Source organism: Zoogloea sp. JDB1 (genome assembly GCF_056724025.1).
Map to the genome: position 1 here is coordinate 292,130 of NZ_CM161496.1, position 57,671 is coordinate 349,800.

General features: G+C 64.1%; 49 protein-coding genes and 1 tRNA gene (2 of these 50 running past the window's edge). 30 read left to right on the top strand and 20 right to left on the bottom strand.

Features of this window, described 5'->3' with window-relative positions; all coding sequences use genetic code 11:
- On the top strand, window positions 1-715 hold the 3' portion of the coding sequence (locus AC1PPK_RS01390) for a glycosyltransferase family protein (protein WP_481116062.1). 572 nt of this gene lie to the left of the window's left edge; 715 of the gene's 1,287 nt are visible here — the last part of the coding sequence; its start codon lies beyond the left edge, outside the window; the stop codon is at window positions 713-715.
- Window positions 716-738: 23 nt separating this feature from the next.
- Window positions 739-2,364 (top strand): hypothetical protein, encoded by a 1,626-nt coding sequence (locus AC1PPK_RS01395; protein ID WP_481116063.1) that lies wholly within the window; start codon window positions 739-741, stop codon window positions 2,362-2,364.
- On the opposite strand, the gene AC1PPK_RS01400 is transcribed toward AC1PPK_RS01395, so the two are convergent.
- From AC1PPK_RS01400 to AC1PPK_RS01415, 4 genes are all read right to left on the bottom strand, one after another.
- Window positions 2,310-4,292 (bottom strand): glycosyltransferase family 9 protein, encoded by a 1,983-nt coding sequence (locus AC1PPK_RS01400; protein WP_481116064.1) that lies wholly within the window; start codon window positions 4,290-4,292, stop codon window positions 2,310-2,312. The genes AC1PPK_RS01395 and AC1PPK_RS01400 overlap by 55 nt on opposite strands.
- An 81-nt stretch (window positions 4,293-4,373) precedes the next feature.
- On the bottom strand, window positions 4,374-5,201 hold the full coding sequence (locus AC1PPK_RS01405; protein ID WP_481116065.1) for a SapC family protein: 828 nt from the start codon (window positions 5,199-5,201) through the stop codon (window positions 4,374-4,376).
- A gap of 130 nt (window positions 5,202-5,331) precedes the next feature.
- On the bottom strand, window positions 5,332-14,748 hold the full coding sequence (locus AC1PPK_RS01410; RefSeq protein WP_481116066.1) for a hypothetical protein: 9,417 nt from the start codon (window positions 14,746-14,748) through the stop codon (window positions 5,332-5,334).
- Window positions 14,749-15,308: 560 nt separating this feature from the next.
- On the bottom strand, window positions 15,309-16,316 hold the full coding sequence (locus tag AC1PPK_RS01415; protein ID WP_481116067.1) for an NAD-dependent epimerase: 1,008 nt from the start codon (window positions 16,314-16,316) through the stop codon (window positions 15,309-15,311).
- Window positions 16,317-16,501: 185 nt separating this feature from the next.
- Between AC1PPK_RS01415 and waaA the strand changes: the two genes are divergently transcribed.
- Window positions 16,502-17,779, top strand: coding sequence for a lipid IV(A) 3-deoxy-D-manno-octulosonic acid transferase (waaA, locus tag AC1PPK_RS01420; RefSeq protein ID WP_481118171.1), 1,278 nt, complete (start codon window positions 16,502-16,504; stop codon window positions 17,777-17,779).
- A 3-nt stretch (window positions 17,780-17,782) separates the two neighbouring features.
- On the opposite strand, the gene ubiA is transcribed toward waaA, so the two are convergent.
- The 4 genes from ubiA to AC1PPK_RS01440 form a co-directional block, all read right to left on the bottom strand.
- The gene (ubiA, locus tag AC1PPK_RS01425; protein ID WP_481116068.1) at window positions 17,783-18,664 is read right to left on the bottom strand and encodes a 4-hydroxybenzoate octaprenyltransferase; all 882 of its coding nucleotides are present in this window, start codon (window positions 18,662-18,664) and stop codon (window positions 17,783-17,785) included.
- Window positions 18,661-19,176, bottom strand: coding sequence for a chorismate--pyruvate lyase family protein (locus AC1PPK_RS01430; protein ID WP_481116069.1), 516 nt, complete (start codon window positions 19,174-19,176; stop codon window positions 18,661-18,663). Before AC1PPK_RS01430 ends, ubiA begins: the two co-directional genes overlap by 4 nt.
- 259 nt (window positions 19,177-19,435) lie before the next feature.
- Window positions 19,436-21,529: an ATP-dependent DNA helicase RecG gene (gene recG / locus AC1PPK_RS01435; RefSeq protein ID WP_481118173.1), complete on the bottom strand. Its 2,094-nt coding sequence runs from the start codon at window positions 21,527-21,529 to the stop codon at window positions 19,436-19,438.
- A gap of 14 nt (window positions 21,530-21,543) precedes the next feature.
- Entirely contained in the window at window positions 21,544-21,924 is a 381-nt protein-coding gene (locus tag AC1PPK_RS01440) for a RidA family protein (protein WP_481116070.1), read from the bottom strand.
- A gap of 241 nt (window positions 21,925-22,165) precedes the next feature.
- On the opposite strand from AC1PPK_RS01440, the gene AC1PPK_RS01445 reads away from it, so the two are divergent.
- The 16 genes from AC1PPK_RS01445 (at window position 22,166) to ccmI (ending at window position 39,214) form a co-directional block, all read left to right on the top strand.
- Window positions 22,166-23,392 carry a methyl-accepting chemotaxis protein gene (locus AC1PPK_RS01445; protein WP_481116071.1) on the top strand — a complete coding sequence of 409 codons (1,227 nt, stop codon included), beginning with the start codon at window positions 22,166-22,168 and terminating at the stop codon, window positions 23,390-23,392.
- A 163-nt stretch (window positions 23,393-23,555) separates the two neighbouring features.
- Window positions 23,556-25,589 (top strand): SDR family NAD(P)-dependent oxidoreductase, encoded by a 2,034-nt coding sequence (locus AC1PPK_RS01450; RefSeq protein ID WP_481116072.1) that lies wholly within the window; start codon window positions 23,556-23,558, stop codon window positions 25,587-25,589.
- A gap of 159 nt (window positions 25,590-25,748) precedes the next feature.
- Window positions 25,749-29,324: an indolepyruvate ferredoxin oxidoreductase family protein gene (locus tag AC1PPK_RS01455; protein ID WP_481116073.1), complete on the top strand. Its 3,576-nt coding sequence runs from the start codon at window positions 25,749-25,751 to the stop codon at window positions 29,322-29,324.
- 97 nt (window positions 29,325-29,421) lie between these two features.
- Window positions 29,422-29,931, top strand: coding sequence for a GNAT family N-acetyltransferase (locus AC1PPK_RS01460; RefSeq protein ID WP_481116074.1), 510 nt, complete (start codon window positions 29,422-29,424; stop codon window positions 29,929-29,931).
- 4 nt (window positions 29,932-29,935) lie between these two features.
- Window positions 29,936-30,331, top strand: coding sequence for a GNAT family N-acetyltransferase (locus AC1PPK_RS01465; RefSeq protein ID WP_481116075.1), 396 nt, complete (start codon window positions 29,936-29,938; stop codon window positions 30,329-30,331).
- A 128-nt stretch (window positions 30,332-30,459) separates the two neighbouring features.
- A complete protein-coding gene (locus AC1PPK_RS01470; protein ID WP_481116076.1) occupies window positions 30,460-31,236 on the top strand; it encodes a class I SAM-dependent methyltransferase in 777 nt (258 codons plus the stop codon).
- 84 nt (window positions 31,237-31,320) lie between these two features.
- A complete protein-coding gene (locus AC1PPK_RS01475; RefSeq protein ID WP_481116077.1) occupies window positions 31,321-32,028 on the top strand; it encodes a nucleotide-binding protein in 708 nt (235 codons plus the stop codon).
- Between the two features lie 113 nt (window positions 32,029-32,141).
- Entirely contained in the window at window positions 32,142-32,756 is a 615-nt protein-coding gene (gene ccmA, locus AC1PPK_RS01480) for a cytochrome c biogenesis heme-transporting ATPase CcmA (RefSeq protein WP_481116078.1), read from the top strand.
- Window positions 32,753-33,418 (top strand): heme exporter protein CcmB, encoded by a 666-nt coding sequence (gene ccmB / locus AC1PPK_RS01485; protein ID WP_481116079.1) that lies wholly within the window; start codon window positions 32,753-32,755, stop codon window positions 33,416-33,418. Before ccmA ends, ccmB begins: the two co-directional genes overlap by 4 nt.
- A gap of 30 nt (window positions 33,419-33,448) precedes the next feature.
- Complete coding sequence (gene ccmC / locus AC1PPK_RS01490; protein WP_481116080.1) at window positions 33,449-34,198, top strand: heme ABC transporter permease CcmC; 750 nt, start codon at window positions 33,449-33,451, stop codon at window positions 34,196-34,198.
- Window positions 34,195-34,377, top strand: coding sequence for a heme exporter protein CcmD (ccmD, locus tag AC1PPK_RS01495; protein ID WP_481116081.1), 183 nt, complete (start codon window positions 34,195-34,197; stop codon window positions 34,375-34,377). Before ccmC ends, ccmD begins: the two co-directional genes overlap by 4 nt.
- 2 nt (window positions 34,378-34,379) lie before the next feature.
- Window positions 34,380-34,820 carry a cytochrome c maturation protein CcmE gene (gene ccmE, locus AC1PPK_RS01500; RefSeq protein WP_481116082.1) on the top strand — a complete coding sequence of 147 codons (441 nt, stop codon included), beginning with the start codon at window positions 34,380-34,382 and terminating at the stop codon, window positions 34,818-34,820.
- A 117-nt stretch (window positions 34,821-34,937) separates the two neighbouring features.
- A complete protein-coding gene (locus AC1PPK_RS01505; RefSeq protein WP_481116083.1) occupies window positions 34,938-36,893 on the top strand; it encodes a heme lyase CcmF/NrfE family subunit in 1,956 nt (651 codons plus the stop codon).
- Window positions 36,887-37,483, top strand: coding sequence for a DsbE family thiol:disulfide interchange protein (locus AC1PPK_RS01510; protein WP_481118174.1), 597 nt, complete (start codon window positions 36,887-36,889; stop codon window positions 37,481-37,483). Before AC1PPK_RS01505 ends, AC1PPK_RS01510 begins: the two co-directional genes overlap by 7 nt.
- A gap of 1 nt (window position 37,484) precedes the next feature.
- Complete coding sequence (locus tag AC1PPK_RS01515) at window positions 37,485-37,979, top strand: cytochrome c-type biogenesis protein (RefSeq protein ID WP_481116084.1); 495 nt, start codon at window positions 37,485-37,487, stop codon at window positions 37,977-37,979.
- Window positions 37,976-39,214: a c-type cytochrome biogenesis protein CcmI gene (gene ccmI, locus AC1PPK_RS01520; RefSeq protein WP_481116085.1), complete on the top strand. Its 1,239-nt coding sequence runs from the start codon at window positions 37,976-37,978 to the stop codon at window positions 39,212-39,214. The genes AC1PPK_RS01515 and ccmI overlap by 4 nt, the downstream gene beginning before the upstream one ends.
- Before the next feature lie 42 nt (window positions 39,215-39,256).
- Here ccmI and AC1PPK_RS01525 read toward each other — a convergent pair whose 3' ends face one another.
- Window positions 39,257-41,665 (bottom strand): sensor domain-containing diguanylate cyclase, encoded by a 2,409-nt coding sequence (locus tag AC1PPK_RS01525; RefSeq protein ID WP_481116086.1) that lies wholly within the window; start codon window positions 41,663-41,665, stop codon window positions 39,257-39,259.
- 434 nt (window positions 41,666-42,099) lie between these two features.
- Here AC1PPK_RS01525 and AC1PPK_RS01530 point away from each other — a divergent pair, with 434 nt between their 5' ends.
- Both AC1PPK_RS01530 and AC1PPK_RS01535 read left to right on the top strand, forming a co-directional pair.
- Window positions 42,100-42,420 carry a cupin domain-containing protein gene (locus tag AC1PPK_RS01530; protein ID WP_481116087.1) on the top strand — a complete coding sequence of 107 codons (321 nt, stop codon included), beginning with the start codon at window positions 42,100-42,102 and terminating at the stop codon, window positions 42,418-42,420.
- A gap of 45 nt (window positions 42,421-42,465) precedes the next feature.
- The gene (locus tag AC1PPK_RS01535; protein WP_481116088.1) at window positions 42,466-43,437 is read left to right on the top strand and encodes an MBL fold metallo-hydrolase; all 972 of its coding nucleotides are present in this window, start codon (window positions 42,466-42,468) and stop codon (window positions 43,435-43,437) included.
- A gap of 66 nt (window positions 43,438-43,503) precedes the next feature.
- Here AC1PPK_RS01535 and metK read toward each other — a convergent pair whose 3' ends face one another.
- Complete coding sequence (gene metK / locus AC1PPK_RS01540; RefSeq protein ID WP_481116089.1) at window positions 43,504-44,670, bottom strand: methionine adenosyltransferase; 1,167 nt, start codon at window positions 44,668-44,670, stop codon at window positions 43,504-43,506.
- A 214-nt stretch (window positions 44,671-44,884) separates the two neighbouring features.
- Here metK and AC1PPK_RS01545 point away from each other — a divergent pair, with 214 nt between their 5' ends.
- Both AC1PPK_RS01545 and AC1PPK_RS01550 read left to right on the top strand, forming a co-directional pair.
- Complete coding sequence (locus tag AC1PPK_RS01545; protein ID WP_481116090.1) at window positions 44,885-45,772, top strand: lysophospholipid acyltransferase family protein; 888 nt, start codon at window positions 44,885-44,887, stop codon at window positions 45,770-45,772.
- Window positions 45,769-46,641, top strand: a complete 873-nt coding sequence (locus AC1PPK_RS01550) for an LpxL/LpxP family acyltransferase (RefSeq protein WP_481116091.1) — start codon at window positions 45,769-45,771, stop codon at window positions 46,639-46,641. Before AC1PPK_RS01545 ends, AC1PPK_RS01550 begins: the two co-directional genes overlap by 4 nt.
- On the opposite strand, the gene AC1PPK_RS01555 is transcribed toward AC1PPK_RS01550, so the two are convergent.
- From AC1PPK_RS01555 to thiS, 4 genes are all read right to left on the bottom strand, one after another.
- Window positions 46,635-46,862 (bottom strand): hypothetical protein, encoded by a 228-nt coding sequence (locus tag AC1PPK_RS01555; protein ID WP_481116092.1) that lies wholly within the window; start codon window positions 46,860-46,862, stop codon window positions 46,635-46,637. The genes AC1PPK_RS01550 and AC1PPK_RS01555 overlap by 7 nt on opposite strands.
- 2 nt (window positions 46,863-46,864) lie before the next feature.
- Window positions 46,865-47,602 carry a tRNA (guanosine(46)-N7)-methyltransferase TrmB gene (gene trmB, locus AC1PPK_RS01560; protein WP_481116093.1) on the bottom strand — a complete coding sequence of 246 codons (738 nt, stop codon included), beginning with the start codon at window positions 47,600-47,602 and terminating at the stop codon, window positions 46,865-46,867.
- Between the two features lie 61 nt (window positions 47,603-47,663).
- The gene (locus AC1PPK_RS01565) at window positions 47,664-48,449 is read right to left on the bottom strand and encodes a thiazole synthase (RefSeq protein WP_481116094.1); all 786 of its coding nucleotides are present in this window, start codon (window positions 48,447-48,449) and stop codon (window positions 47,664-47,666) included.
- A gap of 80 nt (window positions 48,450-48,529) precedes the next feature.
- On the bottom strand, window positions 48,530-48,757 hold the full coding sequence (gene thiS, locus AC1PPK_RS01570) for a sulfur carrier protein ThiS (protein WP_481116095.1): 228 nt from the start codon (window positions 48,755-48,757) through the stop codon (window positions 48,530-48,532).
- Between the two features lie 68 nt (window positions 48,758-48,825).
- On the opposite strand from thiS, the gene AC1PPK_RS01575 reads away from it, so the two are divergent.
- The 3 genes from AC1PPK_RS01575 (at window position 48,826) to AC1PPK_RS01585 (ending at window position 51,249) form a co-directional block, all read left to right on the top strand.
- Window positions 48,826-48,899: transfer RNA gene (locus tag AC1PPK_RS01575), tRNA-Gly, on the top strand.
- Between the two features lie 341 nt (window positions 48,900-49,240).
- Window positions 49,241-50,467 (top strand): DUF262 domain-containing protein, encoded by a 1,227-nt coding sequence (locus AC1PPK_RS01580; protein ID WP_481116096.1) that lies wholly within the window; start codon window positions 49,241-49,243, stop codon window positions 50,465-50,467.
- Window positions 50,468-50,643: 176 nt separating this feature from the next.
- Entirely contained in the window at window positions 50,644-51,249 is a 606-nt protein-coding gene (locus AC1PPK_RS01585) for a hypothetical protein (protein WP_481116097.1), read from the top strand.
- Window positions 51,250-51,311: 62 nt separating this feature from the next.
- Here the strand turns inward: AC1PPK_RS01585 and AC1PPK_RS01590 are convergent, their stop codons facing one another.
- The 6 genes from AC1PPK_RS01590 to AC1PPK_RS01615 all read right to left on the bottom strand — a co-directional run bounded on the left by AC1PPK_RS01590 (window position 51,312) and on the right by AC1PPK_RS01615 (window position 55,718).
- Window positions 51,312-52,418, bottom strand: coding sequence for an ImmA/IrrE family metallo-endopeptidase (locus AC1PPK_RS01590; RefSeq protein WP_481116098.1), 1,107 nt, complete (start codon window positions 52,416-52,418; stop codon window positions 51,312-51,314).
- Window positions 52,419-52,428: 10 nt separating this feature from the next.
- Window positions 52,429-53,127, bottom strand: a complete 699-nt coding sequence (locus AC1PPK_RS01595) for a hypothetical protein (protein ID WP_481116099.1) — start codon at window positions 53,125-53,127, stop codon at window positions 52,429-52,431.
- Window positions 53,128-53,233: 106 nt separating this feature from the next.
- Window positions 53,234-53,404 carry a hypothetical protein gene (locus AC1PPK_RS01600; RefSeq protein ID WP_481116100.1) on the bottom strand — a complete coding sequence of 57 codons (171 nt, stop codon included), beginning with the start codon at window positions 53,402-53,404 and terminating at the stop codon, window positions 53,234-53,236.
- A complete protein-coding gene (locus tag AC1PPK_RS01605; RefSeq protein WP_481116101.1) occupies window positions 53,404-53,769 on the bottom strand; it encodes a hypothetical protein in 366 nt (121 codons plus the stop codon). The genes AC1PPK_RS01600 and AC1PPK_RS01605 overlap by 1 nt, the downstream gene beginning before the upstream one ends.
- 789 nt (window positions 53,770-54,558) lie before the next feature.
- Window positions 54,559-54,987 carry a hypothetical protein gene (locus tag AC1PPK_RS01610; protein ID WP_481116102.1) on the bottom strand — a complete coding sequence of 143 codons (429 nt, stop codon included), beginning with the start codon at window positions 54,985-54,987 and terminating at the stop codon, window positions 54,559-54,561.
- A gap of 419 nt (window positions 54,988-55,406) precedes the next feature.
- Complete coding sequence (locus AC1PPK_RS01615; RefSeq protein WP_481116103.1) at window positions 55,407-55,718, bottom strand: helix-turn-helix transcriptional regulator; 312 nt, start codon at window positions 55,716-55,718, stop codon at window positions 55,407-55,409.
- A gap of 423 nt (window positions 55,719-56,141) precedes the next feature.
- Here AC1PPK_RS01615 and AC1PPK_RS01620 point away from each other — a divergent pair, with 423 nt between their 5' ends.
- The 4 genes from AC1PPK_RS01620 to AC1PPK_RS01635 all read left to right on the top strand — a co-directional run.
- Window positions 56,142-56,738, top strand: a complete 597-nt coding sequence (locus AC1PPK_RS01620) for a hypothetical protein (protein ID WP_481116104.1) — start codon at window positions 56,142-56,144, stop codon at window positions 56,736-56,738.
- Window positions 56,722-57,084, top strand: a complete 363-nt coding sequence (locus AC1PPK_RS01625) for a hypothetical protein (RefSeq protein WP_481116105.1) — start codon at window positions 56,722-56,724, stop codon at window positions 57,082-57,084. The genes AC1PPK_RS01620 and AC1PPK_RS01625 overlap by 17 nt, the downstream gene beginning before the upstream one ends.
- Window positions 57,085-57,171: 87 nt before the next feature.
- Window positions 57,172-57,492: a hypothetical protein gene (locus AC1PPK_RS01630; protein WP_481116106.1), complete on the top strand. Its 321-nt coding sequence runs from the start codon at window positions 57,172-57,174 to the stop codon at window positions 57,490-57,492.
- A 3-nt stretch (window positions 57,493-57,495) separates the two neighbouring features.
- Window positions 57,496-57,671, top strand: the 5' portion of a protein-coding gene (locus AC1PPK_RS01635) for a hypothetical protein (RefSeq protein ID WP_481116107.1). The gene runs 28 nt beyond the window's last position; 176 of the gene's 204 nt are visible here — the first part of the coding sequence; it begins with the start codon at window positions 57,496-57,498; its stop codon lies off the right edge, out of view.

Here is a 57,671-nt window from a genome sequence, read left to right on the forward strand (position 1 = left end):
CCTCCCCCTGCCCTATCCCGCACCGGCCACCCCGGCCCCGGCCGACCGCGCCACGGGCACCAGCCTGCGCCTAGTCTCGTTCGGCTTTACCGGCCCGAACCGCCGGCTGCTCGAATTCATCGAAGCCTGGGCCGCCAGCCCTGTTCGCGCCCAACTCCAGCTCGACGTGTGCGGCGAACTCTGGGATGCCGCCCTCGTCCGGCACAAGCTGGCGGAACATGGCCTGACCGATCAGGCCCACCTGCATGGCTTCGTCAGCGCCCAAGCCCTCGACAGCCTGCTCGACCAAGCTCATCTGGCCCTCAACCTACGCTACCCCAGCATGGGCGAAGCCTCAGGCAGCCAGTTGCGCATCTGGTCGCGCGCCCTCGCCTCGGTCGTCACCGACACCGGTTGGTATGCAAGCCTCCCGGACGAATGCGTCTTCAAGATCCGCCCTGAGCACGAAGCCGAGGATCTCGGCCGGCTGCTCCAGCGTCTCGTCGCCCAACCTGAACAGGTGCAGCAGGTCGGCGCCGCAGGAGCCCGGCAACTCGCCGTCCACGCCCCCGAACACTACGCACATCGCCTGATCGGCCTGTGCGCCGCCGAGCACCAGGAATGGCACCTGCGCTGGCTGGCCGGACAGATGGCACGCCGCGCCGGCACCCTGCTGGCCGACTTCATCCCCGGCCAGGCCCTGGTACCCGAAGCAGTAGGGGACCTGTTCTCATGATCAGTGAACCTCGGAACACCCAAATGACCCTATTGAATCGGACAGCCATCGCCTTGTGGGCAATCGCAGTGATCGCCCTCCTGCTGACCAGCATCTCAAGAGGCACACTGACGGGTGACGGCCGGGAATACCTCCTCGGCGCCCATGCCTTTGCGAGCCACGCATCGCCCGATCTGCGGGCCGGGGACATCGCGTTCTTCAACACCGACATCGCCCCGAGCCGCGGCGAAGCCAAACTGGATTTCTCCACCCTCGGCGAAGGGCATGCATATCCGGGCGGCGGCGCACAGTTCGACGCAAAGGGATTCGTCCGGGCCACGGGAGGGCAGGTTTACGCCTGGCACTTCTGGCTGTATTCCCTATTCGTTGCCCCCTTCCTCGCCGCTGTCACTGCAGTCGGCGGCAAGCCGGAGACGGCCTTCGTCCTTTGCAACGGGGCCTTCGTCGGATTGGCACTGGTTTACCTGTGCCGCTTCTGGACCGGAACCGCCCTCCAGAAGCAGCTTCTTGCCAGCCTGTTCCTGCTGGGAGGAACGACTTATTACGTTTGGTGGACTCACCCTGAAATCTTTACCGCATCCCTCGTACTGCTCGGCTTGATGGCCTTCGACGACAAGCGCTACGGGCTGGCGATGGGGGCTACGGCGGCGGCTGCCACCCAGAATCCGCCCTTGGTGTTTCTCGTGTTGGGCATGGGCGTCTGGTCGATCTGGCAGTCCCTGCCTGCAGCCGGCAACAGTACCCGGCGGCTCCGCTCGGTGATCCGCCCTATCGTCGGCACGGGGCTCGCGTTCGCCTTTGCAATACTGCCGGTCGCGTTCTATTGGCTCACCAGCCGGGTGACCAACCCCATCGCGGCCGCCGGCTGGGCCGACACATCCATGATCAGCCTTGAACGCCTGATCTCTTTATTCCTCGATCTGAATATGGGCATGGTCACCGCTCTACCGGCCGTGCTGCTTGTCGGAGCTCTTCTACTCGGCCTCTGGGTGATCGGCATGCTCACTCCGCGTGGCTGCGCGGTACAGACCCAGCGTAGTTGGGGGTTGCCCCTCCTCCTCGGTGTCGGTGCCAGCGTCGTCATGGCCATCCCCGCATTGGGCGCACCCAACTGGAATCACGGCCAGACAATTTTCGCCCGCTATGCCTATTGGCTTGCCATCCCGATCACCTTCGGACTGGTCGTGACCATCGGCCGGTTGGGCCGGAAACGGGCCCTGCTCCTGACAACGCTTCTTCTGGCGTGCCAGATCGCCACAGTCTCCTACTACGGGCTCTGGGGACGGCGAGCGGCATTCAACTATGTCGCTTTCAAGCCGTTCGTCATCCCCGTCATGCTCCACCATCCGGAACTCTACAATCCACTGCCCGAGATCTTCGCCGAACGCCTGCAGGGCATCGACACCTTTCACCCGGGCAACATGGAAGGCTCCGGCGTCTATGCATTTCCCAACCCCGAACAACCGACCAAGATCCTCGTCCGTTCAGATGTAATTGCCGGCGAAATCGCCACCCGCAAGGCACACTGCCCCGATATCACCACACACCGCGTCGAATTCGGCTGGGTCTATATCAACATCCCGCAATCCTGCTATCACCAAGAGCAAGCAGGTCGGCCCGCAACCGGTTCCGCAACCAGCAGGCCGTAACGGGATTGCTGCTCGGCCTGCGCCGCAGGCCCTATCAACAGGATGCGGACACGATAGTCCAGTGCGGTAAACCAGGACTCGAAAGCCTCGAACTCACCCTGTTCGAGCACGCCGATCAACACAACCGGTCGCAGACGGACCAGGGTGTCCCGCGCCCCCTCGAGGACAGAGCAAAGCGCCAGCGGCGAATAGATCACCAGCAGCGCACAGACATCCAGGTTCAGGGTATCGAGCGGCCAAGAGACGACGGGCTCGGGTTGCCGGCTATTCGCGAACATCAGCGGCCGATACTCATCCATCGTCCGCAGGGACTGGATCTCACGCAAGGCAAGCCCCTCCCCCTCGGGCAAGGCGAGATGGACTTCGGCCCACCCACACCCTGCCTGGACAAGCCTGGCACAGAGTTGTTGATGCAGGACACGACGCGGCTCGATCGCAATCAGACGCCCGTGATGGCCCACAGCCTGAGCCAGACTCAGCGACGCCACGCCCTCCCCCGGCCCGAGATGCACCACCGTGTCGCCGGCCCGCAAGACCTGGGCAGCCAGATCGCTGAGTACCTCGTCGAGCACGCCGGCCAGCGGATCCTCCCGCCGACGCAGGGGAAGCGCGACGGCGGCAGCGGCAGCCGCCCCCACCGAACGGAAGCGGGGAGCCGAGGCCTCCGGATCAGCCGCCTTCCGTGCCATGACACGCCGTAGCGCCTCAAGGAGAATCCCCGGCTCCAGTTCCTGCCAGGCACGCGCATAGTCTTCGGCCATTCCAGACCATTCCGCGTCCGGGACCTTGGGCTGCCCCCAACCCGCCAAGGCTTCAGCACGGGGCAAGAGCTGTACGGCATGGAGGGGGTAATAGGGAAAAAGCTCGGCGCCCATCGTCGTACAAATGGTCACCGCTGGCGTCGCCGTAGCATCGGCGAGATGCTGGGTATAGGTATCGACCCCAATCAAGGCATCCACCGCCGCAGTCAGGGCAGCCAGCCGACCAGGGGTGTTCACCACATCATCCAGGACATGAATCCGAGGATGCTCCCCATCAAACGACTGGACGAGCGCGATCTGAGCCGTCGGCCAATCGGAGAGAATCCGGGCGACAAGTCGATGCAACGCGGGCTCCGGCATGCTGCGCAAGGGCACGGACGCCTTCGGGTTGATCAGAATTCGTGGTCCCGCATCTATCTGCGCCAGACGCGCCGCGACAACCCCGCGATCCGTGTCCCGCAGGGCGAGCATGTTGCGCTTGGCCTCCGGTGCAATCCCACCGTAATCCACGCCCATCCACCACAAATACCAGTCGACCATCGGCAGCTCGCCGTAGCGCGGCGCTTCGATCAGATTGCTGGTATCGAACAGAGCCTGGTAGCGACCGAGTTCGGCCAGCGTGAGCCCCTGCGTATGAACGGTATCGACACCCTGAAGGCCCTGAAACTGGTAAGCCAGCTCATCGTGACTGTGCCACCCCAACAGCACATCCACCGAGAAATCGGGTAGATGTGCCTGCAGCACCGGCAGCACGTGACGAAAAGCGGTGAGGCCGACGAGATTGTCGCCCAGGTTGGCACCGAAGCCATTGACCAGCAGAAGGCGGAAATGCCGGCGATCAGGCTGGGCAGCCCGCAACGCCTGCAACTGTCCGGTCAGGCAATCCGCCCCCGCCTTTCCATCCGTGATCAGCCCTTCGGCCCCAAGACGCGGCGGAACGCCCGGCAACAAGCCCTGCATGGCAGGCGCCAGCAAACGCAATGTGTCTCCCGGAGGCGTATCCGGATAAGTCTGGCGTATCGCCTGGTGGATCAACTTCACTTCCCGCTGAGCCGCGACATACACCTCGGTAGCGGCCGGCGCACCCGGCTTTGCCGCCGCGGGCAGATACTTGCTTTGTTCCCGCGTGCGCAATTGCAGCGGACGAGTCAGATAGTAGAAATACACGGGGCTCTCCGGCAAACCCGTCCGGCTGCCACGGCAGGTTGACCGTTCAACCACCGCCGCAACGCCGTCGAGTAACGTGGTTTACCAGTTGAATTTCAACGTATCCGACTGCGTCAGATCGAAAAGCTTCTGCGGCAAGTCAAGATCAACAGCAGGCGGCACCTTCACGTGCTTCCGGTGTTCCTGCTGCAGGCGCTGCAGCACAACAATCCGGCTCATCGAGAAAAGGTGAGCATAAGCCAGACTCAATGCATGCAGCTTATGCAATGCGTCGAGTTGTGCGCCGTCCAGTTGCTGAAGCCGGACCTCGTCCACCCGGTATAAGCCCTTCGGCAATTGTTGTTCGCTCTCTGCGGGCAATTGCCAGGGCGTCAGCAATTCCGCCCTCTCCAGTGCCTGTACAGCCTGCTCGGTCACCTCCTGGGCCACTGCCATCTGGGTCAGGAAGTCCGATATCCCCTGGATCATGGGCTGCGGCTGTCCCTCATCGTCAAAGAAGCGAACCTCGCCTGCCGCCAGGCTCGGAGTCTCGCGATAAAGACCACTGGCGCGATCAAAACAGAGGACGAACCGCCTCTCCGGATCGCTCTGACCCTCCATACCGGAAAGCGAGACTTGCAGGCTGAACGGATAGGCCCGGAACTGATTGGGGAGATACAAGCCGCCCCAGCGCCCCGCCTCATTGACCATCAAGTTCCGCCCATCGTCGAAACCGGTCACCGCAACCAGCATGAACCGACCGCCCGGCAGTTTGGCAAAAGCGAGCGGCAGCGTTGGAACCAGCGCACTGAGTTCGGCCAGTTGCACCGCAATTACAGGTTGATGGAGGGCAAAGCGGTAGTGCTCGACGCGACTGAAACCGTGCATGCGGTGCTCATCGGAGCGCAAAGCCACAAGCGTTGTATTCATGACAGAAGATTCAGCTAAGAAAAATACCCATTACCAAAAAAGAAACCCTCGGGATCCTTGTGAGACCCGAGGGTTGTATTTTTTGACTGGACCCGACTGTATATCGGGTCCAGTCCGTTAGCACGCTTGTTTAGGCAACGATATCCGCGTGATCAAGCTTGGTGCCATCAACCCCAACCAGGCGGACAGCCATGTCGGCCGTACCATCCTTGTTGGAATCGACGAACAACACACCCACGGTATCGCCATTCTTGATCGTGGTGCCAGACGTGGTGTCGTTAAGCGGATTAGAGTTGTCAGCGGTGATCCAACCCAGGTAGTACTGGACCGTACCGGCGCCAGCCGCGAAGTTCAAATTCGCATTGATCAACGCAGTGCTGATGTCGGTCGCAGCCGCCGCTTCCTTGTAGTTGGCACTGGTACCCGCCGCCACATTCAGCTTGAGGTGATCCGTACCGCTGGTGAAGTCGGTGACGATATCAGCGCTCTGATAGAGGTCAAGCGCGGTGACATACTGAACAAGCGGGTTCGGAACAGGAACGGCCGGCTGGAACTTCGATGCACCGGAACCATCGACAGCCCCCGTCGAGCTGAAGCTCAGCGTGTAACCACCGTCGTCGGCGTTCACATCAGTGAAGTGAATTCCGGTAGGCGTCCCAACTGCCACAATCTTGCCAGCCGCCAGCGTGTTGAACTTGAGAGCAATGTCAGTATTCAACAAGAGCGGAAGAGTCATGTCCAACGCAGTTGCTGCGTAGTCCGCAACGATCGTGGTGCCATCAGCCAGCGTCGCCGTGATGTTGTAGATCTCACCAACCGCATTGGCCATGCCCGAAACCGCAATGTCATTCTGCTGGGCAACATCGCCAGTCAGGTGATCGACCGCGTTGAACGCCAAAGTGCCGATGTCAGCACCGCCCGGAGTCAAGGAATTGATGTCGAGCTTGCCGCCCGTCGTTCCTTGCGCCGTCACTTGCCAGACACCGCCAACCTGCTCGGCCTTGGCATCCACACCCGGGATCGCATCCAGTGCGGCGGCGATCGAAGTCGTCACCGCCTGCTTGCTGGTCAGATCCACATGGGACAAGTCGACCACTACTGCAGCAATCGTCGAATTGACCGTGTAGTTGATCGTGACGTTTGCCTGGGTCGGATTGTTGCTCGCCCCATCGGTGTTGATGGTGATGGTTTCCTGATCCACCGCAGCAACCGGAGCCGGAACAGCAGCCGCCGTCAACGTGGCCGGCGTGGAGGTATGGACATCGAACACGAAAGTATCCGCACCACCATTACCGGTCAGCGTATCGAAGCTGCCGAGATAGCCCTTGTTGCCGCCGTTGATGACATCCGCCTGAGCGCTGCCGATCAAGGTGCTAGCAAGAAGCCCAGTACCAACCACGGTGAAGCCGTTGGAACCCGTGGCGTGGCTCACATCGACATCCGTCCCCGTAATGGTCGCGGTGCCGTTGTTCGACGTTGCGGCAGTGGCGATGAAGGTGCCACCGGCGGTGACGTTAGCCGTCGCACCGGAAGACACAACCAGCACATCACCGGTCTGGACGCCAACAACAGCATCCGTACCCGACGTCACATTGATGGTGTTGTGGTGATTGGTACCGGAGACATCGACCGTGTCGTTGCCGCCGTTACCGGAGATCACGTTGCCACCATTGGCCGTGGTGGAGATCAGATCATCGCTCGGCGAGCCGACGATGGTCTGGGCCAGGAAGGCAGGATCAGCAGCGGTCAGCTTGGAGCCGGTCAGCGCGGTCAGGTTGACCTTGTTGTCCGCATCCGCACCCACCGCCGGAGCAGCCACCAGGGTCACGCCGGAGATATCTACCGTCGCGGTGTGGAGGTTGGCACCCAGGGTGAGGTTGGAGGCATCGCCCGTCAGCTTCAGCGTACCGGCACCGTAGATCTGCACACCAGCAGCGCGCAGAACATCCGCCTGAGCGGCCGTCAGGGTCAGGGTTGCACCGGCGAGAACCGTGATGCTGGTGCTACCCGCAACCTTCAGACCTTCCGTAACGGAAGCAGTCGAAGCATCGTCGATCAGCTGGCTCAGATCCACCGCCCCGTCGATGATCAACGGCACGTTGATCAGGTCAAGGGTGGAGTACTGCTGCAGGCTGGCCGTGGAGCTCAGCGTCAGGGAGCTGCCCACCGCAGCGTTCGTGTAGTCGAACACCCACTCGCTATGCGCGTTCAGCGTCGGCGTCAGGCCGTTGGCGGCACCAACCTTGGCCTTCGTCACCACGTTGGAACCCGCCTTCAGCGTGAAGGCCGCATCGGCGGAATCCGTGACACCGGCCGCAGTGAAGACAGCCTGATCCGTGGTATCGCCATCCTTGTTGCGGTCATCGTTGGTGCTGTCGATTTGAGCCAGGGTGCCCAGATCAAGCACAGACCCAGCGCTGCCGCCGGTAATAATGGCGCTCACTTCCTGACCCGCGACGCCGGCGTTGATGACGGCGCCGGTCGTGGCATCGACCTTGCCCAACGTGATGGAACCACCATCGGTAGCGGCGACAAGCAGACCCTCGACAGCAGTACCCAGCTGAACGGCCGGGCTGGCACCCGTCACGGTCAGGGCAGCAGTACCGTTATTGAGGATTTGCACGACGGTCAGGTCCGTATCGGTAGCATCCACCGACTTGACCGTCACATCCTTGCTACCGTCCACCACCAGATTGGCAGTCGAATTTTTTGTCGGGTTGGTCGTCGTGTTCGTCGTTTCGTTGAACTTGACGGTACCCGTATCCAGCTCCACACCGGTCGCATTGAGCACGACGGTGGTCAGCTCGCCGCGGCTTGCACCGCTGGAGATATCGCCCACCACGTTGTGCGCGGTCGGATAGGCGTTCTTCAGCGGATCGAAGCCTTGCGGCAGCAGATAGCTATCGGTACCTGCAGACGCCAGCTTGGAGTTGATGGTCAGCGTGCCGAAGCTGTTGTTGTTGGCGATATTCGCCGCAACGATGTCATCCACGGAGATGGCACCCAGCGTCACCGCACCGCCCAGATCCAGGGTCAGGTTCTGCACGCCCACCAGCTTGTCGGCGTTGTTGAAGACCAGGCCAGCCGGCAGCGAAGTGAAGGCATCGACTTCCACCGTACGATCAACGTTCACATTCTGCGTGAAGGTGCTCAGATCGGCAGTGTTGGCAACACGGATGATCGTGGTGCTGTTCAGGTTGATGATGCCTTCGGTCGGGTTGGTTTGAACCGCGCTCGGACTGGAGAAGATGTCCTCGACGTTCTTGCCATTGACCAGTGCGTCATTCACCCACACACGGCCCAGCGATGCAGCGTAGCCGCTGGTGTCGATCTTGCCGTTGGCGGTGTTGATGGTGTTGAAGTTCCACACCACGTTGGTGTCACGCTCGAGAGAGCCGTCAGCCGCGCCAGTCCAAGGAGTACCGGCATTGCTATCCGCACCGACGACGATGATCTTGCGCTGGGCCTGCGTCGCCGTGGCGAAGCGGATGGTCTGGCCAGCCATCTCATTGTCAGTACCGACGAGGGAGTCGACGTCGTTCAGGGTCACCGAGAAGGAGCCCAGATCGGTTGCTGCAGCAAGCGTCACATCCGCCTGGTGAGCGTAGGTGGGGTTCGCAGCCTCCTTCAGCGTGACCGTACCCGCGATGTGGGACTCGATGCCGCTGAGATCGGTGGCAGCCGTATCCAGGTTGACGATATCGACGGACGGCACCTTGCTTGCATCGTAGCCAACAGCGTTCTTGTCGAGAACGATGCTCGGATCGGCAACGATGTGCAGACCGTTGGCTTCTGCAGCCGTCAGGACCAGGTGGACACCAGCCGCCAGAACGATGGACTTCGCACCGGTGATGGAAACGCTGTCCAGGTGGGTCAGATCAACCGTGGAGCCAGGCAGACCATCAATGTAGAGGGTCGCGTTGGTGCCAAGCTTGACGTTCAGCGCACCACCCTGGAAGTTCAGCGGAATCGCCGCGGTGGAGGAGCCGAGGTGCAGTTCGCTACCCGCCGCGGCCTTGGTCAGGTCGAAGCTCCAGCCGGTGTCGGTGGGCTTGATCTTGTCCAAGACGTCGGTGGTCAGCGTCAGCTTGGTTACGCCGGTACCGGAAGTGAAGGCGAAGTTCTCGGAATTGATATCCGTGATCTGGCCCAGGTTCAGGTTGCCGGACAGGGCCGAAGCGTCGATCTTGGACAGATTGTCGGCTTCGATACCGAACTGCGGCGTGGAGGTGTCGGCATCACCCAGCACAACATTACCGGTGCCCGAGAACACCAGGTTGGCGAAGTGATTGGTCACCGGCCCCGGGGCGAACGGACCATTGGTTTCACCCAGAACGGCAGCGGAACCACCCGTCACCGTCAGCGTACCCGTGCTGGTGGTGTTGATGGCCAGCGTGCTGACTTCGGTGTCCGTCACGTCCAAGTGCTGGACCGTCACATCGGCAGAGCCAGTGACATTCAGGGTGGCGGTGGCTTGGTAGTCATCGTTACCGGTGACCGCATCGTCGCCGACAACCGACGAGAACTTGATGCTGCCGCCAACTTGCAACGCCTGGGTGGCGTTGATGGTGACGTTCAGCAGGTTGTTATCGACAGAGCCCAAACCAGCGAACGGATCGATGTCACCCGCGATGATGTTGGTGGTCTTGCCGGACAGGATGTTGGCAGCCGTGCCGGTCGAGTTGATCGTCAGGCTCTGCAGGTGGGTGTGCAGCAGCGGGTTCTTGGGCACAGAAGCAATGCCCAGGTCACCGCTGATGTCGGTACCGCCCAGCAGATTCACCGTCAGATTCTGCACTTCGACGTTGTTTTCGGTCTTGAAGACATCCAGACCCTGCGGCACGGTAGTACCCGCCGTGACATTGACCGTTTGGTCAACTTCAAGGACGTTGCCTTCGCCGTTGGTGACCGTCTTGATCACGCGTGCCGACAGGCCCGCGAAGATCTCGTCGATGTTGTGGCCACCCACCAGCGTGTTGAGCACCTGCAGGCTGTCCACATCGAAGCCGGAAGCATCGATGCTGCTAGTCAGGCCCAGGGTCGCATCGTGGATCACCACGGTGCTGTTGGTGCCACCGACGATCTTGACACCGCTGCCGTCTTCGACGTGCGGCAGGCCGAGGGTCAGGTTGTCACCGACATTGATGGTATCCACACCGGCCAGGTTGGTCAGAACCTTGGCAACCGGGACGGTCTGGTCAAGCGGGAAGTTGACATTTTCAGCCAGGGTCAGGCTGAGGTCGATCTGGCTGGAGATATGGCTGGTATCGAAGCCCTTGGCCACATCGGCCTGGGTCAGGCCGGTGATGTTGACCGTGGCCTTCTCGCCATTTTCAACCGTGATGAGGTTGACGTTGCCGCTCTTCACCAGTTCCTGATACTGAGCCGCGGTCAGGTTCAGCACCTGATCCTTGTGCAGCACCAGAGCATCCACACCGGTCAGATCGGTAGCGGGATCCAGGGTCACGACAGCGTCGGTCGCCAGGGTCACGGTGCCGAGGTTAACACCGGTGGTCAGGTTGGTCACAGAGAACGGCTGGTTGCTCAGGCCGACGAGGTTCAGCGTGCCAGCCGGGTGGGGGAGATCAAAGGTTCCCGCGACGACGGTGATATTGGCAGCGCCGATGGCCGCGAACTCGGTGAAGTTCAGGGAGAGATCAGCACCATTCGCCAGAACCACGTGGGCGACGTTGGCCAGCGTAGCGTTGTCGAGTTCGACATCGCCGGAAACCTTCAGCGTGGCGCCCAGCGGGCCGCCGTCGATGGAAGTTTGGGTACCGGCAACGACGTCGTCCAGCGACAACACCGTGCCACCCGCACCACCCACAAAGGTGAAGTCGACGGGGTGAGCAACCTCAGAATGGTCGATGGTCGCGGTGAAGACACCGGTCACGGCAGACGCGTCGATCTTGTTCAGCGAATCCGGCAGATCGGCGGTCACGGTGACGTCTTCGGTCGCGGTGATCGTCAGGGTCTTCAGAGTCGGCGTGACGGCCACATCAGCGATGGATGCGATCACGGCGTCGCCGTCGGTCACATTGACCGTTGCGGAGACAGCGTTCAGCAGCTTGATGCCATCGATCGCGAACTTGCGCTCGCCACCCGTGGAGGTCGTGCCCAGGGCCACGCCACCATTGTTGATGTCGATGATTGCCGGCGCACCTGCGGTGAAGTAATCAACTTCAACGGTACCGATGTTGGACGTATCCGGGTTGCCGTTGGCCTTGATTTCATCGCTCCAGTTGGCGATATGATCGCCTTCCAGCAGGATGTGCGGAGCAACGACGCCCCAAGGCACACCAGTGATCTTCAGGGTGTTGCCAACGTTCCCTTGCAGACCGATGGTGGTGACGTCCTTGGTCAGGTCGCACAGGTTGACGATGACGGTGCTGCCAGAATCCTTGGCACCATCCTGGTCGGTGTCGATCGAGGTGACGACGTACTCGGCCACACCGCTGGTGTTCAGACCCTTGCCAACGCCCGGAGCGCCGACGTCGGCATTGAGCTTGACATCGATGCGGGTGCCGGTGTTGTTACCGATGATCTGCTTGACGTCCTGGAAGTGATCCAGGGTCAGGCCGGTCAGGGTGCCGGTCAGCGCGGAGAAATCGACCGTGAAAGCGTCGCTTTCGGCCTTGAGGTCACCGGTAGCAACGATGTAGGTACCGTTCGGCGTGCTTTGGGTCACACCGTTGATGGTTTGACCAAAGACGTTGTCAGCACCCTTGAGCGCGGCTTCGCCGCCCAGATCCACAACCTTGTTGAAGGTGAGGTTCTGGCCACCGACGATCTTCAGGGTCTGGGCTTCGCTGATGACAGCGGAGCCGACGACCGGGGTTCCGTCGGAGTCGATGGTCAGGGTGTCGGTCGAGGCAGCGGGAGCCGGACGCTCGTAACCATTGGCAGTACGCACGATCGTGACATTGACGCCGAGGTTGTCGAGCGAACCGCCCGCAACCGTGCCGCCGGTAATCACTTGGTAGCTGTCACCGCTGTTGAACGGGTCGAAATTCTCGCCCGCGCTGGTGATCACGACCTTGCCATTCAGGCCGTCGTCAGCATGGATGCCGTTGACAGCCACGTACTTGGACAGCTCTTCGGCAGACAGGGTCAGCGTGGCGCCGTTGTGCAGTTCGAAGCTCAGACGGACGTTGGTGCTGAGCTTGGTCAGGTCAACCAGGCTGCTCAGCGTAGTGTCGCTGCTCACAACGATGTGCAGTTCTTCGGTTGCACCGAAGGCGGCGTGGTACACGTTGAACGCGGCAGCGCCGATGCTGGAGAACTGAGCAGCCGTGATGGTCAGCTCTTGCTTCAGCGTCACGTTGGTGATGCCGGTCAGCGTCGCTTGAGTCAGGTTGCTGTTGTTCTCGACGAACAGGGAGATGTTCGAACCCGTGATGCTGGAACCTTCCAGCGCGGTGATGCCGAATTGAGTACCGGTATCAACGCCGAACGGATCGCGGCCAAGGACGATGGTGTTGGTGCCGCCACCGACATCGATGTTCAGCAGCGCGCCCGGCTGGGCGACACCGTTGATGACCACCGGGTAGTTATCGGTGTTGTCGCCGGAAACGTTGTCGCCTTGCGGGAACACGGTATCCATGCCGGAGAGCACGAGCTTGTCGTTGCCGGCACCGGTGGTGATGTTGATGGTGTTGGCGCTGGCTTCGATCTTGTTGGCGCCGTCACCCGCGTTGATGGTCACGACATCGTTACGGACCGCGGTGATGACGTCATTGCCGCTGCCGGTGGTGATGGAGACATTCCCGGCACCGAAGTGGCTGCTATTGACGTCCTGGCTTGCGTCGATGACGTTGTTGCCACCCTGCGCATCGATCACGACGGTCTCGCCGTTCTTCGCGGAGATGGTGTCAGCACCGGTACCCGCGGTGATGCTGACGGTTTGGCTGCCGTCGGTCTTGATGGTGTTGTCGCCATTGCCGGCGGCGATGACAACCTTGGTGCTGCCAGTGGCGATGATTTCGTCATCAGCCTGGGTACCAGTGACCTTCAGGTTGTAGTGGCCGTCGAGTTCGATGTCCAGGCCGCCAGTGTTGGCGCTGGCATCGATGATGGCGGGGCGGCCAGCATTGAAGCTCGAGGCGATATTGCCATCAGCACTGAAAACGCCGGTACCGGTCACGATCATGCGGCTGATGTTGCCACCCGCGAAGAAGTGGTTCAGGTGGTTTTCGACGCCTTGGGAGTCGATGTTCAACACCGAGGCGTTTTGCAGCAGGTTGATGGTGCCATCAACGGTACCGACAGCCAGCTCGAGGTTGAGCGTGCCGGTCTGGCCTTGGCCGTATTGCACGGTCAGGGAGTTGTCACCGCCAGCAAAACCACCTTCCAGGCGCAGGGTCGCCGCATTGCGGACACCAACGATGGTCAGGTTGCCGCTGTTGGCGCTCTCATCCGTCACGACCAGTTTCTTGATCGCGGTGGCACGGCTCAGGTCGAGCCAGCTGTCGTTGTTGGTCGGATCGAGCTGGTTGGTCAGATCCGGGTAGTGGTCGTTGCCGCTCGCGTCGGTGTAGAAGTTCGGCAGATCGTTGACGCGGACTTCCTGGATGTTCAGGAGTTGCAGCGGTTGTGCGTACTGGCCCTTGGCATCGACTTCAAGGGTGTTGTAGCCAGCGCCGCCATCAATGTAGGCGCCGTGCAGCAGATCCAGACGGCCCGCAACGATGGTGTCATCGCCAGCGGTGGTGAAGCCTTGCTCCACGGTGCCGCCGTTGTTGACGGAACCGGTCAGCTTGATCGCCGGAGCGGTTTCGCCGCTGGAACCCGAGGAAATGACCTTCTCGTAAAGACGAGTATTGCCGTTCTTGTCGAACAGCAGGCCATTCAGGAAATCGAAGTACTCGGTGCCGAGCTTGGCTTCGGTGGTCAGCGTCGTGCCATCGGCGTAGGTGATGGTCAGCTGGTTGGAGCCGCCGTTATTGGCGTTTTGACCGCCGGTGGAGCTCAGGGGGTTGCTCAACGTCAGGTTGGTGACGTTCTGGAACGGATTACCGGTATTCGGATCGATAACACCCAGTTCGGCGAAGGTCAGGCCGGTGATGCTGGTCAGGAACTTGAGCAGATCGGCAACCGGAATGCCGCCATCAGCCGGAGCACCAGAGGCGCTGGTGTTGTCGTGGGGGTTGTAGCCCCAGTAGATGGCCGTGGTCGGGGGAACATATGCAACGTCAACATTCTTCAGCGTGAAGACATGCTCGACCGAGCCATTGACGATTTGCTGAATGGCGTTATCGACACCGTAGAAGGTCGCGGGATTCGTGGTCGAAACCACCGACGCGAGCAGGTCACGGGCGGTTTGAGCAGCGGCATCACCAGCGTAGGCATTAACTTCAACAGGAGTATCGAGGGCTGCAGCAAAAGCCTGAGCAACCGCCACCTTGTTGTTGATAGCGGCCTGGTCGGAGTTCTGCGCGCCGTTCAGAACGGCAAGGGCGATCGAGCCAGCGGTGAAGTCACCTTTCGCGAAGCCATCCACGTAGAACTGCTTGCCAGCAGCATCCGGAGCCCGATTAAAAAGCGCCATGTAGATGCTGTCAATGACACCGCCTATGGTGGTGTTATTGATCGGCCCGTAGAGAGCCGTGGTTTCAGCGGACGTTGCGAAGCTATTAATGATCGAAGCAACGTTCCCGTGTGCAGCATCCAATTGCTGCGCCCAGTAGGTCAGACCTGTAGGATCAGCGGGCCGCTGATAAAATGCAATATAAATCTTTTGAACAGTACTGATGTAATCAGCGACAGCCATGAAATTCTCCTCAATTAGTGAATCCGCTGCAAAGATACAACCCTCAACCGCTTTCAGTATCAGGGTTGGACGCAAGGTATCCGTGCCCCAACCTGTGTGTCAAGCTACTCCAGGAAGCAAAACACACGGAAGCCGACGTGTTGCACAAACACAACATCCCTCGTGATTATCACACACAACTAGAACATGGGGAAACGACGCATCATTTTTTTATATCCCAAGGGGGCAGGGAATAAAACTGCACTTTTTCGCAATTTGGCGCGTATGAATCCTATTGCCGTGAGGCAAATCGCCCCCTTCCGACTCAAGCCTCGATATGCGCCGACGCCTGCTTACAGTTAAAGATCGAAATAAGACCGATACCACTCCACGAAGCGGCCGACGCCCTGCACCACCGGCGTTGCCGGCGCGAAACCGGTCCAGGCGTTGAGTTCGTCCGTATTGGCGTAGGTCGCGGGCACGTCGCCGTCCTGCAACGGCAGGAAGTTCTTCTCAGCCTTCACCCCGACAGCAGCTTCGATCGCTTCGATAAAGGCCATCAGTTCTACCGGATCGTTGTTACCAATATTAAAGACTCGGTAAGGCACGTTGCTGCGCCCCGGATCGGGCTGGTCGGCGTCATAGGCCGGGTCGGCAGCAGCGGTGTGGTCGAGGGTCTTGATCACGCCCTGCACGATGTCGTCGATATAGGTGAAGTCGCGCTTCATCTTGCCGTGGTTGAACACGTCGATGGCGCGCCCTTCGAGGATGGCCTTGGTGAACAGGAACAGGGCCATGTCGGGCCGGCCCCACGGGCCATACACCGTGAAGAAGCGCAGCCCGGTGGTGGGCAGGCCGTACAGATGGCTGTAGGTATGAGCCATCAGTTCGTTGGCCTTCTTGGTGGCGGCGTAAATGCTGACCGGATGATCCACGCTGTCATGCTCGGAGAATGGCATCTTGGTGTTGCCGCCATACACGCTGGAACTGCTGGCATACACCAGATGCTGCACCTTGCTATGGCGACAGCCTTCGAGGATATTCATGAAGCCAACCAGGTTGCTCTCCACGTAGGCGTGGGGATTGACCAGCGAGTAGCGCACGCCGGCCTGGGCCGCCAGGTGGATGACGCGGTCGAACTTCTCTTCGGCGAACAGCTTCTCCATGCCTTCCCGGTCGGCCACGTCCATCTTCACGAAACGGAAGTTCTCGTGGGGCGTGAGGCGGGCCAGGCGGTCGAGCTTGAGCTGGACATCGTAATAGTCGTTGAGGTTGTCGATGCCGACGACCTGATCGCCACGGCCCAGCAGAACCTGGGAGGTATGCATGCCGATGAAACCTGCGGCACCGGTTACGAGGATTTTCATGGTTGCGGAAACGCCTGGGTAGTTGAAAGCGGGTTCGGCCTGCGCAGAAAAAACGACGCGCGAATAAACCGGCCAAGAGACTGGCATTTTCGCACGGCCTAATGACAGGGTAAATCGGCGCTCTGCCCTATCCGTGCTTTCCGCGACGACTTTATACTGCCTCCTCCGCACAACCCTTGCGCCCCTTGATCCCTCGCTTCCTGTACACCGCCGTCTGGTACCTGGCCGCACCACTGATCGTGCTACGCCTGGCCTGGCGTGCACGCCGCCAACCCGAGTACCTGCGTCACCTGGGTGAGCGCATCGGCAGCTACCGCACGCGCACCGCCGGGCCTCTGATCTGGCTGCACGCGGTGTCTGTCGGCGAAACCCGCGCCTGCGCGCCCTTGCTCCGCGCCCTGCTCGACGCCTACCCGGAACACGGCGTGCTGCTGACCCACATGACGCCCACCGGTCGCGCCACCGCCGCCGAACTGTTCGGCGAACTGGCGCCGCGTGTTCAAAGCGTCTACCTGCCCTATGACTTCCCCTGGGCGGCGCGGCGCTTCCTGCGCCGCTACCACCCGGACATCGGCATCCTGATGGAAACCGAACTGTGGCCCAACCTGGTGGAAGCCTGCCGGCGCAGCGGCACGCCACTGGCGATGGTCAACGCGCGCCTGTCGGAACGCTCCGCCCGCGGCTACCAACGCATCGGCCGGCTGGCCAGCGACGCCTTCGCCCACCTCACCAAGGTGGGCGCCCAGAGCGAAGGCGACCGCCGCCGGCTGGCCGAGCTCGGCGCCGCCACCGCGGCGGTCACCGGCAACATCAAGTTCGACATCGAGGCCCCGGCGGCCCTGCTGGAACTGAGCCAGCGCTTCCGCGCCGGCTTCGGCCAGCGCCGCGTGCTGCTCGCCGCCAGCACGCGCGACGGCGAGGAAGGCCCGCAGCTGGAAGCCTTCGCACGGCTGGCGCCACCGGACGCGCTGCTGGTGATCGTGCCCCGCCATCCGCAGCGCTTCGACGAGGTGGCCCGTCTGATCAAACGCAGCGGCCTCACGATGCAGCGCCGCTCGGAAGACACGCCGCTTGCCGCCGATACCCGCGTGTGGCTCGGTGACTCGATGGGCGAGATGTATGCGTATTACGCCGCCGCCGACGTGGCGCTGATCGGCGGTTCGTGGGAAAAGCTCGGCGGGCAGAACCCCATCGAGGCCAGCGCGGTCGGCTGCCCGGTGATCGTCGGCCCGCACACCTTCAACTTCACGGCGGTCTGCGAGCAGGCCATCGAGGCCGGCGCCGCGCTGCGCGCAACTGACATCGAAGCCGGGCTACGGGATGCTGTCGAACTCCTCGATGACGCGCCGCGCCGTCAGGCCATCGGCGAGGCCGGGCGCGCCTTTGCCCGCGCCCACCGGGGCGCCACTGCGCGTACGGTGGAACTACTGGCGCCCCTCATCGAGGCACGCCAACGCCACTGAGGCTTACTGAGCGGACACCAACAGGTAGTCCAGCGCCCAACCGGCGAAGATCGCCCCGCCCACCCAGTTGTTGTGCAGGAAGGCCTTGAAGCACTTGGGCCGGTCGCGCTCGCGGATCAGCGTGTAGTGATAGACCATGATGCCGGCCGCCACCGCCAGCCCGGCCAGGAACACCGCGCCGCGGCCAGTGTGCAGGCCGGACCAGCCGATCAGCGCCAGCGTCACCGCGTAACAGCTCATCACCGCGGCCACGTCGTAACGGCCGAAGGTGATCGCCGAGGTCTTGATGCCGATCTTGAGATCGTCCGGACGATCAACCATTGCGTACTCGGTGTCGTAGGCCACCGCCCAGAACACGTTGGCCACCAGCATCACCCAGGCCACCACCGGCACCTCGCCCTGCAACGCGGCAAAGCCCATCGGGATGCCAAAGCCGAAGGCGATGCCCAGATAGGCCTGCGGAATTGCCAGGAAACGCTTGGTATAAGGATAGCTGCCGGCCAGGAACAGGGCCGGCACGCTGAGGGCGATGGTCAGCCCGTTGAGCGGCAGGATCAGCAGCAAGGACACCAGCGACAGGCCGGCAGCCAGCATCAGCGCCTCCTTCGGCGTCACCCGCCGCGCCGCGAGGGGTCGATTGCGGGTGCGCTCCACATGACCATCGAAGTCCTTGTCGGCGTAGTCGTTGATTACGCAGCCGGCCGAGCGCATCAGGAAGGTGCCAATCACGAAGATGGCCACCACGAGCAGCGACGGCCGCCCCTCCCCTGCCACCCACAGGGCCCAAAGCGTCGGCCACAGCAGCAACAAGGTCCCGATCGGCTTGTCGATGCGCATCAGCTTGCCGTACTCGGAGACTCGTTCGGAAAAGGTCAGACTCATCATGGCGCCAGGCTCCCGATTGCAGGCAGAAAAACTTCGGTGATCAACAGCGGCGAGCCGCTGCGCTGAAAGGCCGAGCGGCGCGCCCACAGCGGCGGCAGATCCGGCCGGCCGGTGGCTTGCCGCGCATCGTGCCAGCGCGGATCGCGGGCATCCAGGCGGGCCGCCTCCAGCGGCGAACGGCGTACCCGAGGGTCGTCGAACAGCACCGCCGCCAGCGGCCTCCCGCCAAGCTGGCGCAGCAGATGCCAGGCGGCGGGAATCGCCGTGCCGGCCACCAGCGAGCGGGCAAACACCACCGGCTCCCCATCGGCCAGCAACAGGACCTCTCGTTGCCACAGGTCGCCGTGGCGATGCAGGCCCAGCGCCGCCATCTCGTCGGGCAGCACGACACCCTTGCCCTGGCTCACCACCTGGAGGGAGAAGCGCCCGCAGCGGGCACGGATGCGGGCTGTCAGCGAGCTGTCGTCGGTCAGCCAGCCGCGCATGCCGCGCGGCGCGCGCCACGCAGCCATGCGAAAAGGGTCACGGCCCGGAAAATGGGCGAGGGTCATCGGAAAGCAGGGATACGAAGGAAAGCGGCCGTATTGTAGTGGCCGATCCCCGTGGGGGCTATTGCCATTAACCCCGGCAACCGGACAGACGCGCAAGGGCGTGACCCGCGATGCGCCCCATGCCGCGGACCTGCCGTGCTGACGCCATTGGGTTGTACGTGGGGAAAGTCATCCGCCTTCTGCTGCCTGGATCGAAGTCCGCAGGCAGATGACTGCGCCCTCACGCCTTCAGCAGCGCCGCCCGGCCGCCAAACCAGCGCGCGGTGACGGCATCGGCGACACGCGGAGCATCGCGCAGGATCTCCTCGGCCAGTTCGCGGGCGATGTCCACCAGCACCGCGTCCTCTTCCAGGTCGGCGTAGCGCAGCAGCGGCACGCCGCTCTGGCGGGCGCCGATGAACTCGCCGGGACCGCGGATGCGCAGGTCCTCGCGGGCGATCACGAAGCCGTCGGTGTTCTCGTAGATCGCCTTCAGGCGCTCGCGGCCGGTCTGCGACAGGGGCTGGGCGAACATCAGGATGCACACCGACTCATGCACACCGCGGCCGACCCGCCCACGCAACTGGTGCAACTGGGCGAGGCCGAAGCGCTCAGCGTGCTCGATGACCATCAGGCTGGCGTTGGGCACATCGACGCCGACCTCGATGACCGTGGTGGCCACCAGCACCTTGATGTCGCCGGCCACGAAGGCGGCCATCGTCGCCGACTTCTCGTCGTTCTTCAGCCGTCCATGCACCAGCCCCACCGGCAGGTCGGGCAGCGCCGCCGACAGCATCTCGTAGGTTTCCTGGGCAGTCTTCAGCTGCAACGCCTCGGACTCCTCGATCAGCGGGCACACCCAGTAGGCCTGGCGGCCGGCCACGCAGGCGTGACGGACCCGCGCGATCACCTCGTCGCGGCGCTCGTCCTTGATCAGCTTGGTGATGATCGGCGTGCGGCCGGGCGGCAGTTCGTCCAGCACCGACACGTCCAGGTCGGCGTAGTAGCTCATCGCCAGCGTGCGCGGGATCGGCGTGGCCGACATCATCAGCATGTGCGGCGATTCGCCGGCCTGCCCCTTCTCGCGCAGGGCCAGGCGCTGGCGCACGCCGAAGCGGTGCTGCTCGTCCACCACCGCCAGCGCCAGCAGCGGCAGGACCACGGGGTCCTCGATCAGCGCGTGGGTGCCGACGGCGAGCAGGACCTCGCCGCTGGCCAGGCGGGCCATCGTCGCCTCGCGTTCCTTCTTCTTACGGCTACCGGACAGCCACGCCACCGCGATGCCCAGCGGCGCCAGCCAGGCGGCGAGCTTGCGGTAGTGTTGCTCGGCGAGAATCTCGGTCGGCGCCATCAGCACCGCCTGGCGGCCGTTCTCGGCGGCCTGCAGCATGGCCAGCGCGGCGACACAGGTCTTGCCGGAGCCCACGTCGCCCTGCAGCAAACGCTGCATCGGGTGGTCGGAAGCCAAGTCGCGGGCGATCTCGGCGAAGGCGCGGGCCTGGGCACCGGTCAGCGCGAAGGGCAGCTGCGCCAGCAGGTCGCGGGTCAGCGTGTCGAGCAGCGGCAGACTCGGCGCATTCTTGGCGCGCCGGGCGGCGTAGGCGCGGCGCAGGGAAATCTGCTGGGCCAGCAGCTCGTCCAGCTTGATGCGCTGCCAGGCCGGGTGGCCGCGGTCCTCGATGTCGAGGATGGACACCGATGGGGGTGGCGCGTGCAGCAGGTGCAGCGCATCGGGCAGGGACGGCAGATCAAGGCGGCGGCGCAGTTCGTCCGGCATCTCGTCGCGGATGCCGTTGTGGCGCAGCGCCCCACCGATCAGCTTGCGCAGCGCCGACTGGGCCAGCCCGGCAGTGGTCGGATAGACCGGCGTGAGGCTCTCCGGCAGTGGCTCGCCGGCGGCCACCGGTTTGATGCGCGGGTGGATCATCTCGGCGCCGAAGAAGCCGTCGCGCAGCTCGCCGAAGATGCGCAGGCGGGCGCCGACTGCCAGCTGCTTCTGCTGGCTCGGGTAGAAATGCACGAAGCGCAGCATCACCTCGCCGCTGGCATCGGTCGCGTGCGCCACCAGCTGGCGGCGCGGCGGCGGCGTGACCTCGCAGGAGCGCACCTCCACCTCGCACTGCACCGGCACGCCGGGGCGCGCATCGGCCAGCATGGTCAGGCGGGTTTCGTCCTCGTAGCGCAGCGGCAGGTGGAAGATCAGGTCGGCCGGCGAAAAGATGTCGATCTTCGCCAGCCGTTCGGCCAGTTGCGGCCCGACGCCCGGCCAGCCGCGGGCAGCCGGCTTCTTCGCCGGAGCGGCAGAAGACGGTGGCGCAGCGGCGGCGGACTCCACGGGCACGCGGGGACTCAGCCGAGCACCAGCACCGCGTCGGCCTCGACGACCGCGCCGCGGGGCAGTTCCTTCACGCCGACGGCGGCACGGGCCGGATAGGGCTCGCTGAAGTAGCGGGCCATGACCTCATTCACCTTGGCGAAGTTGGCCAGGTCGGTCAGGTAGATGTTCAGTTTGACGGCGTCGGCCAGGGAGCCGCCGGCTGCCTCGGCCACTGCCTTGAGGTTCTCGAAGACGCGCACGGTCTGGGCTTCGAAGCCTTCCACCAGCTGCATGGAAACCGGGTCGAGGCCGATCTGGCCGGACATATAGACGGTATTGCCGGCCTTCACGGCCTGGGAATAGGTGCCGATGGCTGCGGGGGCGTTGGGGGTGGCGATGATCTGCTTGGACATGGGGGCGCTCCGAAAAAGTGCCGGCAAGCCGGCGAAAAGTCACACGGAGCGGAGTTTACCCTGCCGAAGCGCCACACATGTCTCCAGGCAATGAGGGACACCCAAACATTCCGACGCGAGCTATAACAGACAGAGATCCGGCAAAAGGTAAAAATTTGAGCCAGATCTATGCCTTACGTCATAGTCAGCTTTAAAGTCGCCATCCCACGCACACTGTCCGCATGCCACGCCGGCTGATCCCATGCACGCATCCGCTCTCCGCGCCGACGATATCGCCACCTTCTCGGGTATCGCCCTGTCCGTCGCCAGCATGGCCTCGGTCGCACTGGGCGGCCCATCGGAGCTCAACTATGCGCTGGGTTGCGGCACCATCGTCGCGCTGATCGCGGCCGCCATGATCAGCCACGGCGCCCGCGCCCGTGCCCGCGCCGGCAAACTCGCGCAGAACAAACTGATCGACGACAGCGTGCGCGAATACGATGCGCTATGTGCCCGCATTGCCGGCAACAGCGAAACCCAGTACCTGCGCCTGCGGGAATCCCTCGAACAGATGCAGGACGTGTTCGGCAGCGCGGTCGGCGACCTGCACCGCAGCCTGACCGGTGACGGCAAGAACCAGCAGGACTCCCTGCGCAACCTGGCCGATGAGCTGGTCGCCCTCGCCGCCACCCAGGACGAAGCCACCCGCGACGGCGGCATCGAACGCTTCAGCACCGAAACGCAGGCCGCCATCGGCGGCTTCGTCGCCACGGTCCAGCAGTTGCAGGCCAGCGGCGCCGACATCGCCCGCCGCTTTGCCGACATGCGCGCCAAAGTGGATGCGGTCACCCGTCTGATGACCGAGGTCAACCAGATCAACAGCCAGACCGAGCTGCTGGCCCTCAATGCGGCTATCGAGGCCGCCCGCGCCGGGGAAGCCGGACGCGGCTTCGCGGTGGTCGCCGACGAAGTGCGCAAGCTGGCCCAACGCACCGAGAACTTCAGCGACCAGATCGACGGCTTGCTGCGGGAAATCCACACCGCGATCAACGATGTAGGAGCCGCGGTGGATGTCACTGCCTCCACCGACATCAGCCATGCGGAAAGCTCCCAGGCCAACGTGGCCGCGCTGGGCGCCGAGATGCGCGAACTCACCGCCCGCGCCGCCGAGCAGTCGCGCCGCATCAACGAGGTGTCCGAGGCGATCCACCGGCTGGTCATGCAGGGCGTGCTGTCAATGCAGTTCGAGGACATCGTCAGCCAGGTGCTCGACAAGCTGCGCCAGCACACCGACTTCATGAGCCGCTACGCCCACGGCTTCTTCGACGCTCATCGGGACGTGGAGGAACGGAACGGCGTGGCACGCATCCAGCGCCGCAACACCACCCTCAATCTGCTGCTCGAAGACTCGACCCGTTCGGAGCAGGAGATCCGCTTCGACGCGCTCCGCCAGACCGCCGTCAGCGCCGGCGACGTGGATCTGTTCTGACGAGGCCCCGCCCGCGGAGCAGGAGACAAACTTTCACCCTTTCGATTCACCAGGCAATGCGGTAAGGCGTACGCTCTGAACGACCGGCGAGAGTCCGCGGCACACGACACAACAGAACGCGGACCTCCGGAACCAAGTCCATATCACCCTGGGGGAGGGCGTCATGGCATCTCTGGTTTCTCTAGTCCGAAACGACAGCTATGCGCCGGACAGGTTGCGCGCTGTCATCGAGCATGCCCTGGAGTTGATCGGGCAACCGCTGACAGCACTGATCCGGCCTGGTGACAAGGTCCTCGTCAAACCCTACCTGCGCCATGGCAGCGTACGGCTTCCCGAGACCCGGATGGTCTCCCACCCGGCCTTCGTCGAGGCCATGCTGGGGCTGGTTCGTGATAGCGGCGGACGGCCGCTGCTCGGTGACGAAGGCTCCCGCTGCCCCGGCAAACCACAGTTACACCACGAGGCCCTGTGGCTGCATGAGCTCGCCGAACGTTTCGACACCGAACTGGTGAGCTTCGCCACCTCCGGCGGAAGGGTTCTGCAGAGCGGGATCCCTCGCCCTGCAAGCTATCTGCTCAGCACCGCGGTTCTGGACACCGACGTCGTGATCAGCCTCGTCAATGCCCAGCCGCATCCGTCCCTGGTCTGGAGCGGCGCGCTGAAGAACATGTTCAACGCGATCATCGGTGCCGGCAACACACAACTCTCCTCCCTGCTGCCCAGCGCCGCCGAGTTGGCCGGCGCCGTCGCCGACGTCTGCCGTCTGGCCCGGCCCACGATCTCGGTCGCAGACATGACCACCGTCTGTCCGGGCTTCAAGCAGGCGCTGTGGCGGGTCGGCCTGATTGGCGCATCCACCGACCCGGTCGCCCTCGACAGTGCCTGCCTGCAAGCACTGGGCTGGGAGCCCGCGACGATACCAAGCCTGACCTGGGGCGCCCGCCTGGGTATCGGCGAATGGCAGCGGGAGAGCATCGTACTGCGCGGACTGGATTGGAAGGACCTGCCGGTCATCACCCCGACATGCCCCGCGCCATCGCCCGAACCACCGGAGCCCCGCTTGGCGAGGGCCATGCGAATTCTCAACAAGACCCACCTTCGACCACGCCCACACATCGACAGGGCGCGCTGCAGCGATTGCAGCACCTGCCTGCAGGTCTGCCCGCTCCACGCCATCGGCCGCGACACTGCCGGCCGGCTGCGGATCGACTACCGGACCTGCGCCGACTGCATGGTGTGCGCCGACGCCTGCCATGAGAAGGCGATCCAGCTACGCCCCCGCGGCTTGCGGGCCGTGCTGGAGGCGCCGCGTATCCTGGCGCGCCACCTGTGGCGAAAGGGCAAGGCCGGACATGTCTGGCAAATCGGCGGGCTGGCAGTGCGCTGGCACCTGGAACGCACCCATCCGGTACATCCCCCGCGACAGCTGACGCGCCGGGATTCCAAGCAGGAGGCCACAACCGTGAGTCCATCCGGAAAGGAAGCCGATCGCCAGAATGGCGTCGCCCTTGTCGTCGGTGCCGGCCCCGGCCTCGGCAGCGCCCTTGCTCGCCGTTTCGCACAGGCCGGCATGGACGTGGCCGTCATCGCACGTAACGGCCGGCGGCTCGACTCTCTGGTCGCCGAACTCGATGCCCTCGGGGTTGCCGCCCGCGCCTACGCGTGCGACATCACGGACGACGGCGCGGTGAGCCACATGGTCCGCACGGTCTGCGGTGAGCTGGGCGTACCGCAGCTGGCGGTATACAACGTCGAGCACTTCGGCCCAGGCCATGTAGTTGACATCGAAACCGCCGCCTTTCTGGAATGCTGGCGGGTGAACTGTCTGGGTGCCTTCCTGGTCGGCCGCGAAGTGGCCAGAGCCATGCTGACACGCGGCTGCGGCACCCTGATTTTCACGGGCGCCACCGCCGCCACCCGCGGCCGCGATGGCTATGCCAACATGGCCGTCGGCAAGTGGGGGCAGCGAGCCCTGGCCCAATGCATGGCGCGGGAGCTCGGGCCCAAAGGCATTCACGTCGCCCATGTGATCCTCGACGGTGGCATCCTGAAGGACACCGCCCCAACCTTCATGCAGGAGCGCATGCTCGGCCTGTTCCCTGACCAGATCGCCGAGAACTACCTGGCCCTGCATCGCCAGCACCCGAGCACCTGGACGCAGGAACTGGATCTGCGCCCGTGGCTGGAGAAGTTCTGAATCCTGCCGGCCGGAACCCCAGCCGGCGCCAACAATCCAACGATCGAGTTGCGCAACATTCTGGCGCATCCAGGCTTGCCCTGCAGCATCTCGGCGGCACGGCCCACAAGGCCCCTGCCGCGAGCGGATCAAGAACACGATTTTTGCGAGGAAACCACCATGGCCGAGCAAGATCCCGTCCGCGAGCTATCCATTTCCGGCGCCCCCACGGCGCAGCTGGACGACAAATACACCGCAGCCTCCGGGCGGGTTTATCTCAGTGGCTACCAGGCGCTGGTGCGCCTGCTGATGATCCAGCGCGACCGGGACCGGGCCGGTGGCCTCAACACCGCCGGCTTCGTGTCCGGCTACCGGGGATCACCGCTGGGCGGGCTCGACCTGACCCTGTGGAAGGCCAAAGACCACCTCGCCGACCATGACATCGTATTCCAGCCCGGGATCAACGAAGACTTGGCCGCCACCGCGCTGTGGGGCAGCCAGCAGGTGGCCCTGTCGCCCAAGGCCCGCGTGCAGGGCGTGTTTGGCATGTGGTACGGCAAGGGCCCCGGGGTGGACCGCTGCGGCGATGTGTTCCGCCACGCCAACGCAGCCGGCAGCTCCAAATACGGTGGCGTGCTGGTGATCGCCGGCGACGACCACGCTGCCAAGTCGTCCACGCTGCCGCACCAGACCGACCACTTCTTCAAGTCGATGATGATGCCGGTGCTGGCTCCGGCCGGCGTACAGGAATATCTCGACTTTGGCGTGCATGGCTGGGCCATGTCGCGTTACTCGGGCTGCTGGGTGGCCTTCAAGGCGCTGGCCGACACGGTGGAGACCTCCGCATCGGTGGACGTGGACCCGCTGCGCGTCGTCACGCGGGAGCCGTCCGACTTCGCGCTGCCACCGGACGGCCTCAACATCCGCTGGCCGGACCCGCCGCTGGTACAGGAAAAACGCCTGCTCCACGCCAAGCTGTATGCCGCGCTGGCCTACTGCCGCGCCAACGGGCTCAACCGGGTGGTCATCGACTCGCCGCAACCGCGGCTGGGCATCATCACTTCCGGTAAGAGCTACCTGGACGTACGCCAGGCCTTCGACGACCTGGGCATCGACGAGGCCCTCGCCGCCGAGATCGGCATCCGCCTCTACAAGGTCGGCATGGTGTGGCCACTGGAAGCAGAGGGCGTGCGCCATTTCGCCGAAGGTCTGGAAGAGATCCTGGTCGTCGAGGAGAAGCGTCAGCTGATCGAATACCAGCTCAAGGAAGAGCTCTACAACTGGCGCGAGGACGTGCGCCCGCGGGTGATCGGCAAATTCGATGAGAAGGGCGAATGGGCGATCCTCACCACCCTCGGCCCTGACGGCCGCGCCACCGTGGACCACGGCGAATGGCTGCTGCCGGCGGCTGGCGAACTGACGCCGGCGATGATCGCCCAGGTGATCGCCGGCCGCATTGAACGCTTCTTCACGTCGGAGCGCATCCGCGCCCGCCTGGCTTTCCTTCAGGGCAAGGAAACAACACTGTCCCAGCGGGTCTTCGCCATCGACCGAGTACCAACCTTCTGCCCCGGCTGCCCGCACAACACCTCTACCGTGGTACCGGAGGGCAGCCGCGCGATGGCCGGCATCGGCTGCCACTACATGGCCACCTTCATGCCGGACCGCAAGACCGGCGCCTTCACGCATATGGGTGGAGAGGGCGTGCCGTGGGTCGGCCAGGCGCCCTTCACCGACGAACCGCATATCTTCGCCAACCTCGGCGACGGTACCTATTTCCACTCCGGCCTGCTGGCGATCCGCCAGTCGGTGGCGGCCTTCAACCGGCCCGGCGTGACGAGCGGCATCACCTACAAGATCCTCTTCAACGACGCGGTGGCGATGACCGGCGGCCAGCCGGTGGACGGCGATCTGACGGTACCCAAGCTGCTGCGCCAGCTGCAGGCCGAAGGGGTGAGCAATATCGTTCTCGTCACCGACGGCACCGACCGGCCCTGGCACGTGGCGGATATCCCCCACGGCGTGCCGATCCGCGACCGGGACGAGCTGGACGTGATCCAGCGCGAACTGCGCACCGTGGCCGGCGTGTCGGCGCTGGTCTTCGACCAGACCTGTGCCGCCGAGAAGCGCCGGCGCAGGAAGCGCGGCCGCTACCCCGACCCGCAGACCCGCGTCTTCATCAACGAAGCAGTGTGCGAGGGTTGCGGCGACTGCGGGCGTGAATCCAACTGCATGGCGATCCTGCCGGTGGAGACAGACTTCGGCCGCAAGCGCCAGATCGACCAGTCGGCCTGCAACAAGGACTACTCGTGCATGAACGGCTTCTGCCCGAGCTTCGTGACCATCGAGGGTGGGCAGCTGCGCAAGGGCAAGGCCCTGCAGACCGACGACAGCCGCTTCGGCACGCTACCGGCCCCAACGCTGCCGGCCACCCGCGAGCCGTGGAGCATCCTGGTCACCGGCGTCGGCGGTACCGGCGTCATTACCATCGGCGCGCTGGTCGGCATGGCCGCCCACCTGGATGGCAAGGGCGTCACTGTGCTCGACATGACCGGCCTGGCCCAGAAGGGCGGCTCGGTGTTCAGCCACGTACGCATCGCCGACCGGCCGGACGACCTGCACGCGGTGCGCATCGCCGCCGGCGAGGCCAACGCGGTGATCGGCGGCGATCTGGTGGTCACCGCCAGCGTGGACGCGCTGTCCAAGATGGCCGTCGGACGCACCCGCGGTGTGGTGAACTGCACCGAGACGCCGACATCCGAATTCACCCGCAACCCCGACTGGCAGTTCCCCCTCGACAAGATGGAGGCCGCCATCGCCGAGGCCGTCGGGCGGGACGGCTGCGACTTCCTCGACGCCCAGCAGCTGGCCATCCGCCTGCTCGGCGACTCCATCGCCACCAACTTGTTCCTGCTCGGCTACGCCTGGCAGAAGGGCTGGGTGCCGGTCAGCGAGGCCAGCCTCGACAAGGCCATCGAGCTCAACGGCGCCGCCGTGGCGATGAACCGCCGGGCCTTGCTGTGGGGCCGCCGCGCCGCGGTGGACCTGACCGCCGTGCAGCGCGAGGCGGTCCCGGCGCCAGTCATCCCGATCCGCCCGGAAACCCTGGACGAACGCATCGCCCGCCGGGCGGCGATCCTCACCGACTACCAGGACGCCGCCTACGCGCGCCGCTACACCGGGCTGCTGGCCCGCGTGCGCGCCGCCGAAGCCCCGCTGGGCGGCGAACGGCTGGCCCGCGCGGTCACCGACAACTACTTCAAGCTGCTGGCCTACAAGGACGAGTACGAAGTGGCCCGTTTGTACGGCGACCCGACCTTCTGGGACGCCATCGGTGCCGCCTTCGACGGCGACTACGCGGTGCGCTTCCACCTCGCCCCGACCTTCCTGGCCCATCCCGACCCGGCCTCCGGCCGCATCGCCAAACGGGTCTTCGGACCGTGGATGCGCACCGGCTTCAAGTGGTTGGCCAAGCTGCGCCGCCTGCGCGGCACGCCATTCGACGTGTTCGGCTACCACCCGGACCGCAGGACCGAGCGGGCGCTGATCGTGGAATACGAGCAAGACGTGGCGCGCCTGCTCGACGGTCTTTCCGCCGAACGCCTGGCACTGGCGACGCAGATCGCCGCGTGGCCCGATCACGTGCGCGGCTACGGCCACATCAAGACCGCGTCGATCGGCTGGGCGGAGAAGGAACGCCACGGACTGTGGGCCCAATGGGACGGCAAGACGGGCAGCGGCGCACGGGCGGCGTGAATCATCACGGAAGAGTCGCCAGCGAGGCACGGCAGCGGTCAGGAGGGGCCGCCGCGCGGTATGCTGCCGGCTTGTGCCCTTACCGCGGACCGTTCCGATGCTGACGCTGAGCCCCCTCCTGCCCACCGATGCCGCGGCGCTGTCGGCCGCCGCGCTGGAGTCGATCGCCACAGTCGGGCGCTGGATGCCCTGGTGCACGCCGGACTACACGCCGGAGCGGGCCGCGGAATGGATAGAGCACTGCGCGCTGATGCGTGGGGAGCACAGCGCCTACGAGTTCGGTATCTTCAGTGCGGACGGCCGCGAACTCTTCGGGCTGGCCGGCCTCAACCAGTTCAACCGCCTGCACAACTTCTGCAACCTCGGCTACTGGGTGCGCGAATCCCGCCAGCGCCAGGGCATTGCGGTCACCACCGTGCGACGCCTGACCGAATTCGGCTTCCGCGAGCTCGGCCTCAGCCGCATCGAGATCGTCATCGCCGAGGGCAACACCGGCAGCGAAGCGGTCGCCCGCAAAGCCGGCGCCCATTTCGAGGGTGTGGCCCGCAATCGCCTGAAGCTGGCCTACGGCCCGGTGGCCGCCTCCGTCTATTCGCTGATTCCGTGAACCGATGATCGACTATCGCCTGCATACCCCCCTCGCCGCGGCAGACATCGCCCGCCTCTTCGACGCCTCCGGCATCAAGCGGCCAACCGGCGACCTGTCACGTATCGCCCGCATGTTCGCCAATGCCAACCTGGTTGTGTCGGCTTGGTCCGGCGAGCAACTGGTAGGCGTGTGCCGGGCACTGACCGACTTCAGCTACTGCTGCTACCTGTCCGACTTGGCGGTGGACCGCGCCTTCCAGCATCAGGGCATCGGCCGCGAGCTGATCGCCCGCGTGCAGGCCGCCGTCGGCGAAGAGGTCTCCATCGTGCTGCTGTCCGCTCCCGACGCGCTGAACTACTACCCGAAGCTCGGCTTCGAAGCGCTGGACAACGGCTTCGTGCTGCGCCGCCGGCGCTGAACACCGGCGCACGGGGCCGACTCCCGCCGCCTGGAACCCGCTGCCTGTTGAGCCGCCCGTCACGGGCAGTCAACCCGGCGCTCGGCTAAACTCCGGCCTGTTGCGCCTGTCGCCGCCCCGCGCCTGCCATGCCCCCCTTCCTGAAAGCCTTCCTCGCCCAACTCGCCGGCACTGCCATCGCCTACGGCAGCGCCCAGGCCGGCCTGCTGCCAACCGGTATAACACCTGTACTGGCAGTGCAGGCTGTGGCCGCTGCCGGCACTGCCAGCCTCTTGCGCAGTGCGCCGTGGTGGCGGTGGATCCATCTCGGCTTCGCACCGCTGGTGTTCGGCGCCCTCAGCCTGGGCATCGCCCCGGCGTGGTACCTGGCGGCCTTCCTGCTCTGTGCGCTGGTTTATTGGAGCAGCTTCCGCACCCAGGTGCCGCTGTACCTGTCCAACCGCCACACAGCCGCAGCCGTGGCCGAGCTGCTGCCCCACGGCCGCCCGGCGATGCTGCTCGACCTGGGCAGCGGCACCGGCGCGCTGCTGCGCCCGCTGGCCCGCCTGCGCCCCGACTGCCGCTTCGAGGGGCTGGAATCTGCGCCCGCCCCCTACGCACTGTCCCGCCTGCTGTCGCGCCGCCAGCCCAACGTCAGCCTCGCCCGCGGCGACTTCTGGAAAATCCCGTGGGCGGACTACGATGTGGTGTACGCTTTCCTGTCCCCGGTGCCGATGGCCGCCGTCTGGCAGAAAGCCAGCGCCGAAATGCGCCCCGGCAGCTTGCTGGTCAGCAACAGCTTCCCGGTGCCTGGCGTGGAGCCCGAAACGGTCGTCGAGGTGGACGACCGGCGGCGCACACAGCTGTATTGCTACCTGCCAGCCGGCCCCGGGCTGAGCGGAAAATTCCGAAATGCCGGCCGATGAACCCTCAATTCCGGCCGCATCTTTCCCGTTAATGCACGAATAATGGCGCCATTGCGCCTGGCTTCATTGCGAGAGGTTTCAACCATGTCCCCGATCATCTGCATCATCGGCAACAAGGGCGGTACCGGCAAGACCACCCTGTCCCATCTCCTGTGCCAGGGCTTCGGCCTGCTCGGCCAGCGCTCGGCCTGCGTGCTGACCGACACCTCCCGCGAGCCGCTGGCACCGGAAGGCCGTCGCTATGCGATCGCCGATGCGCGCACCCCCGAGTCCCTCAACCGGGTCGTCGGCAAGCTGCGGGCGATGGAGCACTGGGTCGGAGTGGTGGACGGCGGCGGCAACCGGGCCGACGTGGACCGCATGCTTGATGGCCTGGCCGACATCGTGCTTCTGCCCTTCCGTGACTCCCACGAAGACCTGCGCACCGTGCTGCGCGACCTGGAGACCTTCCCGCGCGCCTACGCGCTGCCGTCCCAGTGGCCGACCAACGCCTGGCAGCGCGACGCCGCCGACCGCAACGTGGCGCAGATCCTCGGCGCCCACAAGCACCGCATCCTCAACCCGGTCATCAGCCTGTCGGCGTCCAAGCTGCTGCTTCAGAAGAACGTCCCGGACGGCCTGCCGACCAACCTGGGCAACGCCTGCCGCGCGCTGGCCCGCCAGGTGATCGAGGTCCTCGAGCTCGGCGATGCCGACAGCACCCCGTCCACCGGGCCGGAAACAAGCGAGGAAGCCGGCGCCACGCCATCCACCATGGTCCCCGACGACTACGCCAGCACCGCCCGCCACTGATCCTTCCGCCATACCCGCTGCGGCATCGGCGCTTCTGCTCGACGTAACCGGTTTACCCACTCCGGGCGGTCGGGCAGAATGCGCCGACTCGATTTCCCGGTTTCACCCTTCCGATGCTTCAAGCCCACGGCCTCGCCTGTGTCCGCGGTGACCGCCGCCTGTTTTCCGGTGTGGATCTCGCCGTTGCGCCGGGCCAATGGCTGCAGGTCGAAGGTGCCAACGGTGCCGGCAAGACCAGCCTGCTACGCATCCTGGCCGGTCTGTCGCCGGCCGCCGAAGGGCGCATCGAATGGGAAGGCCAGCCCGTCACCGACGTGCGCGATGATTTCCACGCCCGCCTGCTCTACCTGGGCCATGCGCCAGCCATCAAGGACGACCTGTCGGCCCTCGAAAACCTGCAGACCAGCGCCGCGGTTAGCGGCCGCCCCCTCGATGAAGCTACCGCTCTCCCCGCACTGCGCCGCATCGGCCTGAAGGGCCGCGAGGATCTCCCCAGCCGCGTGCTGTCCCAGGGCCAGAAGCGCCGCGTGGCACTGGCCCGCCTGCTGTGCGGCCAGGCCCGCCTGTGGATCCTCGACGAGCCCTTCGTGGCCCTCGACGTGGGTGCCGTGGACATGCTGTGTGGCATCCTCGACGAACACATCGGCCGCGGCGGCATGCTGATCTTCACCAGCCACCAGGCCGTGCAACTGCAGGGCAACGGCGCCCGCCTGGAACTCACCAAATGAACGCCTTCGTCGCCATCTTGCGCCGCGACCTGCTGCTGGCCATGCGGCGCAAGAGCGAGATGCTCACCGCGCTGTTCTTCTTCATGATCGTGGTCAGCCTGTTCCCCCTCGGCATCGGGCCGGAGACCGCGCTGCTCAGGCGCATCGCTCCCGGCGTGCTGTGGGTGGCAGCGCTGCTCGCCGCAATGCTGTCCCTCAACCGCCTGTTCGCAGCCGACCACCAGGACGGCACGCTGGAACAGATGGCCCTATCGCCCACTCCGCTGGCCCTGCTGGTCAGCGGCAAGGTACTGGCCCACTGGCTGACCGCTGGCCTGCCGCTGGTGCTGCTGGCACCGGTGCTGGGCCTGCAGTTCGATCTGTCGTCACGGGCGCTGGGTATCCTGATGCTCTCGCTGCTGCTCGGCACCCCGCTGCTGTCGCTGATCGGCGCGATCGGTGCGGCACTGACCCTCGGCGTGCGCGGCGGCGGCGTACTGCTGTCGCTGCTGGTGCTGCCCCTGTATATTCCGGCGCTGATTTTCGGTGCCGGCGCCGTCGAGGCCGACATGGCCGGCCTGGGTGCCGGCGGTCATCTGTCCCTACTCGGCGCGCTGCTCGCCCTCGGCCTGTTCTTCGCACCGTGGGCGACCACCGCGGCGCTGCGCATCGCCCTCGAATAACACCCGAACCTTCCCCAACCGGATTCGCCCATGAGTCAGCCCCTGATCAACTGGTTCAAGTTCGCCTCGCCGGCCAGCTTCTACCCCCTCGCCGGCAAGCTGTGGCCATGGTTCGCCGCACTGGCTACAGCTTTTGCCGCCGCCGGCCTGTGGATCAGCTTCTTCGTCGCGCCCACCGACTTCCAGCAGGGCGAGGGCTACCGGATCATCTTCATCCACGTGCCTGCCTCGTGGATGTCCATGTTCATCTACTGCGTGATGGCCTTCTGGTCGGCCATCGGCATCGGCTTCAACACCCGCCTGTCGGGCATGATGAGTGCGGCGCTGGCCCCCACCGGCGCGCTGTTCGCCTTCCTGTCCCTATGGACCGGCGCCCTGTGGGGCAAGCCCATGTGGGGCGCCTGGTGGGTGTGGGACGCGCGCCTCACCTCCGAGCTGATCCTGCTGTTCCTCTACCTCGGCTACATCGCCCTCACCGCCGCCATCGACGATCCGCGCCGGGCCGACAAGGCCGGCGCCATTGTGTCGCTGGTGGGGGTCATCAACGTGCCGATCATCTATTTTTCGGTGAAGTGGTGGAACACCCTGCACCAGGGCGCATCGGTGTCGATGACCAAGGCGCCGACGATGGCCGCCACGATGCTGTGGGGCATGCTGCTGATGGCCCTGGCCTTCTGGATGTACAGCATCGCCGTAGCACTGTACCGGGTGCGCGCCATCATCCTCGAACGGGAACGCCACGCCACCTGGGTGGCCGAACTGCCGGAGATGCAACGATGAACTGGGGCAGCGCGAGCGAATTCTTCGCGATGGGAGGCTACGGCTTCTACGTGTGGGGCAGTTTCGGCGTCACCGCCGCGGCCCTGCTGATCGAAACCCTGCTGGTCAGGAAGCGCTTCGGCGACACCCGCCGCCTGCTGCGCCGGGAACTGGCGGCCGACAGAGAGAGTCAGGACTAACCATGAAAGCACGACACAAACGTTTCGCCATCGTCCTCGGTGGCCTGGCCGCCCTCGGCATCGCCGCGACGCTGATCCTCAACGCCTTCCAGAGCAACCTGGTGTTCTTCTTCACGCCGACCCAGGTAGCCAACGGCGAGGCACCTAAGGACCGGGCCTTCCGCATCGGCGGTCTGGTGAAGGAAGGCAGCCTGCAACGCACCGACATCACCGCCCGCTTCATCGTCACCGACACGGCCAAGGAGATCCCGGTGGCCTACACCGGCATCCTTCCGGACCTGTTCAGCGAGGGCAAGGGCGTCGTCGCCCAGGGTGCCCTAGGCGCAGACGGCAAGTTCACCGCCACCGAAGTACTCGCCAAGCACGACGAGAACTACATGCCGCCGGAAGCCAAGCATGCCGTCGATCAGGCCCACGAGGCCGCCAAGACCCTCAAGCAGTGAATCGGTGATGCAAGGAAAAGCCTGTAGCGTTCCTGCAGTCCGCTTCGCCCCTCGCGATGCGGACAGACTGCGCGCCATCCGACGTCTCCTTGTCACCTCCAACCGGGCATCCCAGCCATGATCCCTGAAATCGGTACCTTCGCCCTCATCCTCGCCCTGCTGGTCGCCCTGGTGCAGGGCAGCCTGCCGCTGATCGGCGCCCAGCGCGGCATCCCGGCCTGGGTCGGGCTGGCGCGGCCGGCATCGGCGACGCTGTTCCTGCTCATCGCTGTGGCCTTCAGCTGCCTCACCGCCAGCTTCATCAACAACGACTTCTCGGTGCTCTACGTCGTCCAGCACTCCAATTCCAAGCTGCCGCTGCAGTACCGGATCGCCGGCGTGTGGGGCGGCCACGAGGGCTCCCTGCTGCTGTGGGTGCAGATGCTGTCCCTGTGGGCGCTGGCCGTGGCGGCTTTCTCGCGCAGCCTGCCGGACGACATGGTGGCGCGGGTGCAGGGCGTGCTCGGCCTCGTCGCCGCCGGCTTCATCCTGTTCATCCTGAGCACCTCCAACCCCTTCGAGCGCCTGCTGCCGGGCGCCGACGACGGGCGCGACCTCAACCCGCTGCTGCAGGACCCGGGCCTGATCTTCCACCCGCCGATGCTCTACATGGGCTACGTCGGCTTCTCGGTGGCCTTCGCCTTCGCCATCGCGGCACTGCTGTCGGGTCGCCTCGACGCCGCCTGGGCGCGCTGGTCGCGGCCGTGGACCACCGCCGCGTGGATCTTTCTGACCCTCGGCATCGGCCTCGGCTCGATCTGGGCCTACTACGAGCTGGGCTGGGGCGGCTGGTGGTTCTGGGACCCGGTCGAGAACGCCTCTTTCATGCCCTGGCTGGTCGGCACCGCGCTGATCCACTCGCTGGCGGTCACCGAGAAGCGCGGCAGCTTCAAGAACTGGACCGTGCTGCTGGCCATCGGCGCCTTCTCCCTGTCACTGCTCGGCACCTTCCTGGTCCGCTCCGGCGTGCTGAGCTCGGTGCATGCCTTCGCGTCCGATCCCAAGCGCGGCATCTTCATCCTGCTGTTCCTGGCCACCGTGGTCGGCTCGTCGCTGACCCTGTTCGCCTGGCGCGCCCCGAAGGTCAGCCTCGGCGGCGCCTTCGCGCTGGTATCGCGGGAAACCTTCCTGCTGGTCAACAACGTGCTGCTGCTGTCCGCCGCCGGCGCGGTGCTGCTCGGCACCCTCTACCCGCTGGTGATCGATGCCCTCAACCTGGGCAAGCTGTCGGTCGGCCCCCCGTACTTCAACACGGTGTTCGCGCCGCTGATGGTGCCGGTGCTGTTCCTGATGGCCATCGGCCCGGTGGCACGCTGGAAACAGGCCAGCCTGGCCGACATCGCGCGGCCGCTGCGCTGGGCCTTCACGGTCGCGGTGGTGGGCGGCGTCGGCGTGCCCTTCCTGGCCGGCGCCTGGTCGGCCGGCGTGGCCCTGGGCATCGGCCTGGCGATCTGGATCGTTGGCGCGTCGGTGGTGCAGATCCTCGCCCGCCGCAAGACCGGCGCCCCGCCGCGGGCCTTCTGGGGCATGCACCTGGCCCACGTCGGCATCGCCGTGACGCTGACCGGCATCGTGATGGTCAAGCACTACGAGACCGAGCGTGACGTGCGCATGGCCCCCGGCGACACGGTGAAGATCGGCGGCTACGAGATCCGCTTCCAGGGCGTCAGCAACGTGCCCGGCCCCAACTACATGGCCGCCCGCGGCGACCTGGAACTGCTGAAGGACGGCCAGGTGGTGATGCCGCTGCACCCTGAGAAGCGCAAGTACCTCTCGTCGGCGATGCCGATGACCGAGGCCTTCATTGACCCGGGCCTGACCCGCGACATCTACGTGTCCCTCGGCGATCCGCTGGAGGGCGGCGACGGCGCCTGGAGCGTCCGCGTCTATCACAAGCCTTTCGTCGACTGGATCTGGGCCGGCGCCGTGTGCATGGCCCTCGGCGGCCTGCTCGCCGCCAGCGACCGTCGTTATCGCATCACGTCCAAGGCAGCCAAGGCCGCGCGCCTGGCCGCCGAAGGAGCCGCATCTTGAAACGTTTCCTGATTCCCCTCGGGCTGTTCCTGATCCTCGTCGTCTTCCTGGCCGTCGGCCTCAACCGGGACCCACACGAAGTCCCGTCGCCGCTGGTCGGCAAGCCGGCCCCCGACTTCAAGCTGGCGCAACTCGCCGAACCGGGCAAGACCTTCTCGCCGGCCGACATGCGCGGCCAGGTCTGGCTGCTCAACGTGTGGGCCTCCTGGTGCGTGTCCTGCCGCGCCGAGCACCCACTGCTGGTGGCCTTCGCGCGCCAGGGCGGCGGCCTGCCCATCGTCGGCCTGAACTACAAGGAAGTGCGTGGCGACGGCGAGACCGACGTGAAGAAACTGGCCGCCGACGAGGAAAGCACGCTGACCCGCCAGCGCGCCTCCGCCTGGCTGTCACAGCATGGCAACCCCTACGTGCTGTCGGCCCTCGACATGGACGGCCGGGTCGGCATCGACTACGGCGTGTATGGCGTGCCGGAGACCTATCTGATCGACAAGAAGGGCGTCATCCGCTACAAGCAGATCGGCCCGATTACCCCCGAAGCGCTGGAGAAGAAGATCCTGCCGCTGGCCAAACAACTGGCCGGAGAGTCCTGACATGAAGCAGCGTCTAGCCATCCTGGCCACCGCCGCCCTGCTCGGCCTGGCTCCCGTCGCCCATGCCGGCGAAGCCGCCCCGCTGGCCGCCGATCCGGCGGTCGAGGCGCGCATGATCAGCATCTCCGAAGAACTGCGCTGCCTGGTGTGCCAGAACGAAAGCCTGGCCGCCTCCCACGCAGAGCTGGCCGAGGATCTGCGCCGGGAAGTACGCAGCCTGATCCGTGAAGGCAAGAGCGACGCGGAGATCCGCGACTACCTCGTCAGCCGCTACGGCGACTTCGTGCTCTACCGCCCGCCGGTCAAGCCAACCACCTGGCTGCTGTGGTTCGGCCCCTTCGTGATCCTCGCCGGCGCCATTATCGGCCTGATCGCCTACCTGCGCCGCCGCGCCGGCCAGATCACGCCGCCGACGCTGTCCGCCGCGGACCGCGCCGCCGCCGAAGCCCTGCTCGCCGGCGACCCGAAACCCACCCAACCGAAAGACCAGGCATGACCGCCTTCTGGATTGCCGCCGGGCTGCTCACCGCCCTCGTCCTCGCCCTGATCAGCCGTCCGCTGCTACGCCAACGCCAAGTCAGCCACGCCTCCCGCAAGGCCCTCAACACCGCAATCTACCGCGACCAGATGGCTGAACTCGAACGCGATCTGGCCAGTGGCGCGTTGTCCGCCGCCGACCACGCCACCGCCCGCGACGAACTGGAACGGCGCATCCTCGAAGACCTGGCCGACGACGACGCCGAAGCCGTCGCGGAGCAGCGCCGCCTGCCGCGCACCGCTATCGCCCTCGGCCTGGCGCTGCCCGCCGCGGCCGTCCTCCTCTACCTGGTACTCGGCACGCCGGCCGCCCTAAACCCGGCCGCATTGCAGGCGGACAACGGTGCCGCGCCGACCCAGGCTGAAGTCGAGAAGATGGTCGCCTCCCTGGCCGCCAAGCTTGAGAAGGAACCGGACAATCCCAAGGGCTGGGTGATGCTCGGCCGCAGCTACAAGGTCATGGGCCGTCTCGACGAAGCCGCCCACGCCTTCGAGAAAGCCGGCCCGGTGATGGAGACCGAACCGGAACTGATGCTGGAAATGGCCGAACTGTCCGCCGCACAGAACGAAGGCAAGGTGGAAGGCAAGGGCCTGGAACTTCTCAAGCGCGTGCTGGCCGACCAGCCGGACAACCCACAGGCCCTGGTGCTGGCCGGCACTGACGCCTATTTCCGCAAGAACTACGCGGATGCGGCCCGTTACTGGGAAAAGGTGCTGGCCCAGGTACCGCCGGACTCCGAGGACGCCCGCAACCTGACGGCCGGCATCGAAAAGGTCCGCCAGCTGATGGGTGACAGCTCCGGCGCCAAACCGGCGCCGCAGGAAACCGCCCAGAAGGCCGCTGCCGGCGCCACCTCGGTCAGCGGCCGGGTCAGCCTGGCGCCGGCCTTGAAGGACAAGGCCGGTCCGGACGACACCCTGTTCATCTTTGCCCGCCACGCCAACGGCCCGCGCATGCCCCTGGCCGTGCTGCGCCTCAAGGCCGCCGAGCTGCCGAAGGAGTTCACCCTCGACGACAGCATGGCGATGAGCCCGGAAATGAAGCTGTCGTCCGCCGCCGAACTGCGCATCGAGGCTCGCATCTCCAGGTCCGGCGATGCGATCCCGAAGTCTGGCGACCTCGCCGGCGAGATCACGCCGGTCAAGCCCGGCGCCAAGGGACTGAAGCTGGTCATCGACAAGCTCGTACCGTAACACCCGTGGGGCTGGACGTCCGTCCGGCCCCGCTCGACGCCCTCACCCCACCGTCAGCGGCACCGGCACCGGCAGTCGCCGCGGATCGAAGAAACGCACCGCATTGCGGCCGGCGGCCTTGGCCCGGTACATCGCAATATCGGCCCGCTTGATCAACTCGTCCCGACTCTCCTCGTGACCGAGGAACATGCACACGCCGACACTGGCGGTGCATTGGTGAATCACACTGTCGCTACCGCCCGGCACGCTGAGGTGGTAGGGCCTGGCCAGTTCCTCGCGCAGTTTTTCGGCCACCCGCCCGGCATGGGACTCGGCATCGCGTTCCTCCTCGTCGAGGTTCTCGAGGATCACCACGAACTCGTCGCCGCCCAGGCGGGCCACGGTGTCCGACTCACGCAGGCTGACCACCAAGCGATGGGCCACCTCCACCAGCAAGGCGTCACCCATCACATGGCCGTGGGTGTCGTTGAGGCCTTTGAAACCATCCAGGTCGAGGAACAGCAATGCCCCGCCATGACGGCTGCGGGCACTGGCCACCAGCGCCTGTTCGAGCCTGTCGTGGAACAGGCGGCGGTTCGGCAACTGGGTCAGCGGATCGTAGAAAGCCAGCTGATGGACCTGCTCCTCAGCCTTCTTGTGCTCGGTGATGTCGGAAAACGCCGCCACGTAATGGGTGACCTGGCCCGCATCGTCGCGCACCGCAGAGATCGTCACCCACTCGACGAACACCTCGCCGTTCTTGCGACGGTTCCAGATCTCGCCCTGCCAGAAGCCATCGCGCTCGAGCCCCGCATAGAGGCGCCGGTAAAACTCCTGCCCATGACGACCGGAGCGCAGCATGGCGGGCGTCTGGCCGATCGCCTCCCGCGCCGAGTAGCCGGTCATCGCAGTGAACGCCTGATTAACCTGCACGATGCGGCCTTCCGCATCGGTGATGAAGATCCCCTCCTGGCCTTCGAAGGTCGCCGCCGCGATGCGCAGCTTGAGTTCGGTTTCCTTGGCCTCGGTGATGTCGGTGGCAAAGCCCTGCCAAGTCACGCCACCGCTGTCCGCCGCCTCGGGCAGCGCATCGAAGCGCATCCAGCGCACCCCGCGTGCCGGATGGGCGATGCGGAACTCCCGGTGCAGGCGGCTAAACTGGCGGGCTGATTCGCCGATCGCGGCGAGCAGTGCCGGCAGGTCCTCGGGCAGCACCCGTGCGTGCAAGGCTTCGGCCGACGCCAACAGACAGTCCGGCTCAAGGCCGAACAGCTCGCGTAGCGCATCGCTGGCGAACGGCACGCTGTGATGCCCGTCGCCATCCAGCCGGTACTGGAAGACCAGGCCGGGGATCTGCGACACGATACCTCGCAAGCGCTGGTTGAGCGCATGCTCGGCAGCGCGCGCCTCGCCCTCCATGATGGTCGTCAGCAAGCCATTGAAGGCCCCGGTCAGGGCACCGATCTCGTCGTCCCGCCGTACCGGCAGGGCCTGACGGGAGATCAAGCCATCGCGCATGCGGCCGAGCTGTTCAGCCGCTTCGCCAAGAGGCCGCAACTGGCGGCGCAACCACCACCAGACAAGCACGCTGGCCAACAGCGTGAGCACAGCTGCGGAGCCCAGCAGGCGCCACTGCATCGCATACAGCGGCGCGAAAGCCTCTTCCACCGGCAGTACCGACTGCATCAACCAGCCCGTGGATTTCACGCGGCGGCTCGATGACAGCTCCACCACACCGCGGGAACTGCGCGCGAGGCCCGAGCCGTCATGGCCCTCAAGGTAGCGGTCATAAACCGGATTGACGCCCGGCGGTGGCCCCGGCGTCATCACCCGGCTCTTGTCGGTGGCGGCAATGAACAGGCGCTGAACCGGATCGGTGATCAGGTAGCCGCCCTGGCGGCCGAAACGGTTAGCGCCGATCTCATCGAGGAAGTTGGCGTTAGCCAGATTGATCAGGCCGATCACCGAACCCAGCACCGCGCCGCCCGGACCACGGATCGGCACGATCATCGGCACCACCGGTTGGTGGGTCGTCTTGCCGATCAGTGCCGGCCCCACCCGCGCCTCGCCGCTCTCCAGGGTCTGGCGGACCGCCGGCACATCCATGTAATTGACGCCGCCGCGACCGAGTTCATCGGGCAGGCTGACCAGCGTGGTGCCCTGACGATCAGTGAGCAGCACGCCCCAGTTGAAGAGGGTCAGCAACACGTGCTGGTCGCGCAACTCCTTCTCCAGCACCGCCGGGGATGCCAGCTTCACGGCATCGATGTCGTCTGCGACAGCCTGCAGCGCCCGCATGCGTTCCGACACCGAACGGTCGATCTCGTCCGCCAGCAGCGTCACTACCGAAAATTGCTGGGCGGCCAGCGTGGCTTGCATTTCCTGGCGCAGCACATAGCCCACCAGCAGCGTGGCGCCCCACAGGGCCAGCAGCAAGCCCAGCAGAACCCCTGCCGCAATGCGTATCCGCAAGGAGCGAAGCGGTGATCCCCAATGGCCCAGCCTGCCCATGGCGCCGGCCCTCCCGCACTCATCCGGCAAGCTGCTGCCGTTGTTTTGGATTGTTCTAATATCAGTGCTAGCTTAAGCGCGTACCCCGCCCTCGCCTAGTCCGCGCAAGCAATTCGAATGCAAAGCAGTGTGAAACAATAGGCAAGCACTATTCAATTCATGCCTACATTCAATTGGCTGCATCGTGGCGGGCGGCGTAGCATGCAAACCATTCAAGATGGTCGGGTAACTGAACATCCAATCACTTAAACGGCGCGCCGGGGCACACAAGACCCCCAAAAACCCTGACAGAGATTTTCCCGGCGTCGCCCCTTTCTTGCAGCCATACCGATGGCCAGCGCAGCCGCCCCTGGCGCTGAGGCATACTGGCCGATCCTCCAGCTGGACTCGCCGGTATGCCTCCCTACAATCTGCTGAAGAACCTCCCCGTCCCCGGCCCCGACGAAGCCTTCGAGACCCTCTTCGAAGCCGGCGGCACGCGCATCGAACGCATCGTTTCCCACCGCCATGCCAGCCCACCCGGCTTCTGGTACGACCAGGCCGGCGACGAATGGGTGATGCTCGTCCAGGGCAGCGCCGAACTGGAATTCGAAGATGGCCGCCGCGTGGCGCTCACGGCAGGCGACTGGCTGGTGATCCCCGCCAGCTGCCGCCACCGCGTCGCCGCTACCGGCCCGGACAGCGTGTGGCTGGCTGTCCATACCACAGACACGTGATCCGGATTATCCTGCTGTCCTTTTCAGTCCTCCGGAGATGCCCCCATGATCCGCCGCAGTCTCAGCGCCCTTGCCTTTGCCGTCAGTGCCAGCCTGCTTCCCGTCGCGCCAACCTTCGCCGAAGCACCGGCCGTGAAGACCCAGGTGCCCGGCTACTACCGCCTGAACGTCGGCGACTATGAACTCACCGCCCTCTACGACGGCTACGTGGACCTGGACGCCAAGCTGCTGACCGACGCCAGCCAGGCCGAAATCCAGCGCCTGCTGGCGCGCCTGTTCATTGCCGGCGAAAAGGTGCAGACCGCCGTCAATACCTACCTGATCAATGCCGGCGGCAAGCTGATCCTCGTCGATACCGGCACTGCCAAGGTCTTCGGCCCGACCCTCGGCTACGTCGCCGAGCACATCCGCGCCGCTGGCTACAAACCGGAACAGGTGGATCTGGTGCTGCTGACCCATCTGCACCCCGATCACGTCGCCGGCCTCCTGGACGCCGACGGCAAGCCCCTCTTCCCCAACGCCGAAATCCGCGTGAATCAGACGGAAAGCGATTTCTGGCTGTCCGAGGACAACGCCACCAAGGCCCCGAAGGACAGACAGGGAATGTTCGCGATTGCCCGCAAGGCCGCTGCGCCCTATCAGGCTGCCGGGAAGTGGAAACCGTTCAGCGGCGACGCCGAGCTGGCACCGGGCATCAAGCCGGTGGCGGCGGTCGGCCACACGCCGGGCCACAGCGCCTACCTGGTCGAATCCAAGGGCCAGCGCCTGCTGATCCTCGGCGACTCGGTGCACAGCTATGCGGTCCAGTTCGCCCGCCCGGACGTCGCTATCGAGTTCGACAGCGACAAGAAGCAAGCCGTCGCGACCCGTAAGAAGCTGTTCTCCTGGGCGGCGAAGGAAAAGATGACCGTTGCCGGCATGCACCTGCCCTTCCCCGGCCTCGGCCACATCCGCGCCGACGGCAAGGCCTTCGGCTGGGTTCCCGTGGAGTACAGCCCGCTGCGCAACGACAAGTGATGCGCAGCTGAGCAAACAAAAATGGCGCTCCGCGGAGCGCCATTTTTACTGACCAGCAATCAGGAATTACAGGCCGGCAGCGGCGCGCAGCGCGGCGGCCTTGTCGGTGTTCTCCCACGTGAACTCGGCCTCATCGCGACCGAAGTGGCCGTAGGCAGCTGTACGCGAGTAGATCGGGCGCAGCAGGTCGAGGCTGGCGATGATGCCCTTCGGACGCAGGTCGAAGTGGGCCTGGATCAGCTCGACGATCTTCTCGTCGGCGACCTTGCCGGTACCGAAGGTTTCCACCATCAGGCTCACCGGCTTGGCGACGCCGATCGCGTAGGCGACCTGCACTTCGCAGCGGTCGGCCAGGCCAGCCGCCACCACGTTCTTGGCCACGTAACGGCCTGCATAGGCGGCGGAACGGTCCACCTTGGACGGATCCTTGCCGGAAAACGCACCGCCACCGTGGTGGGCCGCGCCACCGTAGGTATCGACGATGATCTTGCGGCCGGTCAGGCCGCAGTCGCCGTTCGGACCACCGATGACGAAACGACCGGTGGGGTTGATCAGGTAGCGGGTATTGCCGCTCAGCAGTTCCTTCGGCAGCACCGGCTTGATGACTTCCTCGATGACCGCCTCGGTGAGATCGGCGTGGGAGATGTCCGGATGATGCTGGGTGGACACCACCACGGTGTCGATCGCCACCGGCTTGCCGTCCACGTACTTGACGGTCAGCTGGCTCTTGGCGTCCGGGCGCAGCCACGGCAGGCGGCCGTCCTTACGCACTTCCGCCTGGCGCTGCATGATGCGGTGTGCATAGTAGATCGGGAAGGGCATCAGGCTCGGCGTCTCGTTGGTCGCATAACCGAACATCAGGCCCTGGTCACCGGCGCCCTGGTCCAGATCGAGACCTTCGCCTTCGTTCACGCCCTGAGCGATGTCGGAGGACTGGCGGTTGATCGCGGTGAGCACTGCGCAGCTCTTGTAGTCGAAACCGATCTCGGAGTCGTCGTAACCGATGCGTTTGACCGTATTACGCGCGATGTCCATATAGTTGATGTCGGCATTCGTCGTGATCTCGCCGGAGATCACCACCAGACCGGTGGACACCAGGGTTTCGCAGGCGACACGGCCATGCGGGTCTTGCGCGAGGATCGCGTCGAGCACCGCATCAGAAATCTGGTCGGCGACCTTGTCGGGATGGCCTTCGGAGACGGACTCCGAAGTAAAAAGGTATTCTCTGGCCATGGAGGCGCTCCTGAAAAACAAAAATCCCCTTGACTGACGGCGTTGCCGTCTCGGGGGATTTTCGGAGCGGCGACGCTTTAGCAGTATTTTTGCCGGCACATCCGTAGCTGATCTACGGACCGCCACCGCCCTGCAAGTTGTCGGATTAACTCGGCGGAATCACAATTATAGCTTTGCCTTCCGGCCCGTCAATTCGGCCACCACACAGCCCCCAATGGCGTCACTCATTTTTTCCCTTCTGGCCCGCCTTCCCCTCGGACTCCTGCAACGTCTCGGCGGCTTCGCGGGCTGGCTGACCTACGCTGGCTCGCCCACCTACCGGCGGCGCCTGCGCGACAATCTGGCCCGGGCCCTGGGTCAGGATGAAGCGGCGCGGACCTGGCGGCGAACAGTGGGCGAGACCGGCAAGCAGGCGCTCGAACTGCCATGGCTGCTGCTGCGCCCACAAGCCGAGATCGTCACCAAGGTCGTCCGCGTCAGCGGCTGGGAACACGTAGAAGCCGCCGAGGCCAGCGGCGGCGGCATCCTGTTCATTACACCGCACCTGGGCTGCTTCGAGATCACCGCCCAGTATTTCTCCACCCACAAACCGATCACCGTGCTGTACCGGGCGCCGCGCAAGACGGTACTGCAGCCCCTCATCAACGCCGGGCGCAGCCGCGGCAACATGCGCCTGGCGCCCGCCGACGTAGGCGGCGTGCGGCGCCTGATCAAGGCCCTGCGTGCCGGCGAGGCGGTCGGCATGCTGCCGGACCAGGTACCCGGCGCCGGTGAAGGCGCCTGGCTGCCCTTCTTCGGCCGCCCGGCCTACACGATGACGCTGGCCGCCCGCCTGTCCGAGGTATCCGGCGTCAGCACGATCTTCGCGTGGGCCGAACGCCTGCCCGGTGGCAGCGGCTTCCACCTGCGCCTGCGACCGGCCCTCGAAACGCTTGCCGGTGACACGGAAACCCGCGCCGCCGCCATCAACCGCGAGATGGAAGCCCTGATCCGCGAGAACCCGTCCCAGTACCTGTGGGGTTACAACCGCTACAAACGCCCCCGTGGCGCCGCACCCACCTCATCTCTCACACCTCCCGCCTCCCGAGAAAACCAACAATGAGTCGCATCGTCGTCGCCCTGCTGTGGCTGCTCCACTGGCTGCCCCTGTCCATGCAGGCCCCCATCGGCCGCGGCCTCGGCCTGCTGCTGTACTGGATCATCGCGCCACGCCGCAAGGTGGTACTGACCAACCTGCGTCTGTGCTTTCCCGAACAATCCGAAGCCGCGCGCCGCGCGCTGGCCAGGGAGCACTTCGCACTGGCCGGACGCAGCCTGATCGAGCGGGGCATCGCATGGTTCGCATCCGAAGAGCGGGTCCGCCGCATCGTCCGCATCCAAGGTGAAGAGAAGCTCGCCAAGCTCATCGAGGCCCGCCAGCCGGTGATCTTGCTGACACCGCACTTCCTCGGCCTCGACCTGGGCGGGACGCGCATCGCAGCATCCTTCGACAGCGTCAGCATCTACGCCCGCCAGAAGGACCCGGTCATCGACCGCTGGCTCTACCACGGCCGTAGCCGCTTCGGTAGCCAGGTGCTGCTGCGCCGCGACGAGAGCGTGCGTGCATCGATCAAGGCAATGAAGGAGATCCGACCCTTCTACTACCTGCCGGACATGGATAACGGCCCCGAGGACTCGGTCTTCGTGCCCTTCTTCGGCGTGAAGGCAGCAACCTTGTCGGCGCTACCGCGCCTGGCCAAGCTCGGTGGCGCGGTGGTCGTTCCCTGCGTAACGCGCATGCTGCCCGGCGGCGAAGGTTATGTGGTGGAGTTTGGCGAACCGTGGACGAACTTCCCCAGCAGCGACGTGGAGGCCGACACCCGCCGCATGAACGCCTGCATCGAAGATCTGGTGCGCACAATGCCCGCCCAGTACTACTGGGTGCACCGCCGCTTCAAGACCCGCCCGCCCGGCGAGCCGAAGATCTACTGAGCTTCATCCTTCGCCGCCAGTTCCGCCAACACCAGCGGAAAGGCGGCGCTGCCGACCAGCGCCACGCCAGACACGACCAGCACCAGCCCGGCGCCGGACTCCTGCAGCAGCGGATGCAGATCAGTGCCGAAGCCGGCCAGCAGCAGGCCGCCGGCAAGCAGGCACAGCAGGCCGGGAATCCCCATCAGCCAGGCGCCGGCCGGCAGTCGCTTGAGAGCCATCGTCAGACCCGCTTGAAGACCACGTCCCAGACGCCATGGCCGAGCTTGAGGCCACGGTTCTCGAACTTGGTCAGCGGCCGGTAGTCCGGCTTCGGAGCGAAACCATCGGCGGTGTTGGCGAGCAGCGGCTCGGCGGACAGCACCTCCAGCATCTGGTGGGCGTATTCCTCCCAGTCGGTGGCGCAGTGCAGGTAGCCGCCAGGCGCTAGCCGCGAGGCGATCAGCTTGACGAAAGGCCCCTGCACCAGGCGCCGCTTGTGGTGGCGCTTTTTCGGCCACGGATCGGGGAAGTAGATATGCACGCCGGCCAGCGAACCTTCGGGAATCATGTCGCGCAACACTTCCACCGCATCGTGCTGGACGATGCGCAGGTTGGTGAGACCGCCCTCATCGATCAGCTTGCACAACCCACCAACGCCCGGCGCATGCACCTCGATGCCGACGAAGTCGTCGCCTGGGCGCACCTGCGCGATCTGCGCGGTGGCCTGGCCCATGCCGAAGCCGATCTCGACGATGTGCGGCGCCTTGCGCCCGAAGACTGCGTCGAGATCCACCGGCTCGGGGCGGTACGGCAGACCGACCTTCGGCATCATCTCGTCGAGGAAACGGTGCTGGGCCTCCGACATGCGCCCCTGGCGGAGGACGAAACTACGGATGGACTGGGACGTGAGACGGCCGCCCGGCGTGGACGGCTGGTCGGCGGGTGCGTCGGACTGGGGCGTTTGCTGTTCTTCGCTCATGGCGGATTCCGGAATGCAAAACGGCGCGCCTCAGCGCGCCGCAGGTCGATCGAAAAGCGGCTCAGCTGCCGATCAGGCCGCTGGTCGGCGAGCTCGGGCTGGCGGTGTAGTACTTCTTGGGCATGCGACCGGCCAGGAAGGCCTCGCGGCCGGCCTCGACGCCCTTCCTCATGGCACCGGCCATCTTCACCGGGTCCTTGGCCAGCGCGATCGCGGTGTTCATCAGCACCCCGTCGCAGCCCAGCTCCATCGCGATGGCAGCGTCGGACGCGGTCCCCACGCCGGCATCCACCAGCACCGGTACCTTCACCGCATCACGCACCAGTTGCACGTTCCACGGGTTGAGGATGCCCATGCCGGAGCCGATCAGCGAAGCCAGCGGCATCACCGCCACGCAGCCGATGTCTTCGAGCATCTTGGCCTGGATCGGGTCGTCGGCGCAGTAGACCATCACCTCGAAACCCTCCTTCACCAACACCTCGGCGGCCTTCAGAGTTTCGGGCATATTGGGGAACAGCGTGTGCGGATCGCCAAGCACTTCCAGCTTGACCAGCTTGTAGTCGTCCAGCAGCTCGCGCGCCAGGCGCAGCGTGCGCACCGCATCGTCGGCGGTGTAGCAACCGGCGGTGTTGGGCAGGTAGGTGAATTCGGACGGCGGCAGCGCATCCAGCAGGCTCGGCGCCTTCGGGTCCTGCCCGATATTCGTACGGCGGATCGCCACTGTGACGATCTGTGCGCCACTGGCCACGATGGCCTCGCGGGTCTCGGTGAAATCCTTGTACTTGCCGGTTCCCACCAGCAGCCGGGAGGAATAGCTCTTGCCAGCAATCGTCAGCAAATCATCCATGGGGAAAGCCAACCTGAAAAATGAATTGAACGTAGGAAGCTGAGAAATTACGCGGGTCTGGTAATAAGGCGCGTGGGCTCTCAGCCGCCGCCGACGGCGACGACGATCTCGAGGCAGTCACCATCGGCCAGCTCGGCCGCGGCATGCAAGCCCTTTGGCACGATCTCGCCGTTGCGCTCCACCGCCAGGCGCTTGCCTGTCAGGCCCATGCCGTCCAGCAGGGCCGCCACACTGAGGGGTGCAGCAAAGCTGCGCGTTTCGCCGTTTACGGTCAGAACCAGGGGGGTGGAAGAGGCTTGGGAAGACATGAGCGCAGTTTACCACGCCTCGCCGGTTGCCCTCCGCCCTCAGCATAAGTACAATCACGGTCCTTCGAGCGGGCGTCGTATAATGGTAATACCCTAGCTTCCCAAGCTAGAGCCGTGGGTTCGATTCCCATCGCCCGCTCCACATCGGATTCCGGCAGGTCGTTGATCTGCAAGCAAAAAGGCCAACCTCACGGGGTTGGCCTTTTTTCTGTCTGGTCGATATCTGGTCGGAGGTGGGTAGGGAGCAGTCCAGTTACATCTAGCTCTTTCGAACAGACCGCTCATCGGCTGAAGGGGCACTCACAGGCAGACTGCGACGAGCGGCAGCTTTTTTCGGTTAGCTGAATGCATACTCCTTCTCTCCACTCTAGCCCAAGTAGGCGTGCGCATCATGCTCGCTGTTGACCACTAAAATCGCCGACGTGACGTCACGGCAGCCGACCATACTGTCATTACAACCTAAACGTAAATGCGGACCCGACAATGAACGATTATCCTCACGATGTAGCGGAAGATATTGAAGAATCGGAAGGGTCGCCTGAGCCGCAAGCCGCTGACACCCCTGTCTCGAGCGACGAAGACGTCAACAACCAACTCGGCAGCCAGCCCTTCCGGGTCGTCTACCAGACCAACAACTTCCTACTGCCGCAGATCCGCGATCTGATCGTCGACGGCGACGACGTCAACCTCCGCCCGGAGTATCAGAGGCGGTTGCGATGGACCGCCACGCAGAAGTCTCTCCTGATCGAATCGCTGCTGCTCAACGTGCCCGTGCCGCCGGTTTTCTTTTACGAGAACGACCTGGCCCGATACGAGGTCATGGATGGCCAGCAACGACTCAACGCGATCAAAGAGTTTCTGAGCAACGGATTCACTTTGCGCGGCTTGCAGATCATTCCGACTTTGAACGGACGCACATATGCTCAACTCCCTCCGAAGGTAAAGCGGAGCCTCGATCGAGCCTCGATTTCCGCCATCGTGCTGCTGCAAGAATCCAAAAGCAAGATCAAGAAGTTAGGCTCATCGAAGTTCTACGAGCTTCGGAGATTTGTGTTTGAACGCCTCAACACCGGCGGCAAACGCCTGAGCGCGCAAGAGATTCGAAACGCGATCTACGCCGGCCACTTCAACGCCCTTATCGTCGAGCTTTCTCGCGATCCCATCTTCACTCGCATCTGGGACATCCCGCCTTACACGAGCTCTGACCCAAGCGAATATTACGAGGAGCCGGAACGTCAGAAAAACACGCTCTACAAGACCATGGGAGACTGCCAACTTGTCCTCCGATTCTTCGCGCTAAACAACGACTCACACATTCAAGGTTCGATGAAAACCATCCTTGATCGATGCATGGAGCGCAACGCCGACTGCACACCAGCGATGGCGGAAGAGATGAAGGCGCAATTCCGTTTGTGCCTGACCCTCGCCGACGAGCTTTTTGACGGACAGCCATTCTCAATGTCGCCTCCGGACAGAGCGACAACCCACCGTCCGGTCGCCGGCATCTACGACGGTGTTATGGTCGCCCTCCACGAGTTGTGGGAACAGCGTGAAACACTGTGCTCACGGAAAGCCGATATCCAAGCTGCCTACGGCAGACTAGTGGAGGAACACCGCGAGAGCGGTGAGCTGACAGGAGCGGCGAACACAGCAGCGGACATCCGTAACCGGATTGGTATCTTCCGCACGCTATTCGGTCAGTTCGTCTGATGCCAGCGGCCGACCTCGAATTTGCTTTAGTGGAGTTTAAAGGACGCACAAAGCAGATTCGCGAAATCATGGCGGTCGTAGAGTCAGCGAGCCGAACCCCGACCGCGCTGGCCACTCACCGAGCGGGGATCGACCTTAGCCAAGTCGGAGCCAGTACATGCAACACAGCCAACTCAATGGCGTTGATCTTCTTGGCATCCGCATTCGAAGAATTCGTCCGGGAGGAGGCGATCCAGTGCGGAAATCAACTCATGGACAAATATTCAGCCATGCCAATCGCAGACAGGAACGCGATCAGGGATTCGTACTGGTCCATCTCCCACGAGCGGCTCAAATTTACGAGATCCATCTTGGCAAGCAACGTCCCGGATCCGACCCTGCTTGCGAAGGTCGGATCCGCGCTTAGATCAGTGCAAGGGTTCGTCGTTGACAACGATCCCAGTAAGCTTGACAGCCAGACTTTCGGGCACCACTCGAATAATTTCAGACCAGCAATCGTCTCGGAGATCTTCAAGAGATTCGCGGTCAAGAAACTGACAGAGCAGCTCGGTGAGAACGTAGGGCTGAAGAACTATTTCGGCGTCACCACCAAAGCCCAATGCTCGGATAAGTTAATAAAGAAGTGGAACGAGTTCTATGACCGCCGAAATGAGACTGTACATTCCCTCGGCGGAGCATCCGGCTTCGCGGTCGACGTCGTTATCTCATACATTGAATTAATGGAGCTCACCGCCGAGGCGTTGAAGGGCGTTCTGGCAAAAACACTAACCTCCTGGACATGACCCCACACATACTACCCTGACTCAGTCTCACGGCAAACTCAGACAAATCGCAGCCAACTCGCCTAAACTAAGCGCAATTTCGGGGGTACTCTTGGCACTGAATCCACATCAGCGGCTCCTGAAACCACAGACAGGTTGGTCAACTGGAATGTCAGCGCATTTATATCATCCACGCTGAGATTAAGACTCTCCGCGATTTCACGACGTCCCTGCTTTCGGCTATGCAGAATGTCGAGCACTTTGGTGAGGAGTTGAGATGTCTCTCTCAGCATAGGCTCTGGCTCGTTCGTGCGATACCCGCTCTTGGCAATCTCTATACACAGGCTTCGATAGTTCCACTCACTGACCAACCCAAGGGAGTTGAATCGATAGGCCAGCGCAGCAAGCGACACCCCCCAATAATGCTTCAGCTTCATCAAGTATTTGATGGTGTAGGCCGGCGGCTGGTTAGCCTCCACGCTTTCCTTCGGCATAAGGAAAGCTGATGCAAATGCATCGGCTTGACGCTCCATCTCCGACCCATGGGCCTGACCATGCTGCATGGTGTAGATATCACGCACCAGATGAGCAAGCTCGTGAGCAGCATCGAAGCGGCTACGCTCAGCGGACTTGATTGTGTTGAGAAAGACGAAGGGCTTGGCTTCGTACCAAGTGCAGAAGGCGTCCATCTCACGGGTTTCCTCGACCAGCGAAAAAACGCGGATACCTTTGGACTCCAGCAGATGGACCATGTTGGGAATAGGTGCATTTCCTAAGCCCCATGCCCTGCGCAGGGTAGCTGCCGCCTCTTCGGCCCCCAGATCGCTCAGATCCGGCAGGTCCGCCTGCGGCAGGCTGAAGCGATCCTCCATCCACTGATTGACCTTGAATGCAATCGCGCCAGTCGCGAAGGCACAGGCCTTCATCGCATCTGTCATTTTCGAAAGCTTGCGAAAACTTACCGCATGCTCTTGGATCTCCGGCATGTCTTCATCAAGGAAAAAAAACTGCTGAGGAAATTTCAGCAGTTTTGCAATACGGGCCAGAAGTTCCAAGTCAGGAGCGGATGCCCCAGTCTCGTAGTTCTGCAAACTACGGCTGGTCACACCCAACTCCTTGGCCAACTGCGCTTTGGTTAAGCGCCTTCTTACCCTGGCAAATGTGATTTGCTTGGGGTTAATTTCGGACATAACTAACTACTCAAAAAGTACCTGTCTTGGGTTCGACTTCCACCGTGGCAGGCGCGTTAGGCTCGTCCTTGCGAATGGTGAAGTCACCCGGATTGTTGGGGATCGTGCCCAGAATCAGACGAACACCCCACTCAGTGATCTTCTTATTGCCGAAACCGGTAGGCAGTGACAACTCGAAACGGACCTCGTTCAACGCTTTATCGTAGTGGTATAGCAGAGCCCAAACCTGAGTTTCTTTCCGTTTTCCTTTAGCGAGCTTGAACGAGTTATGGTTGAAGAGTTCCAACTGGCCGTTCTGCTGAACGTAGTTCTCCGCCACAACTCCCTTCTCAGCCTGGTTCGTGGGATCTTCGAAACCGTTCTTACCCGTTTCGCTGTTACCAGTCATCACCACGATGGAAATTGAACGATCGGGCGAACTGATAAAGGGACAGTTCTGCTGCTCGTGGATATGCCACTGGAGCGCCGCGAGCAACGTGCGCAGATCTTCAACGGTTTTCAACCACTGCTGTACGCCCGCGGCCGTCGGAGCCGACGCGCGCGTAACCTCGTTGCGCCCCCCCAAACCACCCCTAATTGCATCCCTAAAGAGGGCACCCTTCAAATCTGGATGCAGTTCCTGCAGGTGAGCTTCCACCAACGCCGGATCATCAAAGATCGTGGCACGGTGAACGAAGGCATTGGGGGCTGTCAGCTCAAATTTCCGCATACCGACTCCTTTCTCGTTTCCGGAAATTCTACCTCATATCGAGGTGGATAAATCGGAAAAAATTCGATGTAGCGGACATCACCTCGCCCCCCTATCTGCGAAGGAGTCAGCCCCCCCAGCCTGCCATCACGGAACGCAGAACAGGGAGCGCTCCAGCGAAGCCGGCGCCGCCGAGGATGGCCGCGACCAGCACGATGCGAACGTCACGAGACATCAACGCGAACAGGCGATGGCGATCGTTCTTGAAGCACTCATAGGGGGTGCGGCCACGCGGCATCACTTCTCTCCCTCCTCGCCCTTCGCTGCCTCGTCCAAAGCTTCCGACTTGGCTGCGGCGGTTTTCGCAGCCGCGTCCAAAGCCTCTTGGTACGCAGTCCAGTCTCCGACCGCCCCCACGTCGGCGACGCGCTCGATGAATCGCCCGTATAGGCCATCTTGGACTTGGCCCTTACGACGCATCAACTCCACGGCGATGTTGGGGTTCAGCAGCAGGATGAAGTGGAATTCGCCCGACGAGCCGGACTTGGTGCGGATGAACCCGAGTTCCCGCAGGCGACGCATGCGCTTGCGCCAAGTGTCGGTCGCGCGCTCGCCGGTGAAGCCGGCCTCGGCGGCAAAAGTCGCCGGATTCTCCACGATCACCAGCGGGTTGTCCGGCGCGCGCGCCCACAAGCAGAAAAGGGCGTGGCCGGCAGGCGCCCCCTTTGGAGGTCTCGTCGATCGCCTGCATTGCGATAGGCAGGGGGCGCGGCACCGTGGTGAAGCCGTCGTTGCTCTTGCGCCGCCACAGCAGCGTCTCGGGCACGTCCGGGAAATGCAGCGCGAGCTGCTGCTGCGCGCGCTCGGACATTTTGAGGCGCCGGGTCTGGGATTGCTTTGAGTTGGCCATACTGGACTCCGTTTCTGATAGCGGAAGTCTGCTTCAGCCGACGAACCACTGCAACGATTCAATTGACACGAATACAGGGCAACTCAAATCCATGAACCCGCCTATTAATGGCCTTCAAATTACGCCATAACTATCAAACTCAACACTATGAATTGAGCCAAACTGAGCATAAAAACCAGAAAAACTCCTTAACTATCAATGATAAGAATCAGCATTTCGGTGCTCGCGTGCTGTTGTGCTGCTGTGCTGGGGTGCTTCCGTGCTGCCGGTAGGGTTGGCGAAGGGGAGGGCCGTCTCCCCTTGCCCTGTAGCTGCGCACGCTGCGTGGCGATCGTTCGCGGAATGTAGCCTCACAATCGCGCCGGCCCTGAGCAGCCGATCCAATCAATCGCCCACAAGAGTCCCGCCTTCCCCAAGACGGGGAAAGCGGGATCCAGAAGCTGTCCCCTAATCAATCATCAGCTATGACCAGCACGCTGATCAACCGCTTCCAAAAAAAGCGTCGCTCGCCGTAGTCGAGCCCCTCCACGCCGGAGACCCTTCTAGTAAGAAACGTCCTCGATTTCCATGTTGTTCAACAGGTTCACGACCAGGCAATTCACCTCATAGGGCTCAAGCCCATAAAACTTCGGCACCACGGCGTAGTCGATCGGCGTATCGAGCAAGTCCTCGCCCAGCGGGATCCCGCTCTGTTGGAGCACCGCACGGACATGATCCAGCATCTGCTCAGCCACAGCCTCCCGGTACTCAGCCCAAGACCGCTCCACGAGCAGCATTTTGTAGATATTGAGAACCTTCTTACCCCGCGCGGGATCGCCAGCCACTTCTAGCACGAGGTCTTCCACAGGCCATTGCAGCGCGTTTTCAGCCGCATGGTGCGCCCACAAGAGCCATTTCAAACTGCGCCGGTACTCCACGAGACCTTCATCGGGGAACGCGCCTTCGGCGTCCGGAACCAACCCTATCGTCATGATCAAGACTCCTTGCGAATGGAAGACGGGAAACATCAGGCCACCAAGAGGACACCCACTCACAGCGACTGCGCGGCGTTCCTCCCGAAGACGGTGCCGCCCCTCTCAGCGCGACGTCATTCATACCCCCTTGGCAAAGCCACTTTGGACTGGCGGGAACGAGACATCGCGGAGGCAGATAGCGGCACGCATCGGTTTGTTCGCACCGGTGGGGGCACTTGAGGGTCAAATCGCCAATCCCCAGGTAGCGCGGGATGCCGATCGGTCTGATCTCATCGACGCCATCGCGATTCCTCTCCTCCTCGGGCTGATTTCCCCCAACTTACCCACGGCACAACGGGATACCAGTTACCGTGCGCGTCTAGATAAGCTGCCTTTCCCCTAAAGGGGAAAGGCAGCTTATCTAGACAGCATGATGCTCAGTTAGCGCTGGCGACCGCCGGGACAACGCGCCCCTTGCCGATCCATCTGCGCAGCGCCTCGGACGGCGGGGACGAAGGGGCGGCCGCCATCGCCTCCTTGACGACCGGCATCTCGCCTGCAGAAGCCTGCATCCGGGCCTCCAGCCAGGCCTCGACGACCGCTTCGTCATAGCGGATCGTCTGCGGGCCGATGACGACATGAGGTGGGAGATTGCGGTCACCGCGGGCGCGCAGGCGCTCGATGGTGGAAACCGAGAGTCCTAGCCGCTGGGCGAGCCAGCGTGTGGGTTGAAGCGAGCGGATGGGCATGGACAACTCCTGATGGACAGTTGCGGGGGTCTCTACTCCATTGTTCGCACCCGTGCCGACCGCTGCGGACACTTGCGAGCAGCCTGTTTCGACCGTCACAGCCCCCCACCCTGCCCTGCATATCATGACTTTGGGATTTGATCGGCTGCGACAGCATCGATCAACACGACCACCCTGACCATCACGAGGAGATTCACCATGCTGAGCACCGTACTTGAGAACTGGCCCGACCTGACCTTCCCGGACACCTTCGACTTCGATCTGGAAATGCACATCCATATCCAGCGCTGACGACCACACACACCTCTCAGGCGTTACGAGGAGCGCATGGACGCCATCGCCTGACAGTGCTGCCGACCTTCTCGATGGGCCCTCGATCTTCACGGATCGAGGGCCCTTCTCTTTTGTGCGACGGAGACCTTCATGTCCAACCCGATCACCTATCTGTGCATCCGTACCGGCACGGCCCGCAAGGCCGGCCTCAACGCCACCGGCACCTTGAGCTACGCGATCCTGAAGGACGCGGATTCGACGGAAGCCTATTTCATCGTCACCGGCAACAGCAGCTCGGGCTACTACTCCCGGGTCGCCGTCCCCTTCTCCGGCATCGAGGCCAGCCTCGCCGCGCTCACCGAGGATCAGGCCTTTCCGGCCAAGACGCTGAAGCCGGCCTTCCCCAGCGGCAAATCCGCCAACGACGCCGGCTTCCTGCTGGCCCTCCTCAGGCACGAAGGCCTGCTCGCGCCCGCGCCGGAAGGCGCACACCTGAATGTGCGTTCCGGCGACTGGTCGGCATGGCGGGACGCCGTGCTGGCCGAAGCGGGCGAGCCCTTCGAACTTCCCACCAAGCAGATCAAGACCGCCATGAACACGACCGAATCCAGCACGACCACGTCGATCACCGCCGCGCCGCCCGTCGTCCTGCACAAGGGCAAGAAGGGACGCAAGGATCGGCCTGCCGACCATGTCCATCCCGAGATCATCGCCAGCGAGGAGGACAAGCATGATTCACCTGCGTGATCCGGGCGACCTGATCCTCATCGTCGATACCACGCTCCAGGCGCTGATCGCCCAGCGCTTCGAGGACTTCGCCCAGGGCGAACCCTATGATCCGGAGCTCCATGCCCAGGCTTTCCTGGCGCAAGCGGGCGACACCGTCGAAGCCCTCGAAACAACGACGGGCTGCCGCATCACGCCGGAGCGCTTCGACGTGCTGGAGGAGCACGACACCTGCTTCGAGCTGGTGTTTGCCGAAGGAGACGCCGGCACGGTGATCTTCATCCCGAAGTCGCCCGGCATCGACACGGCCTTGCTCGCCTTCTGCCAGCGCTACGGAGTTCCCGCACCGGACCTCAACGCCGCCTGACGTTCGCCCTCCCCCCCCCTACTGACCCTCGCCGCAGCCGGAGCCCTCCATCGGGGCTTCGGCTGTTTTGCTTTCTGGAGCCCAATCATGCAAACCCGTCACAACGAAGACCCCGTCGGCCCCCCGCCCAACATCACGCCGCAGTTCGATCTCGGGCAGGTCGTCGCGACGCCTGCCGTCCTCGATACGCTGACCGAACACGGCGTCACGCCGATCAGCCTCCTGTCGCGTCACGTCGGCGGCGACTTCGGCGACATCGACCCCGAGGACTGGCAAGCCAACCTCGCCGCGTTGCGATACCGCAATCGGATCGTCTCGGCCTACACCCTCGCCCCCGATGCCGTCATCTGGATCATCACGGAGGCGGACAGGTCGGTGACCACCCTCCTCCTGCCCTCGGAGTATTGAGCCGTGAGCGGCCCGACATACAAGGCCCCCCTCAACCCGCAGATCGCCCAATGGCTCGCCGAACTCGATGACGACGCCAATGAGTTCTTCCAGGAGCGGGCGGCCGTCCGGGAGCACATGGGCGGCTTCAAGCGGGAGGAAGCCGAGAACCTCGCCTGGGCCGAGACCCAGCGCTACGT

What these genes read in the sequence shown, in the direction of transcription:
- AC1PPK_RS01505 (WP_481116083.1), top strand. Translation starts at nt 34,938, where the DNA reads ATGATCCCTGAAATCGGTACCTTCGCCCTCATCCTCGCCCTGCTGGTC.
- AC1PPK_RS01465 (WP_481116075.1), top strand. Translation starts at nt 29,936, where the DNA reads ATGATCGACTATCGCCTGCATACCCCCCTCGCCGCGGCAGACATCGCC.
- AC1PPK_RS01530 (WP_481116087.1), top strand. Translation starts at nt 42,100, where the DNA reads ATGCCTCCCTACAATCTGCTGAAGAACCTCCCCGTCCCCGGCCCCGAC.
- AC1PPK_RS01590 (WP_481116098.1), bottom strand. Translation starts at nt 52,418, where the DNA reads ATGTCCGAAATTAACCCCAAGCAAATCACATTTGCCAGGGTAAGAAGG.
- AC1PPK_RS01405 (WP_481116065.1), bottom strand. Translation starts at nt 5,201, where the DNA reads ATGAATACAACGCTTGTGGCTTTGCGCTCCGATGAGCACCGCATGCAC.
- AC1PPK_RS01600 (WP_481116100.1), bottom strand. Translation starts at nt 53,404, where the DNA reads ATGCCGCGTGGCCGCACCCCCTATGAGTGCTTCAAGAACGATCGCCAT.
- thiS (WP_481116095.1), bottom strand. Translation starts at nt 48,757, where the DNA reads ATGTCTTCCCAAGCCTCTTCCACCCCCCTGGTTCTGACCGTAAACGGC.
- AC1PPK_RS01515 (WP_481116084.1), top strand. Translation starts at nt 37,485, where the DNA reads ATGAAGCAGCGTCTAGCCATCCTGGCCACCGCCGCCCTGCTCGGCCTG.
- AC1PPK_RS01630 (WP_481116106.1), top strand. Translation starts at nt 57,172, where the DNA reads ATGCAAACCCGTCACAACGAAGACCCCGTCGGCCCCCCGCCCAACATC.
- AC1PPK_RS01550 (WP_481116091.1), top strand. Translation starts at nt 45,769, where the DNA reads ATGAGTCGCATCGTCGTCGCCCTGCTGTGGCTGCTCCACTGGCTGCCC.
- AC1PPK_RS01410 (WP_481116066.1), bottom strand. Translation starts at nt 14,748, where the DNA reads ATGGCGCTTTTTAATCGGGCTCCGGATGCTGCTGGCAAGCAGTTCTAC.
- AC1PPK_RS01395 (WP_481116063.1), top strand. Translation starts at nt 739, where the DNA reads ATGACCCTATTGAATCGGACAGCCATCGCCTTGTGGGCAATCGCAGTG.
- AC1PPK_RS01445 (WP_481116071.1), top strand. Translation starts at nt 22,166, where the DNA reads ATGCACGCATCCGCTCTCCGCGCCGACGATATCGCCACCTTCTCGGGT.
- ccmA (WP_481116078.1), top strand. Translation starts at nt 32,142, where the DNA reads ATGCTTCAAGCCCACGGCCTCGCCTGTGTCCGCGGTGACCGCCGCCTG.
- AC1PPK_RS01430 (WP_481116069.1), bottom strand. Translation starts at nt 19,176, where the DNA reads ATGGCTGCGTGGCGCGCGCCGCGCGGCATGCGCGGCTGGCTGACCGAC.
- AC1PPK_RS01440 (WP_481116070.1), bottom strand. Translation starts at nt 21,924, where the DNA reads ATGTCCAAGCAGATCATCGCCACCCCCAACGCCCCCGCAGCCATCGGC.
- AC1PPK_RS01415 (WP_481116067.1), bottom strand. Translation starts at nt 16,316, where the DNA reads ATGAAAATCCTCGTAACCGGTGCCGCAGGTTTCATCGGCATGCATACC.
- ccmE (WP_481116082.1), top strand. Translation starts at nt 34,380, where the DNA reads ATGAAAGCACGACACAAACGTTTCGCCATCGTCCTCGGTGGCCTGGCC.
- AC1PPK_RS01625 (WP_481116105.1), top strand. Translation starts at nt 56,722, where the DNA reads ATGATTCACCTGCGTGATCCGGGCGACCTGATCCTCATCGTCGATACC.
- AC1PPK_RS01610 (WP_481116102.1), bottom strand. Translation starts at nt 54,987, where the DNA reads ATGACGATAGGGTTGGTTCCGGACGCCGAAGGCGCGTTCCCCGATGAA.
- ccmI (WP_481116085.1), top strand. Translation starts at nt 37,976, where the DNA reads ATGACCGCCTTCTGGATTGCCGCCGGGCTGCTCACCGCCCTCGTCCTC.
- AC1PPK_RS01535 (WP_481116088.1), top strand. Translation starts at nt 42,466, where the DNA reads ATGATCCGCCGCAGTCTCAGCGCCCTTGCCTTTGCCGTCAGTGCCAGC.
- AC1PPK_RS01545 (WP_481116090.1), top strand. Translation starts at nt 44,885, where the DNA reads ATGGCGTCACTCATTTTTTCCCTTCTGGCCCGCCTTCCCCTCGGACTC.
- AC1PPK_RS01595 (WP_481116099.1), bottom strand. Translation starts at nt 53,127, where the DNA reads ATGCGGAAATTTGAGCTGACAGCCCCCAATGCCTTCGTTCACCGTGCC.
- AC1PPK_RS01615 (WP_481116103.1), bottom strand. Translation starts at nt 55,718, where the DNA reads ATGCCCATCCGCTCGCTTCAACCCACACGCTGGCTCGCCCAGCGGCTA.
- AC1PPK_RS01580 (WP_481116096.1), top strand. Translation starts at nt 49,241, where the DNA reads ATGAACGATTATCCTCACGATGTAGCGGAAGATATTGAAGAATCGGAA.
- AC1PPK_RS01565 (WP_481116094.1), bottom strand. Translation starts at nt 48,449, where the DNA reads ATGGATGATTTGCTGACGATTGCTGGCAAGAGCTATTCCTCCCGGCTG.
- AC1PPK_RS01620 (WP_481116104.1), top strand. Translation starts at nt 56,142, where the DNA reads ATGTCCAACCCGATCACCTATCTGTGCATCCGTACCGGCACGGCCCGC.
- ccmD (WP_481116081.1), top strand. Translation starts at nt 34,195, where the DNA reads ATGAACTGGGGCAGCGCGAGCGAATTCTTCGCGATGGGAGGCTACGGC.
- AC1PPK_RS01555 (WP_481116092.1), bottom strand. Translation starts at nt 46,862, where the DNA reads ATGGCTCTCAAGCGACTGCCGGCCGGCGCCTGGCTGATGGGGATTCCC.
- AC1PPK_RS01455 (WP_481116073.1), top strand. Translation starts at nt 25,749, where the DNA reads ATGGCCGAGCAAGATCCCGTCCGCGAGCTATCCATTTCCGGCGCCCCC.
- AC1PPK_RS01475 (WP_481116077.1), top strand. Translation starts at nt 31,321, where the DNA reads ATGTCCCCGATCATCTGCATCATCGGCAACAAGGGCGGTACCGGCAAG.
- AC1PPK_RS01450 (WP_481116072.1), top strand. Translation starts at nt 23,556, where the DNA reads ATGGCATCTCTGGTTTCTCTAGTCCGAAACGACAGCTATGCGCCGGAC.
- AC1PPK_RS01470 (WP_481116076.1), top strand. Translation starts at nt 30,460, where the DNA reads ATGCCCCCCTTCCTGAAAGCCTTCCTCGCCCAACTCGCCGGCACTGCC.
- metK (WP_481116089.1), bottom strand. Translation starts at nt 44,670, where the DNA reads ATGGCCAGAGAATACCTTTTTACTTCGGAGTCCGTCTCCGAAGGCCAT.
- trmB (WP_481116093.1), bottom strand. Translation starts at nt 47,602, where the DNA reads ATGAGCGAAGAACAGCAAACGCCCCAGTCCGACGCACCCGCCGACCAG.
- AC1PPK_RS01585 (WP_481116097.1), top strand. Translation starts at nt 50,644, where the DNA reads ATGGCGTTGATCTTCTTGGCATCCGCATTCGAAGAATTCGTCCGGGAG.
- ubiA (WP_481116068.1), bottom strand. Translation starts at nt 18,664, where the DNA reads ATGATGAGTCTGACCTTTTCCGAACGAGTCTCCGAGTACGGCAAGCTG.
- AC1PPK_RS01460 (WP_481116074.1), top strand. Translation starts at nt 29,422, where the DNA reads ATGCTGACGCTGAGCCCCCTCCTGCCCACCGATGCCGCGGCGCTGTCG.
- ccmC (WP_481116080.1), top strand. Translation starts at nt 33,449, where the DNA reads ATGAGTCAGCCCCTGATCAACTGGTTCAAGTTCGCCTCGCCGGCCAGC.
- ccmB (WP_481116079.1), top strand. Translation starts at nt 32,753, where the DNA reads ATGAACGCCTTCGTCGCCATCTTGCGCCGCGACCTGCTGCTGGCCATG.